The sequence below is a fragment of the Ruegeria aquimaris genome (genome assembly GCF_025751555.1).
Lineage (GTDB): Bacteria > Pseudomonadota > Alphaproteobacteria > Rhodobacterales > Rhodobacteraceae > Ruegeria_B > Ruegeria_B aquimaris.
Map to the genome: position 1 here is coordinate 339,364 of NZ_JAOWLB010000003.1, position 56,129 is coordinate 395,492.

Here is a 56,129-nt window from a genome sequence, read left to right on the forward strand (position 1 = left end):
CATAGTCCTCGATCATCACCTGAGCGCCGTCCGCGAAATGCTTGAAGCCGACAACCAGCGTCAGCGCGGCAACAATCGCCGGGAACGGGCGCGAGAAGTATTCCAGCACCGCCTGGTGCGACTCACCCAGCATCGGGCCAAAGGTAAAGACAAACAGCGGGATTAGCAGCAGCAGCGCCACGGCCTGTACCTTCATCATCCAGAAATGATGCACGCCCGATTTGGCCGAGCCCATGCCCACGGCGCGTTTGCGGTCGGTAAGATAACGCATCTTCGGCCTCCGTTATGCGATGACCAACAGGGTCACGAGTGTCAGGACAACAGAACCGATCACAACGGCCCAACCCAGCTTCTCGGCTGTCGGCAGGTCCAGACCCAGGGCATAGTCCCAGATCAGGTGCCGGATACCGGCGAGCGTGTGATACCAAAGCCCCCAGAGCGAGGCCGCCATCACCAGATCGCCAAGCAGCGAGGTAATGACCCCATCAGCGACGGCGAAGTACTCGGGCGAGGTCGCGGCGGCCAGAAACCACCAGACGATCAGCAGCGCCGCAAGGATCATCGCGTTGCCGGTAATCCGGGTCAGGATCGAGGTGACAGAGGTCAGCTGCGGACGATAAATCGACAGATGCGGCGAAAGCGGGCGGTTGCCCCGATTGACATCGGCCATGGTGGCTCCTTTCCGTTGGCTGCGCTTGGTTTTACCGGTTTTTTTCGATCTGTCACGCGCTGCAACTGCAAAATGGCGCGGTTTTTTGTCCTTGCCACACAGAATTCCCCTTTTGTGATCACCCAAACAAACAGTGTGATCACATTTCCCACCTATCCGCCGGAATGTGAGCGATAGCAGAGCGGGGGCTTGTGATCACGAATCTGCAATACCTCAATCCAGAGAGGCATTCTGCTGGGTGACCTCCCGCAACAGCTTCTTGCGGATGCGTTCGGGGTAATCGGCGAATCCCGACGCGGTGACGACAAAGGCGCCCTCTCCCACAATCACGTTTTCATAATAATAGGCGGTCAGGTCCGGCTCGCTCTGTTCGATGGCAATCGCGTTCACCGTGATCCCCAAAGCCCGCAAGTAAGGGTGCAGCGCTTTCGGCTCGATCCCCTCGTTCGATGGTCCGTCGCCGGACAGGTCGATCAGATGCCGCGCACAATCGCCTACCTCGGAAAAAGCAGCCATTGTGGTTTCCAGCGCTTCGCCCACGGCGGTGGAGTAGTTCCGCCAGACACGCGGATCATCCGCGACGCGATCGGCAAACGCATCCAGCGCCTCGAACGTATCGACCGTCGTCCAGGGAATCGTGACCTGTTGCCGCGACATGCCCGTCCACTGCACCAGCATCAGCCGCGCCCGAGCCCGTACCAGCGCCTCGGAGATAACCGAATCATTCAGGGCAAACGCCAGCCCGTCCATCTGGATACGGTATTCCTCGGCATCGACCGAACCCGACACGTCCACCGCCAAGGCCAGCGCCAGATCGCAGGCTAAAACCGGACCGGACATAAAAACCGCCAAAGGCGAAAACAAGAACCGCATGGAAATCAAGCTACAACAGGCTAAGCAATCTGTCCTGCGATAACCGGGCTGTTCACGAATTCGCGAAGCAACGCCCCGCCGCGACATAGCCATGGGCTATCAGGCTTTGTTCCCCTTGAAGACAAAAAACAACGCAATAGCAATCAGGGTAACCTGGAATTCCATGCCGCCATACGGATGCGTGTCACTCGGGGCAAAACTCCACTGACCCCAATGCACCACCGAAATCGCCCCGACCAGAATGACGATTGCCAGCAAACCCGCCAACCTGGTCAGCACGTCGCCCAGCTGGGAGCTTGTCAGACCGCCCAGCGCCAGAAAAGCCGGTACGGCGAACTCCACCGAGGCGACCATGCTCATCGTCCCGGTCGACAAACCGAAGGTCTCGGCCGCGGTCGGAATCTGTGTCGCTTTGTTTGCGCCGTGAAAGAGAAACGTTGCCGACAACGCAAAGCGCAACAGCCAATGCGCCATCGGCGCATCCATCGACAACGCGGTTCCTAGATTTTTTCGATGAAAATCATATTCCTTGTAACGTTCTGCCACGGGTCGAATCCTTTCGGTTGCGAGTCCGTCAACTTCAAGATTCAAGTATAACAAAAACGGGATCCGTTGGCACGGACCCCGGTCTGTTCTTTCGTATAGATCGCTCAATCCGCCTTGGAACCAGCCCTCAGACGGGCATCAGCGCCCAATAGTCGAGATCCAGCAAGACCTCGGACCGGTATTTCCCCGCCTCGTCGCGCAACTCGAACGGCGCGCCGCCCTTGGTCGCCACTAGACGCAGACGCAGCGCACCGACACCGGGAACCCCGGTCTCGGCCTTGTCCAGCACTTCGCTCCACGCCTTGATCGTGTCGCCCGCGAAACAGGGATTGGCATGCGCCCCGCCGTTCAGCCCCACGATCATCTGCGCATTGGCCAGCCCGTTGAAACTCAGCGCCCGCGCCATCGAGATCACATGCCCGCCATAGATCAGCCGCCCCTCGGGGCGGAAGGTCAGGTCGAAATGCACCTTGGCGGTGTTCTGCCACAGACGCGTGGCCAGCATATGCTCGGCCTCTTCCACCGTCACGCCATCCACATGGTCGATGGTCTCGCCCACGGCATAGTCACCCCAGCGATGCGGCTCACCCGCCAGCGCGAAATCATAGCCGGAAAAATCCAGCCCCGCAGGCACTACCAGATCGGCGGGCGCCAGCACTTTCTTCAGCTCGGGCACCACGGTTTCCGGGGCGGGCGCCTCCAGGTCGCGTTTGCGCACCATCACCCAGCGGACATATTCCATCACGGTCTCGTCGCGCTGGTTCAGCCCCCGGGTGCGAACATAGACAACCCCGGTCTTGCCGTTGGAGTTCTGTTTGAGCCCGATCACCTCGGAAACCGAGCGCAGCGTATCCCCCGCATAGACCGGTTTCAGCCAGCGCCCCTCGGCATAGCCCAGGTTGGCCACCGCGTTCAGCGACACATCCGGCACCGTCTTGCCGAATACCACATGAAACGCCGCCAGATCATCGATCGGGCTGCCCGGCAGCCCGCACGCCTGCGCAAACGCGTCCGAAGAATACAGCGCATGCCGCGCGGGATAGAGCGCATGGTACAACGCGCGCTCGCCATTGGTCACCGTGCGCGGCACCGCATGGTGCAGACCCTGACCCACGGAATAGTCCTCGAAAAAGCGGCCCGGATTGGTCTTTGCCATCATTGCTGTCCCAGTTTCATGTCAGGGGAATAGTCGGCCGGGACATCCTTGGTCACTGCCTGCGCACAGCGCATGATGCCATTGGCCGCGTCATAGGCATAAGCAGGAGAGCCATAAAGCTCCCACCCCTTGGCCAGCGCGTCCGACACCTTGTGGCAGAAGGCCGACGTGTCCTCCTCGGTCAGGAGGCGATAGAGTTTCGACATTTGATGTTCCTTACATCGGGAAGGGCGACGGGCCCACCAGCCCGTGGATGTACCCGATCACAGCCAACAGAACGATGGAGGCGACAAAGAACATGCCATCCTTGGCCAGTGTTCCCTGCGGACCCGGGGTCCACTCCGGCTCGGCGGCATTGATCACGGCGACCTCGACGATGCCCCAGACGAACAGGCCACCGAACAGGATGATCGAGGCCAGATCGCCATTGACCAGCAAATGCGCGGCTGCCCAGGCCCGGAACCCGGCCAGTTGCGGATGCCGCATCTTGTGCAGCAGCTTGCCCTTGGTACCGGCCGGGCTCATCATCCAGATCGCCACCAGCATCAGCAGGTTGTTGGCATGGGTCATGTAGGAGGGCGGCGCCCAGACATGCACATAAGGCGTCATCCTGAACCCGATCACCATCAGCACGACTGACGCCAGCAGCGCCAGCGCCACCATGCCCTTGCCACGATCGCCCATCGCGGCACGCTGCGCGGGACGAACCCGCTTGAACAGATGCGCGGCCCACCAGAGCGCCACACCAAGGATCAGAAGAACGAAGCCCATGAGAGTTTATCCCGCTTGCAAAGACAATATCGCCTCTGCTTTTGCCAGAATTTCACGGGCGGTGGCAACGTGCAGGTTTTCCACGATCTTGCCATCCACCACGGCCACGCCCTGCCCGCTGGCCTCGACCTCGGCAAAGGCGGCGATCTGGCGCCGGGCCAGGTCGATCTCGGCCTCCGACGGGGCAAAGGCCGCGTTGGCGATATCCACCTGCGCCGGATGGATCAGCGTCTTGCCATCAAAGCCCATGTCGCGGCCCTGCGCGCATTCGGCGGCCAGCCCCTCGTCATCCTTGAACGCGTTATAGACGCCGTCGATGGCGATCAGCCCCTCGGCCTTGGCCGCCAGCAGGCACAGGCCCAGCGAGGTCATCATCGGCAGACGGTCGGCGCGGAACCGGGTCTGCAACTCCTTGGCCAGATCGTTGGTGCCCATCACAAACCCGGTCAGCAGCGGATGCGCGGCGATCTGCGCGGCATTCAGCATGCCGCGCGGGGTTTCCATCATCGCCCAGATCGGCAGATCGCCGGTGATCGCGGCCAGCGCGTCCACATCCGCAGCACCGCCCACCTTTGGCAGCAGCACCACGTCGGCATCCATCTCGCGCACCGCCTCGGCATCGGCCCGGCCCCAGGGCGTGTCCAGCCCGTTGATCCGCACGATCCGCACCTTCTGGCCATAACCGCCTTCGGCCAGCGCCACCTTCAGCGTCTCGCGCGCGTTGTCCTTTTCGTCTGCGGCCACCGCGTCCTCAAGGTCAAAGATGATCGCGTCCACCGGCAGGCTGCGCGCCTTGTCCAGCGCCCGCTCCTTGGAACCGGGAATGTAAAGGACGGAACGATAGGGGCGCTGGCGCGGGTCCATGAGTCTCTCCCAAAGCAATATTGTTGCGCGGAGAGGGGCATTTTTTACCGGAATGTTCAAGACAAAAATCGCCGCATCGCAGCATATGCCCTGCGTTGCAGGTGCCCGCACGCCCGGTTAACCGGTTGGCAGCAGGTTTTCGGCAGGCTTTTCCCACTGGATCGGGGTGCCGGGCACGGCGGGCCGTGCCGGGCGACCCCTGGGAAAAGGGGAAGACCCATGATGAAGACCATGTTCAAGATGACGATGGGCCTGGGCCTGATGGTCCTTGCGGCCCAGCAGGTGAACGCTCAGACCCAAGGGCAGAACTGCGCCCCGCGCGCGGTGGTCCTGAAACACCTGACGGAGAAATACGGCGAGGCGCGCCGCGGTATCGGCCTTGTCCAACAAGGTTCGGTGATGGAGGTGTTTGCCTCAGACGAGACCCGTACCTGGACCATCATCGTCACGCTGCCCAACGGCATGACCTGCCTTGTGGCCTCGGGCGAGGCTTATGAAATCCTTGCCGAGGCACTGCCCGCCTCCGGCAACGACGCCTGAACCGGCGGGGGCCCGCCGCCCCCGCCCCACCGCTCAGGTCAGCGCGTCCCAGATCAGCTTGACCCCGGTGACCGTCAGCGTCACATGCGCCAGCGCAAAGAACAGCCGCTCGGACACCATGTGATGCGCCCGTACCCCCAGCCAGGCGCCGAGCAGCGCAAAAGGCGTCAGCAGGATACCGGCCCAGGCTGTGTCCAGCGTGAACATCCCCAACCAGGCATAGGGTATGAACTTGGCGATGTTGATCGCCCAAAAGGTGACAACCGTGGTCGCCTGGAACTCGGTCTTGCCCAGTTTTTGCGACAACAGATAGACCGCCGCAGGCGGCCCGCCCGCATGACTCACGAAACTGGTGAACCCCGCCACTGCCCCGGCCAGCAGCCCGGCGGACGGCGGCAGGCGATTGGCAAACTCTCCCACCCAGCCGCGCCCGCGTGCCACCTGCCAGACCACAAACGCCACCGAGATGCCGCCGATGAGCAGCCGCAGCAGATCGGCGTCGGTGGCGTGATACAGCCACGCGCCCAGCGCCACGCCCGGCATGCCCCCCAGGATCAGCAACCGGGCATCGGGCCAGCTCCACCGCCGCCAATAGGGGCCCAGCGTGGCCAGGTCGATCACCATCAACAGCGGCAGCATCAGCGCCAGCGCCTGCCCCGGATCGAGATAGATCGCCAGAATCGAGGCCGAGGCAAAAGCAACGCCAGAGCCGAAGCCGCCCTTTGATATTCCGGCAAAAATCACCGCCGGGATGGTCACCGCGAAAAAGCCGATATCCAGTTCCGGCACGCTCTTTGCCCCATAAATCCCTGTGCACAAACAGCTTTAGCGCAACCAACCCGGCCCGCACAGGATAAATGCGCCGTGATGCCGCGTCGCAGAACCCTTGCGCGATGCCGCATTACGCACTAGCACAACGTCGATTTTCAACCGGACCGGAGATACTCCAAATGGCCAGACCCAAGATCGCGCTCATCGGCGCAGGTCAGATCGGCGGCACGCTCGCCCACCTCGTCGCGCTGAAGGAACTGGGTGACGTCGTCCTCTTCGACATCGCCGAAGGCACGCCCGAGGGCAAGGCGCTCGACATCGCGGAATCCGGCCCCTCCGAAGGCTTCGACGCCAAGCTGAAGGGCACCCAGTCCTATGCCGATATCGCAGGCGCCGATGTCTGCATCGTGACCGCTGGTGTGCCGCGCAAGCCGGGCATGAGCCGCGACGACCTGCTGGGCATCAACCTCAAGGTCATGAAGTCGGTCGGCGAAGGCATCCGCGACAACGCGCCTGACGCCTTTGTCATCTGCATCACCAACCCGCTCGACGCGATGGTCTGGGCGCTGCAACAGTTCTCGGGCCTGCCCGCGAACAAGGTCTGCGGCATGGCTGGCGTGCTGGACTCCGCCCGTTTCCGCCACTTCCTGGCCGAAGAATTCAACGTGTCGATGAAAGACGTCACCGCCTTCGTTCTGGGCGGCCACGGCGACACCATGGTCCCCTCGGTGCGTTATTCGACCGTTGCAGGCATCCCGCTGCCCGATCTGGTCAAGATGGGCTGGACCAGCCAGGAGAAGCTGGACGCGATCGTACAGCGCACCCGTGACGGCGGCGCCGAGATCGTTGGCCTGCTGAAAACCGGTTCGGCCTATTACGCGCCCGCCACCAGCGCCATCGAAATGGCCGAGGCCTATCTGAAGGATCAGAAGCGCGTTCTGCCCTGCGCCGCCTATTGCGACGGCGAGCTGGGCGTCAAGGGCATGTATGTGGGCGTGCCCACCGTGATTGGCGCTGGCGGCATCGAGCGCATCATCGACGTGTCGCTGACCAAGGAAGAGCAGGACATGTTCGACAATTCGGTCAACGCGGTCAAAGGTCTGGTCAACGCCTGCAAGGGCATCGACAACTCGCTGGCCTGATCCGCGCCACGCTGAAAACCGGGGCCGGTCCTGTCAGGGACCGGCCCTTTGTCATGCGGTGATACGCTTTTCCCCCTCGAAATGCATCCGGTAGAGCCGCCGCCACCGCCTGCGATGACGGTCGAGGTCAGGCACCTCAAAGTCCAGCCCATCGTCAAAGGCACGAACCGACAGGTCACTCACCCGCCCCATGGCGCGCAGCGCCGCGCCCGGATCGATCTGCGGCCGGCGCATCAGGCCCAGCGCCTCCATCCGCGCCAGATCCACGGGCGGCAGCGCCTTGAGGGCCTGGTGCAATTGCAGTAGCGCGTACATGTCGCCCCGGTTTTCGTCCACATAGCCGATCTGGGCCTGTCGGGCTGGCGCCAACCCGCCATGCACGGCGGCGCCGCGCCCACGATCCGACCAGCCCCGCATCAGTTTCATGATCCAGTGAAACCCGGTCAGCCCGTCATAATGCAGGACCCGTGCCGTGGTGGCGGGCCATGCCACAAGGCGGTCCCGACCGCTCCGGGCGCGCGGCGAATGGATACCCATCAGGCAGTCGCGCCCGCTGCGTACCACCGATTTCCCTTGCGAATGCGCCACGATCCCCCGATGCATCATCGGCTGAACCTCGGGGGCCAGGATATCGGCCTGCACCGGCCAGCCCCGCACCAGCGGCGCCCGCATGTATCCGTCGAACAGCTCATCCTGGGGACAGCTCGCGTCAAACACCCGCTCCAGGTTCGGCAAGTGCAGATAATCGACCGTCTCCGGCAGAGCCCCGAGGATATCCGCCAGCGGCAGATCGGCCTCGATGAACTCATCCGCGTCCAGATGCACGATCCAGTCCGCCTCGGCCCGGGCATAGGCCCGCCCGGCATTGCGCAATTGCCGTTTCTCATTGGCTGGTGGGCGCGGTCCGCCCAGCGTTTCCTGCCAATACTCCGCGTCGCAGACAGTGACCCGGCAGCCCGGAATCCCCGCCAGCACCGCCTCTTGCACCGGGTCCGGCGCATCGAGATACAGCTCGACATAGGCCGCCCCCTGCGCCAGGTGATGGGTCACGAAACTCAGCGTCAGAACCAGGCTCTCGCGACAGGTGGCCACCACCGCCCAGGTCACACGCTCGGTTCCGGCGTCGCGAAAATACATGCCTGCCCCTCTGCCCGCGCGCCTGCCGCGCTTGGCCGACAGGCTAACCCCAGCCCCAGCGCAGATCAACCGCAACGGCAGCCCGACAGCCCTGCCAACCGTTAGCGCCAAAGCTGTTGAACGGGGGCGAAACGGCGTTTTCTGCAACCGCGAATCAATCGTACTCAAGGGTTTCGGAATATGTGATCACAGCTTTTGAACGTGTGATCACAAATCTCGAAAATCTTCCTCAAAAACCCGAGAGGCGTCAAAAAACCCTTTAAGGATCGGCGTTAGACAACCCTATATGCTGGGTAATCGCAGTCAGACGGGACAGATTCAATGAATATCCATGAATATCAGGCCAAGGCACTTTTGCGCAGCTACGGCGCTCCGGTGTCCGACGGCCGCGTGGTTCTCCGGGCCGAGGACGCCAAGACAGCGGCCGGTGAACTGGACGGGCCGCTCTGGGTGGTCAAGGCCCAGATCCACGCAGGTGGCCGCGGCAAGGGCAAGTTCAAGGAGGCCGATGCCGGTGAAAAGGGTGGCGTCCGTCTGACCAAGTCGGTCGAAGAGGCCGCCGAGGAAGCCAAGAAGATGCTGGGCCGTACGCTGGTGACGCACCAGACCGGCCCCGCCGGCAAGCAGGTGAACCGCATCTATATCGAGGCCGGCTCGGGCATCGAGACCGAACTGTACCTGGCGCTGCTGGTCGACCGTCAGACCAGCCGCATCTCCTTTGTCTGCTCCACAGAGGGCGGCATGGACATCGAGGAAGTCGCCGCCAGCACCCCGGAAAAAATCCTGTCCTTCGCCGTCGACCCGGTGACCGGCTACATGCCCTATCACGGCCGCCGCATCGCGTTTGCCCTGGGCCTGCAAGGCGCACAGGTGAAACAGTGCGTGTCGCTGATGGGCCTGCTCTATCGCGCCTTCGTCGAGAAGGACATGGAGATGCTCGAAATCAACCCGCTGATCGTCACCGACAAGGGCGACCTCAAGGTGCTCGACGCCAAGCTGGGCTTTGACGGAAACGCGATCTACCGCCACTCGGACATCGCCGAACTGCGCGACACGACCGAGGAAGACCCCAAGGAACTCGAAGCCTCCAAATACGACCTCAACTACATCGCGCTGGATGGCGAGATCGGCTGCATGGTGAACGGCGCCGGTCTGGCGATGGCCACCATGGACATCATCAAGCTCTACGGCGCCGAGCCCGCCAACTTCCTCGACGTCGGCGGCGGCGCCACCAAGGAGAAGGTGACCGAGGCGTTCAAGATCATCACCTCCGACCCGAACGTCAAAGGCATCCTCGTGAACATCTTCGGCGGCATCATGCGCTGTGACGTGATCGCCGAGGGCGTGGTCGCCGCGGTCAAGGAAGTGGGCCTTCAGGTTCCGCTGGTCGTCCGTCTCGAAGGTACCAATGTCGAGAAGGGCAAGGAGATCATCAACACCTCCGGCCTGAACGTCATCGCCGCCGACAACCTGTCGGATGGTGCCGAGAAGATCGTCAAGGCGGTCAAGGGCTGAACGTGGCACGGTCCGGTCACAGATACGCACAGAGCCGGTGCGCAGGTTTCGGCCTGACGACCGCTGTGGCCGTGACCGTTTCGGGCTGTGTCCAGCAAGGGACCGGCCCGGACGCCGCCGAATTGCGCAACATCGCTCCATGGAACATCGTACCAAAGAGCAGCCCGGCGCAATTGGTGACAGCCTTTCGGCAGTTCTGCGTCGAAGCACCCGCCAGCCGCTCGGCGCAAGAGGGCAAGCTGCGCAACGCCAGCTACGTTCCGACCGCGCCGCGCAACGGTAACAAGCCGCAGGTGTTTCTCGTCGACGACCGGCGCCCGGCCATTGTCGTCTCGGATACCACCTGCATGGCGCGCGCTTACGCCCGCACCGGCCAGACCGAGAAGATGAACGACTATGTCGCCTCGGCCTTTCCGGATGCCCGGCCGGTGTCGCCGGACAGTCTGCCAAAGACTTTTGAACAAGCCTGGTCGGTCAATCTGCCCGACGCGGCGATCATCGCAACCGAGCGTGTCAACGATCTCGGCAATTCCTCTGGATATGGGCTGATCCTGCATCGGCCCAATCGGCCAAGAACCAATTAGGACAGGAGACTTCCCAAATGGCAGTCCTCATCGACGAAAACACCAAGGTCATCTGCCAGGGCTTCACCGGCTCGCAGGGCACCTTTCACTCGGAACAGGCAATCGCCTATGGCACCAAGATGGTTGGCGGGGTCACCCCCGGCAAAGGCGGTAGCACCCACCTGAACCTGCCCGTCTTCAACTCTGTGCACGAGGCCAAGGCCGTGACCGAGGCCAACGCCTCCGTCATCTATGTGCCGCCGCCCTTTGCCGCCGACTCGATCCTCGAGGCGATCGACGCCAAGATGGAGCTGATCGTCTGCATCACCGAGGGCATTCCGGTGCTCGACATGATGAAGGTCAAGCGCGCCCTCGAAGGCTCGTCGTCGCGCCTCATCGGCCCCAACTGCCCCGGCGTGATCACCCCCGGCGCTTGCAAGATCGGCATCATGCCCGGCCATATCCACAAGCGCGGCAGCGTCGGCGTTGTGTCCCGTTCGGGCACCCTGACCTATGAAGCGGTGAAACAGACCTCGGATATCGGTCTGGGCCAGTCCACCGCCGTGGGCATCGGCGGCGACCCGATCAAGGGGACCGAGCATATCGACGTGCTGGAATGGTTCCTGGCCGACGATGAAACCGAAAGCATCATCATGATCGGCGAGATCGGCGGCAGCGCCGAGGAAGAGGCCGCCCAGTTCCTGAAGGACGAGGCCAAGAAGGGCCGCAAGAAGCCGGTCGCCGGTTTCATCGCGGGCCGCACCGCGCCTCCGGGCCGCCGCATGGGCCACGCGGGCGCCATCGTCGCCGGCGGCAAGGGCGGCGCCGAGGACAAGATCGAAGCCATGCGCTCGGCCGGGATCGTCGTGGCCGACAGCCCGGCAACCCTGGGCGAGGCCGTGCTGGCCGCCATCGGCAAGTAACCCGCCGGCCCCGCGCCAGCGCGGGGCGGCATTGAAATCGGGAGGACACATGACGTTCGGTCAATCCATAGGAACGTGTTTCTCGAAATACTTCACCTTCTCCGGGCGGGCCTCTCGCCCGGAATACTGGTATTTTTTCCTGTTCATGGTGCTGGGCAACGTGGTGGCGACCCTGCTCGACGCGGCGCTGTTCGATTCCCTGACCACCACGCTCGAAACCTCGGACACCGGCGCCGGCGCCAGTATCGAGAATACCGGCCCCATCAGTGCGCTGTTCTCGCTTGCCCTGTTCCTGCCGCATCTGGCCGTGGCCTTTCGCCGGATGCACGACACCGGCCGCAGCGGGCTGTTTGCGCTGTTTCCCATTCTGCTGATGATCGGCGCCGGATTGATCCTGGTTTTCGGCATCGGCATCGCCTCCAGCTTCGCCTCTGGCGGCTCGCTCGACCTCCTCTTCACCCGCGCCACGCTGCTGTTGCTGATCCCGACTGTCGCCGTCCTGATCGTCTCACCGCTCCTGGTGCTGTGGTGGCTGACCCGGCCCAGCCAGCCGGGCGCAAACAGATACGGTCCGAACCCCGGGCGGGCAGTGTCGCCATGATCGGTCGCATCGCACATATGTCCCATCTGCATCGGCGCCTCGCGGCAGGCCTTGCTACACTGTTCCTGTGTCTTGGCACCCCGGTGCTGGCCGAAATGTTCGGGCCGATCTCGGGCCAGGTTCATGGTGTCGGCCCCAAAGCGCTGGTTATCGTCCTGCACGGAGATTCCGGGCCGGACTACATCACGTCCTTTGCCACGGAACTGGCCGCGCAGAACCCGCAGGCAACCGTCATCCAGATGGCGCGGCCCGGCTATTCCGTCGCCGGGCGCCGCAGCAAGGGTTCCAATAATGGCAGCCGCGACCACTATACCAAACAGAACAACAATCTGCTCGCACAGGGTATCTCGGCGGCTGGCCAGACATACCCGCATCAAAAGCTGGTGATGGTGGCCCATTCCGGCGGAGCGGCTCAGACCGCCACCCTGCTGGGAACGGTGCCGGGTCTGATCGACACGGCAATCCTGGTGTCCGGCCCGTTCGACATTCCGCGCTGGCGCGCGGCGCGCGGCACGCCATGGCCCAAAAGCCAGTCGCCGATCCGCTATCTGGACCAGATACCACGGCAAACCCGGATCATCGCGGTGACCGGCCAGAACGATTCCAACACCCAGCCCGGCCTTGCCCGGGACTATGTGGCCAAGGCCCAGGCGCGCGGCCTGAACGCCACATTCACCGCCCTACCAAATGCAGGCCACAGTTTCAGATCGCTCAAAGAACCCGTTCTGGCCATCGCGACGCGCGAAATCCAGAGCTAGGAAAGTCAGGTGAACCAATGACCGAACAATCGCCCAACTCCATGTTTCATGCCTCAAGCTTCATGCAGGGGCATAATGCGGAATATCTCGAACAGCTCTATGCCCGATACGCCAACGACCCCGCGTCGGTCGATGCCGCCTGGGCCGAATTTTTCCGCGCCATGGGCGACGCGGAAACCGATGTAAAGAAAGAGGCCGACGGTCCCAGCTGGGCGCGCGCCGACTGGCCGCCGATGCCCGCTGACGACCTGACCGGGGCGCTGACCGGCCAATGGGCCGAGGTCGACGGCAAGGCCGCAGGCAAGAAGATCAAGGAAAAGGCCGCTGCCGCAGGGGTCGAGATCAGCGAAGAGCAGGTCAAGCGCGCGGTGCTCGACTCGATCCGCGCCCTGATGATCATCCGCGCCTATCGCATCCGGGGGCATCTGGTGGCCGATCTCGACCCGCTGGGCATGCGGGCCAATACCCCCCACCCCGAGCTTGACCCGCGCACCTACGGGTTCTCGGACGCCGACCTGGATCGCCCGATCTTCATCGACAACGTGCTGGGCCTGACCCATGCCTCGATGCGCCAGATCATCGACATCGTCAAACGCACCTATTGCGGCACCTTTGCCCTGCAATACATGCACATCTCGAACCCCGAAGAGGCCGCCTGGCTGAAAGAGCGGATCGAAGGTTACGGCAAGGAAATCTCGTTCACCCGCGAAGGCCGCAAGGCCATCCTGAACAAGATGGTCGAGGCCGAGGGGTTCGAGAAGTTCCTGCACGTCAAATACATGGGCACCAAGCGCTTTGGCCTTGACGGCGGCGAGGCGCTGATCCCCGCTATGGAACAGATCATCAAGCGCGGCGGCGCGCTGGGGGTCCGCGAGATCGTCATCGGCATGCCCCACCGGGGCCGCCTGAACATCCTCGCCAACGTGATGGGCAAACCCTATCGCGCCATCTTCAACGAGTTCCAGGGCGGCAGCTTCAAGCCCGAGGATGTCGATGGTTCGGGCGACGTGAAATACCACCTCGGCGCCTCCTCGGACCGCGAGTTCGACGGCAATACGGTTCACCTCAGCCTCACCGCCAACCCCTCGCATCTCGAGGCGGTCAACCCCGTGGTTCTGGGCAAGGCTCGCGCCAAGCAGGACCAGTTCGGTGACAAGGACCGCACCTCGGTCATGCCGGTGCTGCTGCATGGCGACGCCGCCTTTGCCGGTCAGGGCGTGGTGGCCGAATGCTTCCAGCTTTCGGGCATCCGCGGCCACCGTACCGGCGGCACCATGCATATCGTGGTCAACAACCAGATCGGCTTTACCACCGCGCCGCATTTCAGCCGCTCCAGCCCCTATCCGACCGACATCGCCCTGATGGTCGAGGCGCCGATCTTCCACGTCAACGGCGACGACCCCGAGGCGGTGGTACACGCCGCCAAGGTGGCCACCGAGTTCCGGCAAAAGTTCCGCAAGGATGTGGTGATCGACATCTTCTGCTATCGCCGGTTCGGCCATAACGAGGGCGACGAGCCCATGTTCACCAACCCGATCATGTACAAGCGGATCAAGACCCACAAAACCACACTCAGCCTCTATACCGAGCGTCTTGTCCGCGACGGGCTGATCCCCGAGGGCGAGATCGAGGATATGAAGGCCGCCTTCCAGGCGCATCTGAACGAAGAGTTCGAGGCCGGCAAGGATTACAAGCCCAACAAGGCCGACTGGCTGGATGGGCGCTGGTCGCACCTGAACCGGAACAAAGAGGAATACGTGCGCGGCGAAACCGCGATCACGCCCGAAACCCTGGCCGAGGTCGGCACCGCCCTGACGCGCGCGCCCGACGGCTTCGCCATGCACAAGACGGTCGAACGCCTGCTCGACACCAAGAAGGCAATGTTCGACACCGGCAAGGGGTTCGACTGGGCCACGGGCGAGGCGCTGGCCTATGGCTCGCTTCTGACCGAGGGCTACCCGGTCCGGCTCGCCGGTCAGGACGCGACACGCGGCACGTTCAGCCAGCGTCACTCCGGCCTGATCAACCAGGAAACCGAAGAGCGGTATTACCCGCTCAACAACATCCGCAACGGTCAGGCGCAGTACGAGGTCATCGACTCGATGCTCAGCGAATACGCCGTGCTGGGGTTCGAGTACGGCTACAGCCTTGCCGAACCCAATGCCCTGACGCTGTGGGAGGCGCAGTTCGGCGATTTCGCCAACGGCGCCCAGATCATGTTCGACCAGTTCATCAGCTCGGGCGAAAGCAAATGGCTACGGATGTCCGGCCTCGTGGTGCTGCTGCCCCACGGGTTCGAGGGCCAGGGCCCCGAACACAGCTCGGCCCGTCTGGAACGCTTCCTGCAAATGTGCGGCCAGGACAACTGGATCGTGGCCAACTGCACCACGCCGGCCAACTACTTCCACATCCTGCGCCGGCAGATCCACCGCACCTTCCGCAAGCCGCTGATCATGTTCACGCCCAAGTCGCTCCTGCGGCACAAGCTGGCGATCAGCACGGCCGAGGATTTCACCACCGGTTCCAGCTTCCACCGGGTGCTGTGGGATGACGCAGAAAAGGGCAACTCGGACACCAAGCTGGTCGCCGACGACAAGATCAAGCGCGTCGTCATGTGTTCGGGCAAGGTCTATTACGACCTGCTCGAGGAACGCGACGCGCGCGGCATCGACGATGTCTACCTGCTCCGGATCGAGCAGTACTATCCCTTCCCCGCCCACTCGCTGATCGCCGAGCTGGAGCGGTTCAAGGGGGCCGAGATGGTCTGGTGCCAGGAAGAGCCCAAGAACCAGGGCGCCTGGTCCTTCATCGAGCCCAATATCGAATGGGTGCTGACCCGTATCGGCGCCAAGCACTCCCGCCCGACCTATGTGGGCCGTGCCACCTCGGCCTCGCCTGCCACCGGTCTGGCCAGCCAACACAAAGCCCAACAAGAGGCGCTCGTGAACGAAGCGCTGAGCATCGAAGGAAAATAACCGATGACGATCGAAGTTCGTGTCCCCACGCTTGGCGAATCCGTGACCGAGGCCACCGTGGCCACCTGGTTCAAGAAACCCGGTGATGCCGTGGCCGTGGACGAGATGCTCTGCGAGCTGGAAACCGACAAGGTGACTGTCGAGGTCCCGGCCCCCGCCGCTGGCGTGATGGGCGAGATTGTGGCCAAGGAAGGCGAAACCGTGGGCGTCAACGCCCTGCTGGCGACTATCGCGGCTGGCGAAGGCGCCGCCGCCCCCGCCGCTGCTGCGACACCCGCCGCCGCCCCTGCCGCTTCCGGCGGGTCAGTCGACGTGATGGTGCCCACCTTGGGTGAATCGGTGACCGAGGCCACCGTCTCCACCTGGTTCAAGAAGGTGGGCGATACCGTCGCGCAGGACGAGATGCTGTGCGAGCTGGAAACCGACAAGGTCTCGGTCGAGGTCCCCGCACCTGCGGCCGGTGTTCTGGCCGAAATCGTCGCGCCCGAAGGCGCCACCGTGAACGCCGCCGCCAAACTGGCGGTGATCTCGGGCAGCGCCTCGGGCGCCGCGCCCGCGCCTGCCGCGCCCGCAGCTGCCGTCACTCCGGCAGTCGCCACCGCCAAGGACGTGGCCAACGCGCCCTCGGCTGAAAAGGCGATGGCCGAGGCCGGGATCAGCCCGGCCCAGGTCACCGGCACCGGCCGCGACGGCCGCATCATGAAAGAGGACGTGGCCGCCGCCGTGGCCGCCGCCGCAGCAGCCCCCGCCGCAGCGCCCGCCGCACCGGCCCCTGCCACAGCCCCCCGCGCACCGACGCTGGCCGAGGATGCCGCGCGCGAGGAACGCGTCCGCATGACCCGCCTGCGCCAGACCATCGCCAAGCGCCTCAAGGACGCCCAGAACACCGCCGCGATCCTGACCACCTATAACGAGGTGGACATGACCGAGGTGATGGAACTGCGCAACACCTACAAGGACGCGTTCGAGAAGAAGCACGGCGTGCGCATGGGCTTCATGTCCTTCTTCACCAAGGCCTGCTGCCACGCGCTGAAAGAGGTGCCCGAGGTCAACGCCGAGATCGACGGCCAGGACATCGTCTACAAGAACTATGTGCATATGGGTGTCGCCGCCGGTACGCCGCAGGGCCTGGTGGTGCCGGTCATCCGCGACGCCGACCAGATGTCCTTTGCCGAGATCGAAAAGGCGATCGCCGAAAAGGGCAAGCGCGCCCGCGAAGGCAAGCTCTCCATGGCCGAAATGCAGGGCGGCACCTTCACCATCTCCAACGGTGGCGTCTACGGCTCTCTGATGTCCTCGCCGATCCTGAACCCCCCGCAGTCGGGCATCCTCGGCATGCACAAGATCCAGGACCGCCCGATGGTCATCAACGGCGAGATCAAGATCCGCCCGATGATGTATCTGGCGCTCAGCTACGATCACCGCATCGTCGACGGCAAGGGCGCCGTGACCTTCCTGGTGCGCGTCAAGGAAGCGCTCGAAGATCCCCGTCGCCTGCTGATGGATCTGTGATCCAAGACAACCGGCCTCGCACCATGTCCGGTGCGAGGCCGAAACCATCCAAGGCCGGACAGGCAAGCAATCCGGGTAAGACGGGTCAGATGATTGACGGAATGCTATCCAGATTTGCCGCGCTCCGGGTCACGCACCGGCGGCCCGCTGCCTTACATGCCGGATCAAAAGGACACTAACCCATGGCAACACATGCCCTCTGGCAGGCCGACGTGGCCGATTTCGACTCCTGGCTCAAGGTATTCCGCGAGGATCGCGCGATGCGCAAGGCGGCGGGTATCCGCGACCTGCATGTCTGGCGCGACCCTGATCGCGCCGACCACGCCGTGGCCCTGTTCGAGATCACCAACCTCGCCTCGGCCAAGGCCTTCTTCGACAGCGAGGAACTGGCCATGCATCACGAACGCGGCGGCATCGCCCATATCACGGTGAAACTGCTGACACCGGTCTGATCCGGCGACGGCACGACATTTCAGGCACCGGGCCGCAACAGCCCGCCCGGCGCACACGAAGGAGAGATAAAATGGCTAGTTATGACGTTATCGTAATCGGCGCCGGCCCCGGCGGCTATGTCTGCGCCATCCGCTGCGCCCAGCTTGGTCTGAAAACCGCCGTGGTCGAAGGCCGCGAAACCCTGGGCGGCACCTGCCTGAACGTGGGCTGCATCCCCTCCAAGGCGCTGCTGCATGCCTCGCACAGCCTGCACGAGGCGCAGCACAACTTTGCCAAGATGGGGCTCAAGGGCAAGGCGCCCTCGGTCGACTGGAAGCAGATGCTCGCCTACAAGGACGAGGTGATTGAGGGCAACACCAAGGGCATCGAATTCCTGTTCAAAAAGAACAAGATCGACTGGATCAAGGGCTGGGCCACCATCCCCGCCGCAGGCAAGGTGCAGGTGGGCGACGACACCCACGAGGCCAAGAACATCATCATCGCCTCCGGGTCCGAGCCCGCCTCGCTGCCGGGTGTCGAGGTGGACGAGAAAACCGTCGTGACCTCCACCGGCGCCCTGGAACTGGGCAAGATCCCGAAATCCATGGTGGTGATCGGCGCAGGCGTGATCGGGCTGGAACTGGGCTCGGTCTATGCCCGCCTGGGTGCCGAGGTGACGGTGGTCGAATTCCTCGACGTGATCACCCCCGGCATGGACGGCGAGGTGCAAAAGACCTTCCAGCGCATCCTGAAAAAGCAGGGCCTGAACTTCGTCATGGGCGCCGCGGTGCAAAAGACCGAAGTGGCCAAGGGCAAGGCCAAGGTCACCTACAAGCTGATGAAGAAGGACACCGAGCACGAGATCGAAGCCGATACCGTGCTGGTCGCCACCGGGCGCAAACCCTATACCGCCGGCTTGGGCCTCGACAAGCTGGGGATCGAGATGACCCAGCGCGGCCAGATCAAGGTCGGCAAGGACTGGCAGACCAACGTGCCCGGCATCTATGCCATCGGTGACGTGATCGAAGGCCCAATGCTTGCCCACAAGGCCGAGGACGAGGGCATGGCCGCCGCCGAGCAGGTCGCGGGCAAGCATGGGCATGTCAACTATGGCGTCATCCCCGGCGTGATCTACACCACCCCCGAGGTCGCCAATGTCGGCGCCACCGAGGAAAGCCTCAAGGCCGAAGGCCGCGCCTACAAGGTCGGCAAGTTCATGTTCATGGGCAATGGCCGCGCCAAGGCCAACTTCGCCGGCGAAGGCTTCGTCAAGATCCTCGCCGACAAGGATACCGACCGCATCCTGGGCGCCCATATCATCGGCCCGGCGGCGGGAGAGCTGATCCACGAGGTCTGCGTCGCGATGGAATTCGGCGCCTCGGCCGAGGATCTGGCGCTGACCTGCCACGCGCACCCGACCTATTCCGAGGCCGTGCGCGAGGCAGCACTCGCCTGTGGCGACGGTCCGATCCATTCGTGACCCGCAAGAGCGGGGCGGCGCCCACCGCCGCCCCGCAATCCTGTCCCGGAAATGGCGCCACAGCGCCACGCGCGCGGACGGGTTTTGAGTTTTCGACACTTTCAGGCATGATACCCCGATCCGAACCGGATGATCGCACCGCTCAGGGGAAAGGGGTGTCATGGTCGATCAGGTCAAGCTCGCCGCCTTTTCAAGCTGGCTGATGGCCGGCGCACAGCCGCCCAAGCCCATCGAGGCCGTTGTCGAGGAAAGCGCCGCCCGTCTGCGCGCGGCCGGTCTGCCGCTTGATGTGCTGATCGTCAACGGCCTGTTCATCCACCCCGATATCCGTGGCATCCAGATCCGCTGGACCGCACGGAACGGCGTGCGCCGCGTCACCTTTCGGCATGCCTATTTCGAAACCAGCGATTTCGCTGCAACCCCGATCTCGCGCACCATCGCGACCGGGCGTTCCATGCGCTTCGAGCTCGCGCATCAGGACCCCGGGACCGATACCGCCTATGCCGCCGCGTTCCGGGCCTCGGGCTATACCGACATCCTGGTGTTGCCGCTCATCAACTTTGACGGCACGATCTCGGGCTGCATCGAGTTTGCCACCCGGGCCCTCAAAGGGTTCAGCCAAGAAGACATTACCGCCCTGCGCCGGGTTCAGGCGCCGCTGGCCCGGATGAAGGAGTTCTTCACCGAACGGTTCGACAAGCAGATCACGCTCGCCACCTATGTCGGCGACGCCACCAGCCGCAAGGTGCTGAGCGGCCAGATCGTCCGCGGCGATGGCGAGACCATTTCCGCCGTCATTCTCTTTGCCGATATCAAGGGCTTCACCGCGCTGTCGAACCGCACAGCCTCGGCCGAGGTGCTGCAAGTGCTAAACCGTTTCTTCGATGTGATCGACACCGCCGTGACCCGCAACAATGGCGAGATTCTCAAGTTTCTCGGTGACGGGGTGCTGGTGATCTTTCCCACGCCCGACGACCTCACCGCGCAAGAGGCCGCCGCCCAAAGTGCGATGGCCGCCGTCACCGAAGCCCGGGAAACGCTTGCGGAACAAACAGACCCGTCGCAGATCGCCTTTCGCGCGGCGCTGCACATGGGCGATGTGTTCTTCGGCAATGTCGGCAGCCGCAACCGGCTCGACTTCACCGCCATCGGTCCTGCGGTGAACCTCTGCGCCCGCATGCTGCACGAGGCCTCGTCGCGGGACGCCAGAACGCTGTGCTCGGCACAGTTCCGGACCATCGCCATCGGCCTCACCGGCACCCCCTTTGCCTGCGAAGTCGCCGGTTTCGAGGAGCCGGTCGAATTCCACGTCCTGGATTGACGGTTCCGCCGCCGCGCCGCATCGTCCATCCAGAGGTGCCCGCCATGTCGGATTTCGACCTGCCCGCCTACCTGAGCCGCATCGGACTCGACGCTGTCCCGGTCACACCGGACGGGCTGCGCCTGATCCAGCAGGCGCAGCTGCGCTGCATTCCCTTCGAGAACATCGACCCATTTCTTGGCCGCACCCCCGACCTCGCGCCCCAGGCGCTGGCGGCCAAGCTCCTGCATGCCGGGCGCGGCGGTTACTGTTTCGAGCTGAACGCACTCTTCGGCGCGGCCCTGCGCGCCTGCGGCTTCGAAACCCGCCGCCTGCTGGCCCGGGTCCGCAACGGCAGGCCCACCGCCGGGCCGCGCAGCCATGTGGCGCTGATGGTCACGCTCGGCGGGCGCCGCTATCTCGCCGACGCGGGCTTTGGCGGCCCCGGCCCGCTCGCCCCGCTGCTGATTGACACCGACACAGCGCAGAGCGCACCAAACGGCACCTTCTGCCTGCGCACCGACCCCGTTACCGGCGAGCGTCTGCTGCAACGGGACACGCCCGAAGGCCCCTTCATCCTCTACGGCTTTGACGAGGCCCATGTCAGCGACGCCGATATCGAGGCCGCCAATCACCTGTGCGCCACCTGGGAAAAAATGCCGTTTCGCAACAACCTGTTGCTCTCGGGTTTCGACGGCGCAACCCGTATCGGCGCCTTCAACCGGATGCTCACCCGCGACAGCGACGGCAGGCTCGACAAGCGCGAGCTCGTCTCCCCCACAGACCTCGCCACCTTGTTGACCCGCGATCTCGGCCTGTGCCTCGACCCGGCCACGCTCGGCGCGATCTGGACCCGGCTCGGCACCGCCTGACCCGATCCGGCTTCTTTCTGGTCGGAAATACTCCGGGGGTGAATTGGCCGCAGGCCAAGAGGGGGCAGCGCCCCCTGCCCCAGCGATCAGGCCAACCGGGTCAGACCCCGAATCCCGCCTCTTCCATCAGCGCGTCAGAACGGCGCTCGATCGCCTCTTCCAGCCGCTCCATGAATGCGTTCCGCCCGATGCCGGGCGGGATCGGCTCCAGGAACTCCACCACCGCCAGCCCCGGCTTGCGCAGGATCCCCTTGCGCGGCCAGAACAGGCCCACATTGGTCGCCGCCGGCACACAAGGATATTGCAACCCCTCATACAGAACCGCGCTGCCCACCTTGTAGGGTTTGTAGACCCCCGGCGCCACCCGCGTCCCCTGCGGATAGATCACCAGCTGGCCGGGTTCGGAAAACTCCTTGGCCACATCCTTGACCATCTTGGCCACCGCCGCACCGCGCTTGCCGCGATCGACCGGGATACAGCCCAGCCGCTTGGCATAGACCCCGATGATCGGGGTCCAGAGCAGCTCGCGCTTCATGATGAACTTGGCATGCGGGACCGCGTCAAAGATCAGCAGGATATCGAAAAACGACTGGTGCTTGGCCGCGATCACCACCTCGCCCGTGGGCACCGGGCCGCGAACCTCGCCCCGGATGCCCACCATCCAGCCCGCCAGCCAGATGGTCGAGCGGGCATAAAGCTTGCAGGCCTTCAGCGCCCCGCGCTTGGACACCAGCGCATAAGGGGTGAACACCAGCCCCAGCACCGCCATCCAGAGATAGATCAGGACAACAAAGACCAGCGACCGCAGCCATTGCACCATCAGCTCAGCTCCCTCAACGTGCGCCGCGCCGCGGCCCAGGTCGCGGCAAAGGCCACCAGCGCGCCCAGCACCGGAATGATCAACGGCAAGACCCAGCCCGCCTCCTGGAACCCGAGCCCGGTCAGAAACCCGCCCTGATCCGAGGCTTCGGGCAACAGCATGACACCCGCCATGCCCAGCACAACCCCTACCGCCGCGCCGATCAGTGCGCGCAGGGTGAACCGGCGCACAAAGGCGCCAGCGATGTAACGGTCACGCGCGCCCACAAGGCGCAGCACCTCGATCACCTGCGCATTGGCCGCCAGCGCCGCATTGGCCGCCAGCGTGATCATCGCCGCCGTGGCACCACCGATCAGCAGGATCGACACCAGCGCCAGGCGGCGCAGCGAATTGGCCGCATCCACCAGCGGCTCCCGCCAGCGGGTATGATCGTCCAGCACCGCGCCCGGCACCTCGGCCGCCAACCGCAACCGCAGCCCCTGCGCGTCATATCCCGGCTCAGCCCCCCGGATCTCGATCAGCTGCGGCACCGGCAGCGCGTCCAGCGGCAGATCCGCCCCAAACCAGGGCGCCAGCAGCGCCGCCTGCTCCTCGCGGCTCAGCGCCCGCGCCTCGGCCACGCCCGGGGTCTGGCGCAGGATGGTCAGCGCCGTCTTGGTCTGCGCCGCGACCTGATCGCCCGGCGCATTGATCCGCAGCGTCGCCGCCCGCGCCAGTTCCGAGGCCCAGCGATCCGCCAGCCGCCCCGAGGCCAGCGACAGCGCCAGCGCGAACACCGCCAGAAACGCCATCGCGCCCGACACGAACAGGGTCAGCCGCGCGGTAAAGCCAGACGGCGGCACCACCCGGTCGGCCTGTTTGTCGGCCATGATAAGCGCGCGGATGGTTCCCTTGCTCACAGATCCGCCCCCGCCAGTTGCAGCCGCCGGTTCGAAATCCGTAGCACCCGCGCCTGCACCTGGCTCTTGGCGGCGCGGATCAGGCTCAGATCGTGGGTCGCGATCAGGATGGTCTTGCCCATCCGGTTCAGCTCGATCAGCAGTTGCAGCAGCCGCTGCGACATCTCCCAGTCGACATTGCCGGTGGGCTCGTCGGCCAGCACCACGTCGGGCGACATGATCACCGCGCGAGCCAGTGCCGCGCGCTGGCGCTCGCCCCCCGACAGTTCCGGCGGCAGCGCATCGGCCCGTTTCGTCAGCCCGACCCAGCCCATCAGTTCTCTCAGGTTCTCCTGCTGGCCAGCCAGCTCGTGGCCCGACACCGTCAGCGGCAGCGCTATATTCTCGGACAAAGGCAGATGGTCCAGAAACCGGCAATCCTGATGCACCACCCCGATGCGGCGCCGGAACAGCGCCATCTGGTCGCGGTCCAGCCCGCGCAGGTCCTCGCCAAACCCGCGCACCTGCCCGGCGGTGGCCTGCAAGGCGCCATAGCACAGCCGCAACAGCGTGGTCTTGCCCGATCCCGACGGCCCGGTCAGGAAATGGAACGACCCCGGCGACAGATCGACCGAGATCTCGCCGAGAAGCTCGCCGCCGCCATAGCTGTAGCCCACATTCTCCAACTCGATCAAAACAATGCCCCCTGCCGGTTCACCGCCTTTCTTGCCCGATGGGGGATGCAGTTTCAATGCCCGCCTGAGTCCAATAGGCGACACATCACCGGTTACCCGCCAAATCTCTCTTTCCGCAGTCGGCTCAACCGCCTATGATCCCGGGAAAAACAAGCTCAGGCAGAATGAAAACCGGGAGACAGTATGCGTCTGACATGCCCGAACTGTGACGCACAATACGAAGTGCCGGACGAGGTGATCCCGACCGAGGGGCGCGACGTGCAGTGTTCGAATTGCGGCCATACATGGTTCCAGCCGCCGGCCGGCGCACCGATGCCGGAGCCCTCGGATACCGAGGACGAGACGCTTCCGCCCGGCTACGATGACGACGACGACGAGGAATACGAGGACGAACCGCGCCAGACCGGACCGGACCACGGCCAATCGGACGCCTATGACGACGATTACGACGACGAGGAGGCGCCCGCCGAACCGGCCCCAGGCGGGCAGGCCGCACGCGGCCTCGACCCCGACATCTCGGATATCCTGCGCCAGGAGGCCGCGCGCGAAACGCAGCTTCGCGCCCGCGAGGCAGAAGCGCTGGAAAGCCAGCCGGACCTGGGGCTTGACGCCTATCCGGGCGACGAACCCAAACGGCGCGCCCGCGAGGCGCAGGACCGCATGGCCCGGATCCGCGGCGAAGAGCCTGAGACTGAAGACGAAGCCGCCGGGTCCCGGCGCGGCCTGCTGCCCGATATCGAAGAGATCAACTCGACCCTGCGCGGCGCCGACGCCGTGACCGCCGCTCCGGCGCCGGTCTCCGCCAAACGGGTGCGCAAGCGCCGCTCAGGTGGGTTCATGCGCGGCCTCACAGTGATGCTGCTGTTCGGCGCGGTGCTGTTCCTGCTTTATGCCAATGCGCCGCAAATCGCCCGCAGCGTGCCGCAGGCCGACCCGATGCTCAGCGCCTATGTCGCACTGGTCGATCAGGCCCGGCTCTGGCTCGACGCCCAGGCCGCGGCGTTCGTGCCGCGCCCCTGATCACGCCAAAGGCGCCCATGAGATTTTTCGTCGAAAAATCTCGGCCTCCGGCGGGAGTATTTCAGGCAAAGTGAACGCGCGGACCGACGTCAGAACCGGTCCAGCAGGCGCTTGAGATAGTCCAGCTCGATCTGCGGCCGCTCCTGATCGCCCGAGCGGCGGCGGATTTCGTCCAGCAACTCGCGTGCCCGGCGATAGACATCCTCGCCGCCCAGCAGGTTCTCATCCGTATGGATGCCGCCCTGGGATCCGGGGGTGCGACCCAGCGGGTCGCGGTTCTGGGCGCGCATGTCGCCCTCCTGGCTGCCCTGCCCGGGCTGCTGTTCCTGCGCCAGCGCCTCGCCCAGCGAGCGCATGCCCTCGCGCAGCGCCTCCATCGCCTCGGCCTGGCGGTCGATCGCCTCGGGCAGGTCGTCTTGCCGCAAGGCATCCTCGGCCCCCTCCATGGCGCGGCCGGCGCGGCCCAGCGCCTCGCGCGCCGCATCGCCCTCGGGCGTGCCCTGCCCCGGCAGGTTCTGCTGCTGGCGGCCCAGCTCGTCGCGCAGCGCCTGCTGCCGGTCGGCCAGCGTGCCCGGATCGGGCTGGCCACCCTGGCCATCCTCGCCGCTGCCCGGCTCGCGGCCCGCCTGGCCCTGGCCCTCGTGACTCTGGCCCCGGCCCTGACCGCCGCTGCGGCCTTCGTTCTGCTGGTTCTCGCCCGCCTGCGCACCGGGGTTGAACTGTTCCTGCAAATCGCGGAACGCCTGATCCGACAGACCCTGCTGGTTGCGCAGCGTCTCGGCCAGCCCCTCCATCGCGCGCTGCCCCTCGGACTGGCCGTTCTGGCCCTGCCCCTGGGTCACGCGCATGTTCTCCATCATCTGCTGGAACTCCTGCAACGCCTGCTGCGCCTCGGCCATCCGGCCCTGTTCCATCAGTTCCTGGATCCGGTCCATCATCCGTTGCAGATCGTCCTGGGTCATTTGCAGGCTCTGCTGGTCCTGACCCTGCTGGCCATCGCGCTCCTCACTGTCGCCATCGCGCTGCGCCTGCTGCATCAGCTGTTGCAGGTAGTCCTCAGTCGCCTCGCGCAGCTCCTGCATCAGCTCGGCAATCTCCTGATCGCTGGCGCCGTTCTTCATCGCCTCGCTCAGCCGCTCCTGCGCCTGCCGCATCCGCTCCAGCGCGTCGCTCAGCGTGCCATCCTCAAGCAGCAGTGCCAGATCCCACAGCGCCTGCGCGATCTCTTCCTGCTGCGCCACCTGCAAGCCGCCATAGCGGTTCAGCGCTTCCAGCCGCCGCAGGATCACCCGCAGCCGCAGATAGGCGGTTTCGGATTTGAAGACATCCTCGGGCCGGTGCGACACCGCCCGCAGGAGAAGCGCCACCCGCGCCGCGTTCTCGCGCGACCAGAGCAGGTCGCGGCGCATCTCGATCACCGTCGCCGCCAGCGGGTCAAAGAACCGCCGCGCCGGCAGCGCCACGCCATAGGGCATGGTCAGGGCCTCCTGCCCGGCCGCATCCTGCGCCACCAGCGTGATCGTCACCGGCAAATGCGCCCAGGGGTGCTGCGAGAAATCCTCGACCAGGTTCTCGGTGAAATCACGCCGGTCGCCCGAGATCGGCAAGGGCAGATCGACCGTGACTACCTCGCGCGGCTCGGGGTCCACGCGCAACCCATGGCGCCGGTCGACCGCCGCCAGGTCCAGCGAGATCCGGGCGACCCCGCCCGTCACGCCATAATCGTCGGCGGCGGCAAAAGGCATCACCATCTGACCGCCCGCGCCGCTTTCCGCTTCGCCCGCGATCTCGATCACCGGCGGCTGGTCCGGTTGCATCGCAACCTGCCAGCCGCGCCCGCCCGGACCTTTGATCGCCAACGTGCCGCTGCGCACCACCACCAGCGACTGTTCCGGGTTCTCGGGCTGCGCCAGGGGCGTGTCCGACAGCGTCTCGGCCAGGCTCAGTTGCCCCACCTCGCCATAGAACCGCAGGGTGATCCGGGTGCCCTGTGGCACCTCCAGAACATCCGCGGCCTGCTCGTTCAGGTAACGCGTCGGCAAGCCGGTATAGCGTGGCGGCTCGATCCAGCCTTCCCAACTGGGTCCCGCCGCCGCCGCGGCTGCGCCGGGGGCAAGCCCCGCCACCGTGCTGACCTGCCGGACCGAGCCAAAGACCACCGCAACCGCCAGGCACAGAACCGCCATGTAACGCAGCCCCAGCGGATCGCGCGACCGCAGGGCCAGATCGGGCGGCACCGCCCGCGCCCCGGCCACCCGCGCCGCCATCCGTGCCTGATGCGCCCGCCACAGCCCGACCGAGGCGGCATCTCCCGCGCCGATCGCCTGATGGTCCAGCAGGGCCTGCACCGGCCGCCCCGGCAGGGTCGCATCCAGCCGCGCCAGCACCTCAGCCCGGTCGGGCCAATGCATCCGCCGCGCACCCCGGACCAGAGCCCACAGCAGGCCAAGACCCAAACAGACCGCGCCCGCCCACGTCCATTCGACCGGCACCATGTCCTGAAGCCCCAGCATCAGCACCGACAGCCCCAGCATCAGGAGAGAGAACAGCGGCCAGAACGCGCGCAACAGGCGCTCGGCGATCATGCCCGCGCCCGTCGCCGTCAGCACCAGGCGGCGCAAGGGCAGGATCTGGCTCTGGTTGCGTTTCAAAACGGGCCTCCTTCGGGGCCCGCGCGGGTCACCCGCGTCAAAGCCACACGGGAATGGTATCGCGGTTTATGATTTCGTCAAAGCTCGGCCTTGCGCGAATAACCGCGAATTGATCTCCGTTCACCAGAACCTCGGGGATCAGCGGCCGTGTATTATACTCGCTCGACATCACCGCGCCATAGGCCCCGGCGCTGCGGAACGCCACCAGATCACCGGCGGCAAGCGGCGGCATCAGCCGCCCCTTGGCAAAGGTGTCGCCGGTCTCGCAGACCGGCCCCACGATGTCATAGGGCTGCGGTTCGACCCCCGGTTCGGGCTCGATCACCGGCACGATATCGTGATGCGCGTCATACATGGCCGGGCGGATCAGATCGTTCATCGCCCCGTCAAGGATCAGGAAATCGCGCCCCTCGCCGGATTTGACATAGATCACCCTGGACACCATCAGCCCGGCATTGCCCGCGATCAGGCGGCCCGGCTCGATCTCGATCTCGCAACCCAGATGCCCCAGCGTACGCTTGATCAGCGCGCCGTAATCCAGCGGCAGGGGCGGCGCCTCGTTCGAGCGGGTATAGGGAATGCCCAGACCCCCACCCAGATCCAGTCGACGGATGTCATGCCCCTCGGCGCGTAACCGCTCGGTCAGATCGGCAACTTTCTGATAGGCGGCTTCGAACGGCGCCAGATCGGTCAGTTGCGAGCCGATATGCACGTCGATCCCCACCACCTGCAACCCCGGCAGCGCGGCGGCATGGGCATAGACCGCGCTGGCCCGCGCGATCGGGATGCCGAACTTGTTCTCGGACTTGCCGGTGGCGATCTTGGCATGAGTCTTGGCGTCCACATCCGGGTTCACCCGGATGGTGATCGGCGCCACCTTGCCCAGGCTCAGCGCGACCGTGTTGATCGCCTCCATCTCGGGTTCCGATTCCACGTTGAACTGGCGAACACCGCCTTCCAGCGCGACCCGGATTTCCTCGGCGGTCTTGCCCACGCCCGAGAACACGATCTTCTCGCCCGGCACACCTGCGGCCTTCGCCCGCAGATACTCGCCCATCGAGACCACATCCATCCCCGCCCCGGCCTGCGCCAATGTCCGCAGGATCGCCTGGTTGCTGGCCGCCTTCATCGCGTAACAGACCAGGTGATCGGTCCCTTCCAGCGCCTCGTCGAAGAGCTGGAAATGCCTGAGCAGCGTCGCCGTGGAATAGACATAGAACGGGGTGCCCACCGCAGCGGCGATGTCGGTCAGGGGCACATCCTCGGCGTAAAGCGCGCCGTCGCGATAGAGAAAATGATCCATACCGCGCGCTTATCCCGAAACGCCCCGCCAGATCAATCGGTCCCGCATTTTGTGAGTATTTATGACCAGAAAGAAGCCCAATCGCACCCCTGCTTCTTTCTGGTCGAAAATACCTCCGGGGGAGTCGCGCAAAGCGCGACGGGGGCAGCGCCCCCTATCGCGACCGCAGGAACAGGTAGAGCGGCAGGCCGCAGCTCACCCCGATACCAAACGTGGCCGGCACAGCCAGCAGACCGGTCCAGTTGCGGGTCCGCCAGGTCTCGGCCAGAACCCAGACCGTCAGCGCGACCGCCGAGATCGTGAGGTCCCAGACCAGTCCGGAACTGGCGGCATTGGCGTGCCAGGCATCAACCATAGCCCCCAGGTCGACGCCGTTTTCGGCGAACCATTGCAGGAAATACCACATCGGATGGATCGCCCCCCAGATCGCAAGGGCGAGAAAGATCAGGCGCAACGGGGTCAAGGCCACCTCCTTTGTTGCGCCTCGATCTAGGGCGCGGACCGGTACGATCCAGCCCGGCGATATCAGGCGGGCGCGACCATCGTCCGCTCCGCTCCGCTCAGTCCCGCGACCGGCGTTTCCGGCTCGCCATCGGCGCCGCAGCCCGACAACAGTGCGCCCAGCGCAACGATCAGGCCCAGTCGGATCGCATTCATGCCAGCATCTCCTTCCAGCGGGCGATCTGCGCGCGCACCTGCGCGGGCGCCGTGCCGCCATAGCTCTGGCGCGAGTTTACCGAGTTTTCCACGCCCAGCACACCATAGACATCCGCGGTGATGCCCGCATGCGCCGATTGCATCTCGTCGAGGCTCAGGTCCGGCAGATCGCAGCCCTTCTTCTCGGCCAGCGCCACCAGGCTGCCGGTCACATGATGCGCATCGCGGAACGGCAGGCCCAGCACCCGCACCAGCCAGTCGGCCAGGTCCGTCGCCGTCGAAAAGCCCGACCCAGCAGCGGCGGCAAGAGACGGGCGGTTCGCGGTCATGTCGCGCACCATGCCTTCCATCGCCGCCAGCGCCAGCATCCAGTTGTCGGCGGCGTCAAAGACCTGTTCCTTGTCCTCCTGCATGTCCTTGGAATAGGCCAGCGGCAGCCCCTTCATCACCATCATCAGCGCGGTATTGGCGCCAAAGATGCGGCCCACCTTGGCGCGGATCAGCTCGGCCGCGTCGGGGTTCTTCTTCTGCGGCATGATCGACGAGCCCGTCGAGAACCGGTCGGACAGGATCACGAACCGGAATTGCGCGCTGGACCAGATCACCAGCTCCTCGGCAAAGCGCGACAGGTGCATGGCGCAGATCGAGGCGACCGACAGGAACTCCAGCGCAAAATCGCGGTCACTGACCGCGTCCAGCGAATTGGCCGTGGGCCGGTCGAACCCCAGCGCCGCCGCCGTCATGTGCCGGTCGATCGGGAACGACGTTCCCGCCAGCGCCGCCGAGCCCAGGGGCGATTCGTTCATCCGCGCGCGGGCGTCGCGCACCCGGCTCAGGTCGCGGCCGAACATCTCGACATAGGCCATCATGTGATGGCCCCAGGTCACCGGCTGCGCGGTCTGGAGATGGGTGAACCCCGGCATCACCCAATCGGCGCCTGCCTCGGCCTGACCCAGCAGCGCCCGGATCAGCGCCAACAGCCCCTGTTCGGCGGCATCGAACTGGTCGCGCACCCACAGTTTGAAATCGGTCGCCACCTGGTCGTTGCGCGACCGCGCGGTGTGCAGCCGCCCCGCCGGTTCGCCGATGACCTCCTTCAGCCGCGCTTCGACATTCATGTGAATGTCCTCTAGCGCGGTGGAAAAGACAAACGAACCGCCCTCGATCTCTGACAAAACGGTGAGCAGCCCTTCCCGAATGGCCTCGGCATCACTATCCGTAATAACGCCCGTGGCTGCCAACATGGCCGCATGGGCCCGCGAACCCGCGATGTCCTGGGCCGCCATCCGCTTGTCGAACCCGATCGAGGCATTAATTGCTTCCATGATCGCGTCCGGTCCGGCGGCAAAGCGGCCGCCCCACATCTGGTTCGAGGTCTTGTCGGTCATCGTGCTAAACCCTTCGGAGGGGATATGAAGAAACTGTTGCTCGCCCTCGTCTATACCGCCGCCGCGCTGGGCGCAAACCCATCCACCGGCCTCGCCGCCGACCGCGCCGAGATCGAGGCGCTGCGCGACGGCGACCTGAAGAAACTGATCGTGCTGCCCGAACGTCGCGCCGTGTCTCAGGTGCCGTTCCAACTGGCCGACGGCGCGGGCGAGGCCACTCTGGGCGACTACAAGGGCAAGGTGGTGCTGCTGAACTTCTGGGCCACCTGGTGCGCCCCCTGCCGCAAGGAGATGCCCCAGCTATCGGCGCTCCAGTCCGAACTGGGCGGCGACAGGTTCGAGGTGCTGACCATCGCCACCGGCCGCAACTCGCCCGCCGGGATCGAGAAGTTCTTTGGCGAGATCGGCGTCGACAACCTGCCCCGCCATCAGGACCCCAAGCAGGCGCTGGCCCGTGAAATGGCGGTGATCGGCCTGCCGATCACGGTGCTGATCGATGCCGACGGGATGGAGGTCGCGCGCCTGATCGGCGACGCCGACTGGAACTCGGACAGCGCCCGCGCGATCATCTCGGCGGTTATCGGCACCGAAGGCTAGGCCGCGACCTCCGGCGCGCTTCATGCTACCCTGTCTGGGTCCGCGCGCAGGAGGAATGACGATGTGGCCCGACCAGAGATTGTGTGACCTTCTGGGGATCGAACATCCGATCATCCAGGCCCCGATGACCGGCACCTGCACGCCTGCGCTGGCCGCTGCGGTGTGCAACGCCGGCGGGCTCGGCTCGCTGGGCTGCGCCGAAAAACCGCTGGACCGGATCCGGCGCGAAGTGGCCGAGCTGCGCGCCCTGACCGACCGCCCGTTCAACCTGAATTTCTTCACCGTCGATGCGCCCCGCACCGATCCACAGACCCTCGCCCGCACCCGGGACCGCCTGAAGCCCTGGTATGACCGCTACGGCCTCGGCACCCCGCCCGAGCAGTTGCCCGACCTCAAGGCAGGGTTCGACGCCGAAAAACTCGACCTGATGCTCGAGCTGCGCCCGCGCATGGTCAGTTTCCATTTCGGCATTCCCGATGCATCCATGCTGACCGCGCTCAAGAGCGCCGGGATCATCCTCGTCGGCACCGCCACCACCGCTGCCGAGGCCCGCGCGCTGGACCACGCGGGCTTTGACGCGATCATCGCCCAAGGCTGGGAGGCGGGCGGTCACCGCGGCTCGCACCGCGTGACCCGACCTTACGAGGGCGTCGGAACCGTGGCGCTGGTGCCGCAGGTGGCCGATGCGGTCTCGGTGCCGGTGATCGCAGCGGGCGGCATCGCCGACGGGCGCGGCATCGCCGCCGCGCTGGCGCTGGGGGCATCCGGCGTGCAGATGGGCACCGCCTTTCTCCGCTGCCCCGAGGCCGCAACCGCAACCGCCTGGCGCGACCGGCTCCGCACCGCGACCGAGGCCGACACGATGGCCACCGATGCCTTCTCTGGGCGCTGCGCCCGCGCGCTCCGCTCGCGCTACGCCGAGGAAATGGCGCAGCACCACGACCCCCTGCCCGGCTTCATCCAGATGTATGCGCTCTCGGGTCCGCTGCTCGACGCCGCCCCGGACGAGGAGGTCTCGTTCCACCTCTGTGGTCAGGCCCTGACGCTCGGCCGCGACATCACCGCCGCCGACCTGATCGCGCAGCTGGTCGAAGAAACACGGGCCAGTCTGGCCCGCCTCGCCCCGCGCTGACGTCACGCCACCCTTTGACAAGCGCCGTACTCCGGTTCCACTCTGCGTGTCACGGAGGACCCCATGCCACTTGAAATCCTGCTGATCCTGGTGATCGGCGGCATATCGGCCATCGCCGTGATCCTGCACCTGACCGGGCGCTCGCACCGGGCGGTCCTGCTGCCCGAAGACGCGCGCGCCGCCTGGCACCGGCATTTCCCCGACGACATGATCCTCGGGATCGCCGTCGCGCGCGACGGCCACGCCGCCCTGATCGAGACCGAACAGGGCCCCGGCCTCCTTTGGTCCTTCGGGGCCGACACCGTGGGCCGCCACCTGCGCGATTTCGACGTCATGGATCACCCCCACGGCCTGCGCGTCCTGTTCCACGATTTCACCGCGCCGCAGGTGACACTGCACCTTTCCCCCGACGAACGCCGCGACTGGCAGGCCAGGATGACCCCCAGATGACCGACACGCTCAGCTTTCCCGATCCCACGCAACTGGCGGTGCCCTTCTTCATCGCCGCCATCCTGATCGAGTTCCTGTGGATCGCGATGAAGAAGCGCGGCGGTCGCTACGAGACCCGCGATGCCGTCACCTCGCTGATCATGGGCGCAGGCTCTGTGGCCGAGGGGATCATCCTCGGCTTCATCGCCTGGGGTTTCTTCATGTTCCTCTGGCGGCTGACGCCGCTCGACCTCGGCACCTCGGTCTGGGCGCTGATCGCCTGTTTCGTGCTGGACGACCTGCGGTATTACTGGGTGCACCGCTTTGGCCACCGCATCCGCTGGGTCTGGGCCAGCCATGTCAACCACCATTCCAGCCAGCACTACAACCTGACCACCGCGCTCAGGCAAACCTGGACCGGCACCTTCACCTTCATGATGGTGGTCAAGGCGCCGCTGGTGCTGTTGGGCTTTCACCCCGCGCTAGTCCTGTTTGCCGGCGGGCTCAACCTCATCTACCAGTTCTGGATCCATACCGAGGCGATCGGCAAACTGCCCCGCTGGTTCGAGGCGGTGATGAACACGCCCAGCCACCACCGCGTGCATCACGGCCGCAACCCCCGCTATCTGGATTGCAACTATGCGGGCGTGTTCATCATCTGGGACAAGATGTTCGGCACTTTTGTGCCCGAGCAAGAAGATGAAAAGGTCGATTACGGCCTCGTCCACAACCTCGGCACCTTCAACCCGCTGCGGGTGGCGTTCCACGAATGGCTGGGCATCTGGCGCGACATCACACAACCCGGCCTGACCCTGCGCCAGCGGCTCGCCTATGCCTTTGCCCCGCCGGGATACAGCCATGACGGCAGTCGCGACACCTCGGAACAGATCAAGGCCAAGCACCTTGCCCGCCACCCGCAGGACCGCGGCACGCCGGGATTTCGCACCTGATCCGGGCAGAAACCTCGGATTTTAGCCAAATCAGCCCGCCGCGACGGTACCGGCGCAGCCGCTCCCCCCGGCGCTCAACCTGCTGAATATGTGAGATTTTTCACGCCCGCTGACAGGCGCGCGCGTGATCTCGCGCATTTTAGGAAAACGCGCGCCTTAACCCCCGATTCACGGATTTGACAAACTCTGGGCAGGCTCGCCGCCGATCCATGGGATGGAAACACCGTCATGCAGAACCGCCGCTCCAAACTGGCCGACTTGCCGCCCGGCACCGACAGCCCGCTCAGCGCCGCGATCTCTGGGCGCGACCGCTCGGCGGTCAAAATGGCGACCGACGCGGTGCGCCACGGCGATTGCATGCTGGCCTACCAGCCGGTGCTACAGGCCCGCCCGCCGCACACAGTCGCCTTCTGGGAAGGCTTCATTCGCGTGCTTGACGAGACCGGCCGCCAGATCCCCGCCCGCGATTTCATGCCCCAGGTCGAAAACACCGAGATCGGGCGCGAACTGGACCGCATCGCGCTCGACACCGGCCTCCGCCTCCTAAGGGAAAAACAGGACATCCGCCTGTCGATCAACATGTCGGCCCGCTCCATCGGCTTTCAGTCCTGGATGCAGACTCTGGAGCAGCACCTGTCCCGCGACCCGTCGCTCGGCGAACGGCTGATCCTCGAAATCAACCAGACCTCGGCCATGGCGACACCGGAACTGGTGATCGACCTGATGGACCGGCTGCAACCGCGCGGCATCGCCTTTGCGCTCGACGATTTCGGCGACGGCCCCATCGACTTCAACGCCTTCCGCGACTTCTTCTTCGACGCGGTCAAGATCGACGGCCGTTTCGTGCGCGGAGTCAGCGGCGACCACGGCAATCAGGCCATCGTGCGCGCCCTCATCGCGCTGGCCCGCGAGTTCGAGATGCTGATCATCGCGGAATCGGTCGAGACAGAGGCAGACGCGGCCTTTCTCGTCGAAAACGGCGTGAACTGCCTCCAGGGCTATCTCTACGCCGCCCCCACGGTCACCCCGAAATGGGCCAAAAAGCGTGCGAATCCAACGCCCAAGGCCGAGGCCTGACAAACCCCCTCCGAACTCGCGCATATGTGAGACAAGCTGTCCGTTGCTGCACGTGCAGCATTACGCTATGTCAAGGGCGCTTCATCGGGGAATAAGCTGCGCTCCAGAGTCGACATATGACTCGTTTGCCGTCAGATTTCCCACCAGACCATGACGGCATAGGATCGTATCACATGACCAACATCGTAATTGCATCGGCCGCCCGTACCGGCGTCGGCAGCTTTGGCGGATCTTTCGCAAACACCCCCGCCCATGACCTCGGCGCCGCAGTGCTCGAAGCGGTCGTGGCGCGCGCCGGGATCGACAAGTCCGAGGTGAGCGAAACCATCCTCGGCCAGGTGCTGACCGCGGCGCAGGGCCAGAACCCCGCCCGCCAGGCCCATATCAACGCTGGCCTGCCCAAGGAAAGCGCCGCCTGGGGCATCAACCAGGTCTGCGGCTCGGGCCTGCGCGCCGTGGCGCTGGGCGCCCAGCACATCCTGCTTGGCGACGCCGATATCGTCATCGCCGGCGGCCAGGAAAACATGACCCTGTCGCCCCATGCCGCGCATCTGCGCGCCGGTCACAAGATGGGCGACATGAAATACATCGACACCATGATCCGCGACGGGCTGTGGGACGCGTTCAACGGCTATCACATGGGCCAGACCGCCGAGAACGTCGCCGAACAGTGGCAGATCAGCCGCGAGATGCAGGATGAATTCGCCGTCGCCTCGCAGAACAAGGCCGAAGCCGCGCAAAAGGCCGGCAAGTTCGCCGACGAGATCACGCCCTTCACCATCAAGACCCGCAAGGGCGACATCGTGATGGACAGTGACGAATACATCCGTCACGGCGCCACCATCGAGGCGATGCAGAAACTGCGCCCCGCCTTCACCAAGGACGGCAGCGTCACCGCCGCCAACGCCAGCGGCCTGAATGACGGCGCAGCCGCCACCCTGCTGATGACCGCCGAGAACGCCGAAAAGCGCGGGATCGAGCCGCTGGCCCGCATCGCCTCTTACGCCACCGCCGGGCTCGACCCGTCGATCATGGGCGTCGGCCCGATCCACGCCAGCCGCAAGGCGCTGGCCAAGGCCGGGTGGAAGGTCGAGGACCTGGACCTGGTCGAGGCCAACGAAGCCTTTGCCGCCCAGGCCTGCGCGGTGAACAAGGACATGGGCTGGGATCCGGCCATCGTCAACGTCAACGGCGGCGCCATCGCCATCGGCCACCCGATCGGCGCCTCGGGCTGCCGCGTCCTGAACACCCTGCTGTTCGAGATGAAGCGCCGCAACGCCAAGAAGGGTCTCGCAACCCTCTGCATCGGTGGCGGCATGGGCGTCGCTCTCTGCGTGGAGCGTGACTGATCGCCCGAACCGGCCATAGGAACAGGGCGCCGTCAGGCGCCCTTTTTCGTGGCATTCCAACCATATGCTGCAACTGCGACAATATTGGCACTCTGCAATGCGGAAAATCTCCGCGAAACAATATTGCGCATTTCAGCCTCACAGCGTAACAGCATTATCAAGCCAATTCAGATCTGGAGGATTCTTCAATGGCACGTACAGCACTCGTCACCGGCGGTTCGCGCGGCATCGGCGCCGCGATTTCCAAGGCGCTCAAGGCCGAAGGCTACAATGTCGCCGCCACCTATGCCGGCAATGACGAAGCCGCAGCCGCCTTCACCGCCGAAACCGGCATCAAGACCTACAAGTGGAACGTCGCCAGCTACGAGGAAAGCGCCGCAGGCATCGCCAAGGTCGAGGCCGATCTGGGCCCGATCGACGTCGTCGTCGCCAACGCCGGCATCACCAAGGACGCGCCCTTCCACAAGATGACCCCGGAACAGTGGCAGCAGGTGATCGACACCAACCTCACGGGCGTGTTCAACACCGTCCACCCCGTCTGGCCCGGCATGCGCGAGCGCAAGTTCGGCCGCGTCATCGTGATCTCGTCGGTCAACGGTCAGAAAGGCCAGTTCGCCCAGGTCAACTATGCCGCGACCAAGGCAGGCGACATCGGCATCGTGCGTAGCCTGGCCCAGGAAGGCGCCCGCGCCGGCATCACCGCCAACGCCGTCTGCCCCGGCTATATCGCGACCGAAATGGTCATGGCGGTGCCGGAAAAGGTCCGCGAGTCGATCATCGCGCAGATCCCCGCAGGCCGCCTGGGCGAGCCCGAGGAAATCGCCCGCTGCGTGGTGTTCCTGGCCTCGGACGACGCCCAGTTCATCAACGGCTCGACCATCTCGGCCAACGGCGCCCAGTTCTTCGGCTAAAACGCCGGCCCAACCGCGAATGCAGGCCGCCCTCCGGGGCGGCCTTTTTCGTGCAACCTGCCCCATCGCACGAAAGAATTAGGCATAGGGGCCGTGACCGTCTTATCCTGAGGCATATTGCATGACCGGAGCACAGGATTTGGCCTCTTACACGTCCCCCGACACGCCGCCCCATCGGTCGTCAGGGAGCGCTCCCATCTCGGAGCGCGAACAGGCCCTGCACGACATTCTCGGCCTTCTCCATCGGTCGCGCGCGGATGCTCAACCCGTGTTCGAAGCAATTCTGGAAAGGTCTGCACATCTTTCCGGGGCGCCGCTTGCCAATCTGTGCCTGCTCAATGCCGCGCGCAGCCACTGGCACCTTGTTGCGCATTTCGGTGAGGGGCTGCGGCACCTGTCCGTGGGAACGGCCGAAAGACCGCTGGACAGCCATCTGGTTCCGGCGGTGACAATGCGGACGGCACGCGTGGTCCATATCGAGGACCTGATCGATACCGACCTCTACCGGCAGGGCGATCCCGGCCGCGTTGCCATGGTCGAATCGGAAGGGATGCGAACGATCCTCTGCGTCCCGCTTCTGACCGAGGCCGGGTCCATCGGCTGTATCACCCTGTTCCGCCGCGAGGTGCAGGCCTTTACCGATGACGAAATCAGGTTGATCGAAACCTTCGCCGCCCAGGCCGTCATCGCCATCGAGAACGTCCGCCAATTCCGCGAGGTGCAGACCCGGCTGGAACGCGAACGCGCCTCGGCCGAGGTGCTGGAGGTGATCAGCCAGAGCCGCGACGACGAGGCGCCGGTGTTCGCGGCCATCCTGGAAAACGCGGCCCGCCTGTGCAACGCGCCGATGGCCGATCTCGATCTGGTCGACGCGGATGGGCGACACCTGCGCGAGGTGGCTGCCTGGGGGCCCGTTGATCGCGAGATCGGCTCGGAAAACTGGGTCTGGCCGATGGACAGCGACTACTCCCACGTTGTTGCGGTCCGAACCGGACAGATCGCCCATGTCGCCGACGCCAAGGACAGCGACAGGTACCGGGCGGGCGATCCGGTCTCCACCGCCGTTGTCGATGTCGAGGGCATCCGCACCTTCCTCGCGGTCCCGCTAATCGCCAACGGTTACGGCATCGGCTGCCTTGTTCTGTTCCGGCAGGAGGTCCACCCGTTTTCCGCCGACGAAATCGCGCTGGTCGAAACCTTCGCCGCCCAGGCCGTCATCGCCATCGAGAACGTCCGCCAATTCCGCGAGGTGCAGGAGCGCTTGCGGCGCGAGCGCGCTTCGGCAGAAATCCTCGAAGTCATCAGCCAAAGCCGCGAAAACGAGAAGCCGGTCTTCGACGCGATCCTCGAAAACGCCTGCGCGCTTTGCAACGCTCCGTTGGCCGGGCTGATTCTGGGCACTCCGCAGGACGCAACCCAGACCTTGGCCGCACACAAGGGCATGTTTGAAGCCGCGATCCAGCTCTTCGAGAGCGGCCAGATGCGGATGGACGCCAACCTGTCCTATGCGGCAAAATCCATCATCGAAAGCCGCCTGATCGCCTTCGAAGACATGGGCAAAAGCGACCTCTACGATGCGGGCAGCCCAATCGTCCGCTCAATGGTCGATGCCTCGGGCATTCGCAGCGTGCTGTTCGTTCCCCTGATCAAGGACGGCCAAAGCATCGGCAACCTGACCCTGTTCCGGCGCGAGGTTAAACCATTCGACCAATCCGAAATCTCGCTGGTCGAAACCTTCGCCGCCCAGGCCGTCATCGCCATCGAAAACGTCCGCCAATTCCGCGAGGTGCAGGAGCGACTGGAACGCGAGACGGCGAGCCGCGATATTCTCTACGGCATCAGCCAGAGCCGCGAAAACGAGCGCCCGGTGCTGCGGCAGATCAACGAAACCGCGATGCGGCTTTGCGGAGCGACGGAATCAGTCATCTGGGTCATCGCGGGTGACCGGTTCGTACTGGGGGATCTGGCCTCAGACGACGAGAGTTTGCTCCGGGTTGTCCAGAAGAACCCGATCCCACTCGACCGCCGCTCCGCCGGTGGGCGCGCGGTCGAGGATCGGGTCCCGGTCCAGATACTCGATCTTATGGCCGATCCGACCACCAGCCAATTGCCAGCCACCAAGTTCGCCAAGAGCCGGTCGCTGCTGGCAGTGCCGCTGATTTCAAAGGACGGCACGCCAATCGGGGCGATCACGGTCTTCCGGCGCGAGGTCAGGGCTTTCACCCAAGACCAGATCGCGCTGACCGAAACCTTTGCCGCGCAAGCCGTCATCGCCATCGAGAACGTGCGCCAGTTCCGCGAGGTGCAGGAGCGGTTGGAGCGCGAACGCGCCTCGGCGGAAATCCTCGAAGTCATCAGCCAGAGCCGGGACGATGAAACCCCGGTTTTCGAAGCGATCCTCAGTCGCGCCGCACGCTTGTGCAGTGCCGTGGGGTCGGTCCTCCTGTTGCTGGATGAAAACCGGAATGTACTGAAATTGCGTGCTGAATGGAGCACGCTGGAAAACGACCTGGAAACCGACGATGTGTTCCTGGATGTAAACGGAGAGTCGCTGGCGGCCGAAGCCGTCCGGACCGGCAAATCAAGGGCCGTGGGCGATCTCACAAAAGAAGCAAGCTACACCAGGGGCGATACGCTCACCCGCCGCTTCGTGGACGCGACCGGCATTCGCTCGATGCTCTCGGTCCCGTTGCTGCTCAATGGCGTGGCGGTGGGATGCATCGACCTCTTCCGCCACGAGGCCGCTTCGTTCAAGGACCGCGATATCGCCCTGGTCGAAACCTTCGCCGCGCAGGCGGTCATCGCCATCGAAAACGTCCGCCAGTTCCGCGAGGTGCAAGAGCGGTTGGAGCGGGAAAAGGCCAGCGGCGAAATTCTTGGCGTCATCAGCCAGTCGCGCGACGACGAAACCCCCGTGTTTGACGCCATCCTGGAGAATGCCTGCCGGCTCTGCGATGCGCCACTAGCGTTTTTGAGCCTGCTGGAGGACACGGGCACGCATTTCCGCGTCCCCGCGCATCGTGGCGCCAGCCCCGAAATGGCCAGGGTCTGGAACACCCAGACAGAACCGATCGAGGGTTCTACCCTCACCACATCCCAGTCGATTTCCGAGCGGCGCATCATTCAGGTCGATGATCTTGCGGCGGTGACGGCCCCGGATACCGCCGACGGGCGCCGGGCGCAACTTGTCCAACTGGAACAGGTTCGCTCATATCTGGTCATTCCCCTGATCCGGGGGGCTCAGGCCATCGGAACGATAAATCTCTACCGCCGCGAGGTCCGCCCCTTCACACCTGACCAGATCGCCCTTGTCGAAACCTTTGCTGCGCAAGCCGTCATCGCCATCGAGAACGTGCGCCAGTTCAAGGCGCTCGAGGCGCTGAACGCCGAGCTGGAAAGCCGGGTCGAGGATCAGGTGGGCGAGATCGAGCGCATGGGCCGCCTGAAACGCTTCCTGCCCGCCGCCGTGGCCGACACGGTGATCTCGTCCGGGTCAGAAAAGATGCTGTCCAGCCACCGCGCCCTGCTGGGCGTGCTGTTCTGCGACATTCGCGGCTTTACCGCCTTTTGCGAAACCGCCGAACCCGAAGAGACCATCGAGGTGCTGCAAACCTATCACCAGGAGATGGGCAAGCTGATCAACGAACATGGCGCCGGGGTCGATCACCGGATGGGCGACGGCATCATGGTTCTGTTCAACGATCCCGTGCCATGCGACGATCCGGCGGGCGAGGCGGTGCGGCTGGCGCTGGCCATGCGTGAACGGATGGCCGATCTCTGCCGCGGCTGGAAACGGCTGGGGCATCGGCTGGGGTTTGGCGTCGGCGTCGCGATGGGATACGCAACCGTCGGCATGGTCGGATACGAGGGGCGGTTCGACTACACCGCGTCCGGCACCGCCGTGAACCTGGCCGCCCGTCTCTGCGACGAGGCCGAGGATGGAGAGATCCTCCTCAGCCCCCGCGCCTCGATCGCGGTCGAGGATGACTACGCCGTCGAATCGAAGGGCGAAGTCACCCTCAAGGGCATTCGCGAACCGGTCGAAATCTTCCGCCTCGCAAGCGGCTGAGGCACCTCTGCGCCCAGTACAAAACGGTCAATCACCCGTTTGCGACGGGTACAAAACGGTCGATTCACCGTACAAGACAGGATCGGGGCCAACCCGGCAGGGTCGGCCCCGATCATCCCGTAAGTCCGCGCGCGCAGCGGTCAGCGGGAACCGAACAGCCAGCTCCAGGCACTCCTGATGGCGCGGGCGCGTTCCTGATGCGCACGCTCCATGGCCCGGCGGGCAGCGGGGTTTGTCGTCATCTCGATCATCTCGGGCTCCTTTTCAATGATTCAGTTATTCTTGACTTGCTCTCAATATGTCCCCAGAAAATCAAAGTCACAAACGAGAGTTTCTCTTACTTCAATCAAGATTTTCTTATCCAATGATCGACCGCTTGCCACCCCTCACCGCCCTGCGTGCCTTCGAGGCAGCCGCCCGCCACATGTCCTTTGCCAAGGCCGCCGAAGAGCTGAACGTGACCCCCGCCGCGTTGTCGTTTCAGATCAAGTCGCTAGAGGAGCATGTCGGCCAACCCCTGTTCCGCCGCCTCAACCGCGCGGTCGAACTCACCGAGATCGGTCGTGCATTATCCCCCGGAATAAGTGATGGATTTCAGATACTTACCGATACATGGCGCAGTGTTCGGCGGATGCAGGACAACACCACCCTGACCGTCACCGCAGGCCCCGCGCTCACCGCGAAATGGCTGGCGCCCCGGCTCTATGACTTTGCCCGCAAGCACCCCACGATCGACCTGCGTTTTTCCGCAACGCTGCGCGTTATGGACCTCGCGCGCGAGGATGTGGATATTGCCATCCGCTTCGGCTACGGCCTTGATGACGAAGGACTTTATTCACTCCCGGTGCGCAAGGAATGGCTTACGCCGGTAATGTCGCCCGAGCTTGCCGAACGCTACACCACCCCCGAAAGCCTGATCGAAGCGCCCCTCATCTTCGACGATTCCATTGCCTTCCTCCGCCCGCCTGTCGACTGGCCCGTCTGGTTCCGCGCGGTCGGCATCTCCTTTACCCCCACACACGGCACGCATTTTTCCAACGCCGACCACGCCGTCGATGCAGCCGTTGCAGGCGCGGGTGTTGCGCTCGCCAGAAGAGCGATGATTATCAAGGACTTGGAAGAGGGTCGCCTGGTCGCGCCCTTCAAGACCGCGATTGAATCGCAGGGGCGTTTCCGCTTCCTTTGCCTGAAAGGCGCCGAAACCCGCCCCCAGATCGCCGCCTTTCGCGACTGGTTCATGGCCGAGATTGACAAGACCGCGCATATCTCCGACGCCTTCACCATCATACCTATCGAAGAGATCGCGCCGCAATGACCCGCATCCGTGCCACCGCCATCGGCTTTGTCGCCGTCCTTTTGTGGGCCCTGCTGGCCCTGCTCACGGTTGGATCAAGCCCCACACCGCCGCTGTTGCTGAACGCGATCTGCTTCACGATCGGCGGCACGCTCGGGCTGATCTGGACGGCCGCAACCGGCGGCCTGGGTCAGTTGCGCGGCGTGCGGTGGCAGGTCTATGCTTTTGGAACAATTGGGCTTTTCGGTTACCACGCGCTGTATTTCTCGGCCTTGCGCCTGGCCCCCGCCGCCGAGGCGGGGTTGATCGCCTATCTCTGGCCCTTGCTGATCGTGCTCTTCTCGGGCCTCTTGCCGGGTGAGCATTTGCGGCGCGGTCATTTCCTGGGCGCTTTGGTGGCCTTTGCCGGCGCCGCGCTGATCATCACCGGCGGCGGTGGACCGGGGTTCAGCACCGCTTACCTGCCGGGATACGGCCTGGCCCTGCTCTGCGCCCTGACCTGGTCGGGATATTCGGTCCTGTCGCGCCGCATCGGGGACGCGCCCACCAGTTCTGTCGCGGTGTTTTGCCTGGCCACTGCCGCAGCCTCGTGGCCGCTACATTTCGCCTTTGAAACAACGGTTTGGCCTCAAGACGCACTTGCCTGGGCGGCGACAATCGGGCTTGGACTCGGCCCGGTCGGACTGGCCTTTTATGTCTGGGATATCGGGGTCAAGCGTGGGGACATTCAATTGCTGGGCACCAGTTCATATGCGGCCCCGCTCTTGTCTACGCTTGTGCTGGTCCTGACCGGGATCGCGGCGCCCAGCTGGACACTGGGCCTGGCCGCGATCCTGATCACCGGCGGCGCGCTGCTGGCAGCGCGCGCCAGCTTTGCGAATTAGGTCGAAAGACGCTCGATCTCTTCCTTGATCTTGAGTTTCTGCTTCTTCATCTGCGTGATTTGAAGGTCGTCGATACCGGGAGAACGCTGGGCTTCTTCAACTTCGATACTGAGGGTTGCGTGCTTCTTCTTCAGTTCCGTCAAATGCGCGCTGACACTCATGGCGATCCTCCTCTCAGTTGTGGATGCATCAAGTTGAGCACATCCAAAGCGACCTGTCACGCGGCCTTGCGCAGGATTCTGTCATAAAACTGAAATATCGGCCGAAGTCGGCTCAACGGGCCTCGGGCCATGGAAGCGCAGCCGCTTCGCGCTGAACGCGGGAGATCTCGGGCACATAGTGATCCCGGTCGCCGGGGTGCTGTGTGCCTTCGTGCAAAACAAGCCCGTGGTGCAAGCGGAACGCCGCCCTGCCGCCCTTGCGCGCGCGCAGGATCACCAGTTCCGCCGCGCGCCCGGCGCGCGGCACCAGCGGCAGCACCTCGATCGAACCTAAGCGGCTGTCGCAGGCGGCCAGCAGGTCGGGCAGCCGGTCGGCCTTGACGATCATGTGCAAGAATCCACGATGAACCAGCCGCCGCGTGGCGGCGTCCACCCAGACGGCAAGCGGCGTGCCCTCGCCCAGCGCCATCGCCCGCCCCGCGTCATCAGCCGAACTGTGCGCCCCCGGGCGGTAATAGGGCGGGTTGGCGATCACGTGGTCGAACTGGCGCTGCCGCAGAGCGACCGGCATGGCCGCGACATCCCCATCGACGATCTCCAATGCGAGGTCGTTCGCCACGGCATTGCGCCGCGCCAGCGCCGCATAGGACGGTTGCACCTCGACCCCGGCCAGACCCAGATCGGCGACCCGTCTCCCCAGGCACAAGATCGCGGCGCCTGCGCCGCAGCCCAGCTCCAGCACCCGCTGTCCGGGCTGCGCCGGGACCGAGGCAGCGAGAAACACCGGGTCGACTCCGGCCCGGTATCCGGTGAGCGGCTGGAACAGCCGCAGCCGCCCTCCCAGGAAATCGTCGCAACTCAGCTGATCGTCGGCGAACCCGGTCATTTCCCCAGCGGGATACCATTGTCCCGCATCACCCGGGCCGCGCGGTCGTAATCCTCTGCCCGGACCATCATCCGACGGGGAAATATGCCGATCCCGCCTTCGAGGATGCTCATATTTACGTCCATCTGAAAGCAGTCTATATCCTCGCCCTGAAGAAGGGCGGAGGCAAAGGCCATGACTGTCGGGTCGGTGCTGCGCAGAAGCTCTTTCATGGGGATGGATGTAAGGGCAAGGCTGCGCCATTGTCGAGCCTTGTAAAGAAGAACGAAGATGGACGCCAAGGTGAACACGAAACCGCATGACCGGCTGGCCGCCACCCTGTCCTCGGAAATGCAGGATGTGAACGCGCTGATCCGCACCCGGATGGCCTCGGAACACGCACCGCGCATCCCCGAGGTGACCGCCCATCTGGTCGAGGCGGGCGGCAAGCGCCTGCGTCCGATGCTGACGCTGGCAGCGGCGCGGCTGTGCGACTATCAGGGCAGCGATCACGTCAAGCTGGCCGCAACGGTCGAGTTCATCCACACCGCCACCCTGCTGCATGACGATGTGGTCGACGAAAGCGCCCAGCGGCGCGGACGCCCCACCGCCAACCTGCTGTGGGACAACAAATCCTCGGTACTGGTGGGCGATTATCTGTTTGCGCGCAGTTTCCAGTTGATGGTCGAGACCAACTCGCTGCGGGTTCTGGACATCCTGGCCAATGCCGCCGCGACCATCGCCGAGGGCGAGGTGCTGCAAATGACGGCGGCGACCGACCTGCGCACCGATGAAAGCGTTTATCTGAAGGTCGTGCGCGGCAAGACAGCGGCGCTGTTTTCGGCGGCGACCGAGGTAGGCGGCGTGATCGCCGGCGCGCCCGAGGCGCAGGTCAAGGCGCTGTTCGATTACGGCGACGCGCTGGGGATCGCGTTCCAGATCGCGGATGATCTTCTCGACTATCAGGGCGACGCCAAGGCCACGGGCAAGAACGTCGGCGACGATTTCCGCGAGCGCAAGCTGACCCTGCCGGTGATCAAGGCGGTGGCGCAGGCCACCGACGAGGAGCGCGCGTTCTGGGTGCGCACCATCGAAAAGGGCAAACAGGCCGAGGGTGATCTGGAACAGGCACTGGCGCTGATGGAGAAATACGGCACCCTGGCACAGACCCGCGCCGATGCCCGGGCCTGGGCCGAGAAGGCGCGAGACGCGCTGGATGTGCTGCCCAGCCACGAGATCCGCACCATGCTGAGCGACCTGGCCGAATACGTGGTGTCGCGGCTGAACTGAGGCGAAGGGGGCGCTGCCCCCTCGGCCCTGACGGGCCTCACCCCCGGAGTATTTCAGACCAGAAAGAAGCCCCTCAAAGGCGGGGTCCGCGGGCAACCCACCAGTCGCGATGTTCGGTCGCGAGGGCAGACATCGCCCGAACCGATGTTTCATCGCGCGGGAAGAGGCCAAAACAGGTGGCACCCGAACCGGACATGCCGACGAAGAGCGCCCCTGTGTCGCGCAGGGCATTCAGCACATCGGCAATCACCGGCTGCTGCGCAATGGCGGACTCGGCCAGATCGTTGCGCTGACCGCCGAGCCAGGAAATGAACGAGGGCAGATCGCGCCAGCGCGGCAGATCCGCCTCCATGGGCGGGTTGTTCTTTGCCGTCAGCGACCTGAAAACGACAGGTGTCGAAACCGCGACGCGCGGGTTGACCAGCACGATATCCATTTTCGGGAGCGTCGGTACCGGGCCCAACCGCTCGCCGATCCCGCGCATGCGGGCGGGCGAGGTGGACAAGCAGACCGGAACGTCGGCACCAAGCGTCAGCGCCTGTTCCGCAGTAGGCGCGGACAGTTCCCAGAGTTGCGACAGGGCATGCAGGGTGGCAGCGGCATCCGCCGACCCGCCACCGATGCCCGAGGCCACCGGCAACCGTTTCGTCAGGGTGATCGCGGCGCCGCGCCCGGGCGCAAGCAGCCGCGCCGCGCGCAGGACCAGGTTGTCTGGCTCGGCGGACAGCCCGCCAGCCTCTGGCCCACCAATCTCCAACGACAGCGCGTCCGAGGACGCCACCCGGATCGTGTCGCCGACACCGGCAAAGACCACCAGCGAATCGAGCAGGTGATAGCCATCGTCGCGCTGGCCGGTCACATGCAGAGTCAGGTTGATCTTGGCGGGCGCAAAAGCCTCAATCGCCATTGGCCACCTTCAGGGGCGGCGATCCTTCCTCGGCCAGAACGGCGTCCAGACCGGATTCCAGCTTGCGACGGATCCGGTCGGGATCGGCCTCGCCATCGGTGTCTTCCGGGTCGATAAAGGACAATGCGCGCCGCCACTGGAACTCGGCCTCGCGCACCCGCCCAACAGCCCAAAGCACATCGCCTAGGTGGTCATTGACCACCGGATCCACCGGCATCAGCTCGACTGCGCGTTCCATATGGCCCACCGCTTCGTCATAGCGACCGAGACGGAACAGCACCCAGCCAAGGCTGTCGACGATGTAACCGCTGTCAGGCCGCGCGGCGACGGCGCGCTGGATCAGGTCCAGCGCCTCGTCCAGCTTCTGCTCTTTCTCGACCAGCGAATAACCGAGGTAGTTAAGCACCTGAGGTTGGTCCGGGTTCAGGGCCAGCGCGGCGCGGAAATCGGCTTCGGCCTTGTCCCAGTTGCCCAGGCGCTCGTGAGAGATGCCACGGGCATAATGCAGGAACCAGAGGTTGGGCGCCTCGCCTTCGGTCAGTTCAAGCGCCCGGTCATAAGCGACTGCGGCCTTGTCATAGCTTTCCTGCTGGCGTTGCAGGTCGCCCAGAGAGATATAGGCTTGGGGCTGGTTCGGGTATTCCTTGGCGAGCTTTTCCAGCACCTCGATCGCGGCGTCGGGCTTGGCCGCGCGGCGCAGCGCCTCGGCCCGACCCAGTTCGGCGGCATGATAATCGGGACTGTCGGACGGGATCTGCTTGTACGTGGCCTCTGCCAGATCGAACTGGCCCATTTCCTCAAGCAACCCTGCCGTCATCAGCAGGGCGTCAATATGATCCGGGCGCAGGAAGACGGCGGTGCGGATGTAGACCAGCGTATAGTCGTCGGACGCCTCGCCGTTCAGGGCGGCCCCGATGGTAAAAAACACTTCGGCCAGCCCGTCTTCGACCGAACGCACCAGCGAGAACGGCAGGGTTTCCCCGGCTGCCAAACGGTCTGCGATGTCGGCCAGAGCCGGGTCGAACCCGCCGTTAAACACGTCGGTCAGCATGTCCAGCGCCTGAGCGTTGCGATCCAGCTGCGACAGGATCTCCGCGCGGGCGAGGGCGGCCCGGCGCGAAATCGTCGTCAGGGCACCGTCATCGGCGGCAAACAGGGCCTCGGCGCCTTCGAAATCGCCAACCGAGGCCAGCGCCATCGCCTTGTGATAATGGGCAAAGCCGCGCAACCCCGCCTCGTCGGCCACCATGTCGAACTGCGCCAGCGCCTTGGCCACCGACCCGGTCCCCATATGGGCCCAGCCAGCAATCAGCCCATCGACCAGCTTCCCGACGGCGCGGCTCTCGGTGTCACGGTCCAGAACCGCCTGGAATTGTCCCTCTGCCAGCAGGTTCGCGACCACCGCGATGCTGGCAACCTGGCTCCTCAGCCCCATCGCCTCCATCTGCTCGGCGATGGTTACGGCCTTACCCATCCGGCCCAGGGCCAGTTGCGACAGCACCACATTTTCCAACAGCGCGGGGTTCTTGGGATCGGTCGCAAGCGCGCGGACATAGTGTTCCGCCGCCGCTTCGAAATCGTTGGCATAGGCGGCCTGTCGGGCGGCCAGATAGGACCCGGCGGCCACATCCGCGACCGCAGGAAGTGAAACTGCCGATAGCAGTGCCGCCAGCACCGTCTTTCTGACCAGAGAAATCGCCAAGGTTCCGCCTTTCCTGCTGCCTCACGCAAAGCTAGGGCGTTGCAGGGTCCGGTGCAATGGCCGAAGCGCCGGAGCGCGGTTCACAAAGGCGCAACGGCACGTCTTTGCCTGCCTGTGCCGCATCAGGAACGCCGGGCATTGCCCGGCGCCACCTGTTCTGAGCAGATTCGTCACATATTGGGATAGTTCGGACCGTCGCCGCCCTGCGGGGTGACCCAGGTGATGTTCTGGCTCGGGTCCTTGATATCGCAGGTCTTGCAATGCACGCAGTTCTGGAAGTTGACCACAAATCGCGGGCCGCCCTCGTCTTCGACCACCTCATAGACACCCGCCGGGCAATAGCGCTGCGCCGGTTCGGCGTATTTGGGCAGGTTCACCTTGACCGGCACATCCGGATCGGTCAGCCGCAGGTGGCAGGGCTGGCTTTCCTCGTGGTTGGTGGCGGCAAAGGACACGTTGGTCAACCGGTCAAAGCTGATCGTGCCGTCCGGCTTGGGATAGTCGATCGGCTTGTGCTTGCTGGCCTCTTCGGTCGCGGCCGCATCGGTCTTGCCATGGCCCAGGGTGCCGAACAGCGAAAAGCCGAAGCTGTTGGTCCACATGTCGAGCCCGCCCAGCGCCAGCGAGGGCACCAGCCCCCATTTGGACCACATCGGCTTGACGTTGCGCACCTTTTTCAGGTCCTTGCCGATGGCGCCGGTGCGCACCTCGGTCTCGTAATCGCTCAGCTCGTCCGACTGGCGGCCCGCCTTGATCGCGGCATGGGCGGCCTCGGCTGCGGCCTTGCCCGACAGCATCGCGTTATGGTTGCCCTTGATGCGCGGCACGTTGACCATGCCGACCGAGCAGCCCAGCAGCGCCACGCCCGGTGCCACCATCTTGGGCATCGACTGGTATCCGCCCTCGGTGATGGCGCGGGCGCCATAGGCGACGCGCTTGCCGCCCTTCAACAACTCGGCCACCATCGGGTGATGCTTGAACCGCTGGAATTCCATGTAGGGGAACAGATGCGGGTTCTTGTAGTTCAGGTGCACCACAAAGCCGACATAGACCTGGTTGTTGTCGAGGTGGTAGATGAACGAGCCACCGCCCGCATTGCCGCCCAGAGGCCAGCCCATGGTATGGGTCACGGTGCCTTCGCGATGCTTGGCCGGGTCGATCTCCCAGATCTCCTTCATCCCGATGCCGAATTTCTGCGGCTCCTTGCCCTTTTGCAGGTCGTACTTGGCGATCACTTCCTTGGCCAGCGAGCCGCGCACGCCCTCGGAGAGGAAGACATACTTGCCGTGCAGTTCCATCCCCGGTTCGGTGTTGGGGCCATAAGAGCCGTCGGCCTCGAGGCCGAAGACACCGGCGACCACGCCCTTGACCTCGCCATTGTCGCCATAGACCAGTTCGGAACAGGACATGCCGGGGAAGATCTCGACGCCCAGCGCCTCGGCCTGTTCGGCCATCCAGCGGCAGACATTGGCCATCGACACGATGTAATTGCCGTGGTTGTTCATCAGCGGCGGCATCGGCCAGTTCGGCACGCGGATCTGCCCGGCCTCGCCCAGGACATAGAAATTGTCCGCTTTCACCGGCACGTTCAGGGGGGCGCCCTTTTCCTTCCAGTCGGGGATCAACGCATCCAGACCGCAGGGATCCAGCACCGCGCCCGACAGGATATGCGCGCCCACTTCCGAGCCCTTTTCCAGCACGACGACATTCAGGTCGGCGTCGAGCTGTTTGAGACGAATGGCCGCCGACAGGCCCGCCGGACCCGCCCCGACGATCACCACGTCATATTCCATCGCTTCGCGTTCAATCTCGGCCATCGTGACGCTCCTTGGCTTTGGTTTGGCTCTCCGGTCGCGGGCCGGACGCAATAAAGTTTCGCGTTTGATTACAGGTTATGCAGGTCAAGCGTCAATTGAAACGCGAGGTTATATTCGCACATGCAGCATTTCCCCGGCTTGATGCGGGTGTTTGCGGGCGTTTCGGGATCATTTGCCGCAACCCCGGGAATCGCCCTACTCTGCCCTCACCCTGTTATCTGGAGAGAGTGAATGCCCGTATCCTTGCAAGTCGCCTATCCTGCCCGCGACGACACCAGTTTCGATTACGACTACTACCTCACCACCCATATGAGTCTGGTCGCCCAACATATGGGCGCCCACATCCAGAACACGGTTGTGACCAAGGGGCTGGCAGGCGGTCCCGACACGCCGCCGCCGTTCCACGCGATTGCCACCATCGTGTTCGCCAACCAAACCGCGATGAACGCGGCGATGAAGGCGTCCGGACCGGTGGTCGCCGACATCCCCAATTTCTACAACAAGGCGCCGCAGATGCTGATCGGCGAAGTGGTCGGCTGAAGCCGCGTCAGAGGCCCCCGGTCTCGTCCAGCACAAGACGGGGGCCCGGCCCCTTGCTCGCGGCCCGATCCTCGGGGTTGTAGAGCGAGCAATTGGGCAGGCTGAGACAGCCGCAACCGATACAGCCGTCCAGATTGTCGCGCAGCCGCTCCAGCGTTGCGATTCGCTGGTTCAGACGGTCGCGCAGCCTGGTGCTGATACGGGTCCAGTCGGCGCGCGTGGGGGTCCGGTTGCCGGGCAGCCCGGCCAGGACATCGCGAATCTCTGGCAGGGTCAGCCCCAGCTGTTGCGCGATCATGACAAAGCTCAGCCGCCGCAGATCGGCGCGCTGATAGCGGCGCTGCCCGCCCGGATTGCGCCAGGGCGCGATCAGACCTTGGGTTTCGTAATAGCGGATCGCCGACACCGCTAACCCAGTGCGCCGGGCCAATGCACCGATCGAGAGACCTTCGGAAGCGGGCATATTTTTTTCCTGCATAGACCTTGACCTAAAGTTAGGTTTAGAAATTATCTTCACTCGTGGCAACAGAACAAAAGGAAGATTTTCATGAAGGCCACACTGGAACACGCAAACTTCACCGTCGCCGATCCCAAGGCGACTGCCGCATGGCTGAACACGGTATTCGGCTGGAAAACCCGCTGGGAGGGCGCCGCGATAGCCGGTGGCTATACCGTGCATGTGGGCGACGCCGACACCTATCTGGCGCTTTACGCCCCGCCCGCGCCGGTCGCCTCGGCCGAGACCAGCTATGACGTGATCGGCGGACTTAACCATGTGGGCGTTCTGGTCGATGATATCGACGCGACCGAGGAACGGGTGCGCGCCGCGGGCTTCACCCCGCATAACCATGCCGATTACGAACCCGGGAGACGGTTCTATTTCGACGATGACAACGGGATCGAATTCGAGGTGATCAGCTACGCTTGAGGCGGGGTTCTGCCCAACCACCGTTTGTCCCCCCTTGCATTCCACGCCCGGTTTGGGTCAGGTAAACATCAACCCAACAGTCGCCCCGACGCATCGCGCGGCGGGGCGATGCAATTTCTGCGTGGACGAGAAGAGATGGAAAAGATCCCAATGACGCCTTCGGGCCATGCCGCGCTCGAGGCCGAGCTGAAGCAACTCAAGAGTGTCGAGCGTCCGGCCATCATCCAGGCGATCGCCGAGGCGCGCGAGCATGGCGATCTGTCGGAAAATGCCGAATACCATTCCGCCCGTGAAAAGCAGTCCTTCATCGAAGGCCGCATCAAGGAGCTGGAAGGCGTGCTGTCGCTGGCCGATGTGATCGACCCCGCGAAGCTCTCGGGCTCGGTCAAGTTCGGCGCGCGCGTGACGCTGGTGGACGAAGACACCGACGAGGAAAAAACCTGGCGCATCGTGGGCGAGCACGAGGCCAATATCGAAAACGGCCTCTTGAACATCAAATCGCCCATCGCCCGTGCCCTGATCGGCAAGGACGAAGGCGACAGCGTCGAAGTGAACACCCCCGGCGGCATCAAAGCCTATGAGATCCTGAGTATCGAGTACTCCTGACGGAGCCTGAACATGTCCGGCAAAACGCCAGACCGCGACCCCGCCCGCCCCGCACCGATTGGGCTCTATGACCGGCCCAGGCGGCCCAGCGTCACGGGCGTCGAAATCGTGGCGCTGGCGCTGACGGTTCTTTGGCTCGCGGTCTCGGTCTATATCTTTTTCATCGCCGAGGCGGGGTCCAGCCAGGGCATGGGCATCATCGTGTCGATGATGGCCGTTTTCCTGCCGGTGGCGATGATCTGGGTCGCGGCGACCGCGACCCGGGCCAGCCGCGTCATGCGCGAAGAGAGCCAGCGGCTGCAAGCCGCGATCGACGCGATCCGGCAGGCCTATATCACGCAGCAGCAACGCCATGCGGCGGGCCACGAACCCTCGGTCACCAAGAAGCTGGACGAAATCGCCGCCGCCGCGAAGAAAACTGAAACCGCGCTGGCGACGTTCCACACCTCGCGCCGCGACAGGCCGCCGGTGCCGCTCTCGGTTCCGGTCGAGACCCTTGGCGACCAGGGATCGCTGGAGCTTGGCACCCCGGCCGAGGCCCTGTCACCGCCGCTGTCGACCGAGGATCTGATCCGCGCGCTGCATTTCCCGGAAACGGCCGAGGATACCGAGGGCTTCGCGGCGCTGCGCCGTGCGCTCAAGGATCGCAAGGCCGCGCAATTGATCCAGGCGTCCCAGGATGTTCTGACCCTGCTCAGCCAGGAAGGCATCTATATGGACGACCTGCGCCCCGACATGGCCCGGCCCGAGGTCTGGCGCCAGTTCGCCCAGGGCGCGCGCGGGCGCGCGGTGGCCGGTCTTGGCGGCATCCGGGATCGCTCCTCGCTGGCGCTGACCGCTGGTCGCATGAAACAGGATCCGATCTTTCGAGATGCCGCGCATCACTTCCTGCGCCTCTTCGACCGGATGCTGACCGGGTTCGAGGCCCAGGCGACAGATAGCGAGATCTCGGCGCTTGGCGACACCCGGACCGCCCGCGCCTTCATGCTGTTGGGGCGCGTCGCCGGAACCTTCGACTAAAGACCGAAGCTGCCGTAGGGGATGAAGCGCACCGGATCGCCCGGTCGAATAAGGCGACCATCGTCACCGATCTCAACCAGCCCTTCGGCCCAACTCAGCCCGCTCACCCGGCCCGACCCTTCGGAGGCAAAGACCTCCACCCGGCCTTCTCGCACACGGGCACGCAGGTACTCGCGCCGCCCGGGTTTCTTTCTCTTCTCAAACCCGGCGGGCAGGTCAAAACCCTGCGGCTCGGCCCAGGCCTCGCCGGCCAGAACCGCCAGTGCCGGGCGCGCAAAAATAAGGGCGCAGACCATCGCGGCCACCGGGTTGCCCGGCAGACCGAACACCGGCTTGCCTTGCCATAAGCCCAGCGCCAGCGGTCGCCCCGGCTTCAGCGCGATCCTCCATTGCTGCATGGCACCCGCTTCGCGCAACAGGGCCGAGACATGGTCCTCGTCCCCCGCCGAGGCGCCGCCACTGGTCAGGATCACATCCGCCTCTTGCGCTGCCCGGTCCAGGGTCGCGCGCAACGTCGCCCGGTCATCCGGTACCCGCCCCATGTCGCACACCCGGTATCCCAGCCGCTGCGCCAGCGCGCAGAGCATCGGCCGGTTCGCATCATAGATCTGTCCCGGCTCGGCCTCTGCTCCCGGTTCGGTCAACTCGTCGCCGGTGGACAGGATCGCCACCCGCAGGGTGGCCCTTACTGCCACCTCGGCGATGCCGACCGACGACAACAGCGCCAGATCGGCAGGGGTCAGCCGCCGCCCTCCGGGCAGCACTACCGCACCCGCCGCCACATCCTCGCCCGCCTTGCGGGTGTTGGCGCCCTGTTTCAGCGGCCCGCGAAAGGCGATCTCACCGTCGCCCAGCGTCACATCCTCTTCGAGGATCACGGTCTCGACCCCCTCGGGCAGCGCCGCGCCGGTCAGTACCCGCAATGCGCGACCCGTGGGCAAGACGCCATCAAACGGCACCCCGGCCGCCGCCCGACCGTCCTCCAACGGCATCACATGCGCACCCTCGGGCACCGCCCCGGCAAAACCATAACCATCAACCGCGCTGTTGGCCTGCGGCGGGCTGGCCCGCCGCGCCACCGCGTCCGCCGCCAACACCGCGCCCAGCGCCCGCGCCAGCGGGCGCGTTTCGATCCCGGTCACCGGCCCCAGCCTGTCCCGCAACATATCGAGCGCGGCATCGACCGGGGTCCATTCGACCCCGGCAGGCAGGGCAAAACAATCGTTACGCAGCGGCGGCGGTTTCAGCCCGGTCATCCTTGGTCCACTCCCAATATCCAGCCTTCCTCGGGTGCAGTCACATCCAGCCGCTGGGAAAGCTCGGCCTGCGGCAGGCGCGCCAGATCACCGGCCACCCGCTCCACCTGCCATGCATCCCTGATCCGGCCCTCAGGCGCCTTGCCCAAAGTCAACGAGGGCCAGATTTCCACCAATGCAACCGGCTTGTCCAACGGCTCGAACGGCCAGACAGAGACCCGCCCGGCAAAGCGACGCCGCAACCGCGCCAGCACCGGCAGCCCCATCATCACCTGCCCGCCGACCGCGCCCGCCCCGGCCATCTGCCAGCAAGTGAAAGCGCCTCGGGCACGATGCTCCACCGCGCGTCGGTCGGGAAACGGGTTGCGGTACACCTTCTTGGTGCGCGGCAACCCGGCGATATCCCGCTTCAACCCATTGGCCCAGAACGGCCCCTTGCCGCCCAGCCCCCGGTTGATCTCTCCGGCCAAATCGAACCGGTTATTGGCACCAGGTGCATCCTCGATCCGGGCCTCGAACCAGTCCCACAGCCGCAGCGGGTCGTCCGACCCGCTCACCGCACGCGCAAAGCCCGCCGGATAGCCAAAGGGAAAATCGAACCCCAGCATCAGCCGCCGCCCGGCGGCCAGAGCGGTTTCGATCAGATCGCACAGCCAGTTCTCGGCCAGCCCCCGGTTCCTGAGATAGACGGGCTCTGCCCCCGCGGCACAGGCCCAGATCGCATCCTTTCGCGGGCGCGGGCCGGTGTCGTTGCCGCCCGACCAGTCGACCATGGCAATGGTGTCAAAGGGTGTCACAGACCGACCTCGGAGAGGATGAAATCGGCAATCGCTCTTGTGTCGTTCAGGTCGAACACGGGCCGGTCGAGCGTCAGGGGCGTGTCGCTTGCAACAGCGCGGATGGTCGGATCACCCGGCGCGATCAGGTCTGTGCCCGCTTCGGCCCGAAACGCCTCGACCTTGGGATGCCCCTCGCGCTTGTACCCCTCGATCAGCACCAGATCGACCGGCGAAAGGCGCCCCAGCAGTTCGACCAAAGGCGGTTCCACCGCGCCGCGCAATTCGGTCATCTGCGCCACGCGATAACCCGAGGCAAGGATCACCTCGGACGCGCCCGCCTGCCGGTGCCGCCAGCTGTCGCGGCCCGGATGATCGACGTCGAACGAGTGATGCGCGTGCTTGACGGTCGACACCGTCAGCCCGCGCCCGGTGATCTCGGCCACCAGCCGTTCCATCAGGCCGGTCTTGCCCGCATTCTTCCAGCCGGTGACGCCATAGATCCTCATGCGCGCTCCAACAGGGTTTCGGCCCGGGCCAGGTCCTCGGGCGTATTGACGTTGAAAAAGGGATCGAACGGCTCGGCCTGAAACAGCGCCTCGCGCCCGCCATGCCGGTCGGTCCACAGCACCACCTTGCGCAGGCCCTCGTTCAGCGCCGCGCGCAGATCATCGCGCAGCGCCACGGGCCAGAGACCGAATGTCGGGTGCCGGTTGACCTTGCCCCCCGATTTCAGCGCCGCGCCGTCGCGCGGGG

General features: G+C 64.9%; 58 protein-coding genes (2 of these 58 only partly in view). 29 read left to right on the plus strand and 29 right to left on the minus strand.

Features of this window, described 5'->3' with window-relative positions; all coding sequences use genetic code 11:
• The 8 genes from sdhD to OE747_RS06820 form a co-directional block, all read right to left on the minus strand.
• On the minus strand, positions 1 to 271 hold the 5' portion of the coding sequence (gene sdhD, locus OE747_RS06785; protein WP_263827845.1) for a succinate dehydrogenase, hydrophobic membrane anchor protein. 101 nt of this gene lie to the left of the window's left edge; 271 of the gene's 372 nt are visible here — the first part of the coding sequence; its start codon is at positions 269 to 271; the stop codon falls past the left edge of the window.
• 12 nt (positions 272 to 283) lie between these two features.
• Positions 284 to 670, minus strand: a complete 387-nt coding sequence (gene sdhC, locus OE747_RS06790; RefSeq protein WP_263827846.1) for a succinate dehydrogenase, cytochrome b556 subunit — start codon at positions 668 to 670, stop codon at positions 284 to 286.
• Between the two features lie 213 nt (positions 671 to 883).
• Positions 884 to 1,543 (minus strand): DUF1194 domain-containing protein, encoded by a 660-nt coding sequence (locus OE747_RS06795; RefSeq protein WP_263827847.1) that lies wholly within the window; start codon positions 1,541 to 1,543, stop codon positions 884 to 886.
• Between the two features lie 99 nt (positions 1,544 to 1,642).
• On the minus strand, positions 1,643 to 2,089 hold the full coding sequence (locus OE747_RS06800) for a DoxX family protein (protein ID WP_263827848.1): 447 nt from the start codon (positions 2,087 to 2,089) through the stop codon (positions 1,643 to 1,645).
• 127 nt (positions 2,090 to 2,216) lie between these two features.
• Positions 2,217 to 3,245, minus strand: a complete 1,029-nt coding sequence (locus OE747_RS06805) for a MaoC family dehydratase (protein ID WP_263827849.1) — start codon at positions 3,243 to 3,245, stop codon at positions 2,217 to 2,219.
• Positions 3,245 to 3,451, minus strand: a complete 207-nt coding sequence (locus OE747_RS06810) for a DUF1737 domain-containing protein (protein ID WP_263827850.1) — start codon at positions 3,449 to 3,451, stop codon at positions 3,245 to 3,247. Before OE747_RS06810 ends, OE747_RS06805 begins: the two co-directional genes overlap by 1 nt.
• Before the next feature lie 10 nt (positions 3,452 to 3,461).
• On the minus strand, positions 3,462 to 4,016 hold the full coding sequence (locus tag OE747_RS06815) for an NnrU family protein (protein WP_263827851.1): 555 nt from the start codon (positions 4,014 to 4,016) through the stop codon (positions 3,462 to 3,464).
• A 6-nt stretch (positions 4,017 to 4,022) separates the two neighbouring features.
• Positions 4,023 to 4,880 carry an HpcH/HpaI aldolase/citrate lyase family protein gene (locus OE747_RS06820; RefSeq protein WP_263827852.1) on the minus strand — a complete coding sequence of 286 codons (858 nt, stop codon included), beginning with the start codon at positions 4,878 to 4,880 and terminating at the stop codon, positions 4,023 to 4,025.
• 219 nt (positions 4,881 to 5,099) lie between these two features.
• Here OE747_RS06820 and OE747_RS06825 point away from each other — a divergent pair, with 219 nt between their 5' ends.
• Positions 5,100 to 5,420 carry a hypothetical protein gene (locus OE747_RS06825; RefSeq protein ID WP_263827853.1) on the plus strand — a complete coding sequence of 107 codons (321 nt, stop codon included), beginning with the start codon at positions 5,100 to 5,102 and terminating at the stop codon, positions 5,418 to 5,420.
• A gap of 33 nt (positions 5,421 to 5,453) precedes the next feature.
• On the opposite strand, the gene OE747_RS06830 is transcribed toward OE747_RS06825, so the two are convergent.
• A complete protein-coding gene (locus OE747_RS06830; protein WP_263827854.1) occupies positions 5,454 to 6,209 on the minus strand; it encodes a sulfite exporter TauE/SafE family protein in 756 nt (251 codons plus the stop codon).
• Between the two features lie 161 nt (positions 6,210 to 6,370).
• On the opposite strand from OE747_RS06830, the gene mdh reads away from it, so the two are divergent.
• Positions 6,371 to 7,333, plus strand: a complete 963-nt coding sequence (gene mdh / locus OE747_RS06835; RefSeq protein ID WP_263827855.1) for a malate dehydrogenase — start codon at positions 6,371 to 6,373, stop codon at positions 7,331 to 7,333.
• Positions 7,334 to 7,384: 51 nt separating this feature from the next.
• Here the strand turns inward: mdh and OE747_RS06840 are convergent, their stop codons facing one another.
• Entirely contained in the window at positions 7,385 to 8,470 is a 1,086-nt protein-coding gene (locus OE747_RS06840) for a glycosyltransferase family 2 protein (RefSeq protein WP_263827856.1), read from the minus strand.
• Positions 8,471 to 8,791: 321 nt separating this feature from the next.
• Between OE747_RS06840 and sucC the strand changes: the two genes are divergently transcribed.
• The 11 genes from sucC (at position 8,792) to OE747_RS06895 (ending at position 21,401) form a co-directional block, all read left to right on the plus strand.
• The gene (gene sucC / locus OE747_RS06845) at positions 8,792 to 9,985 is read left to right on the plus strand and encodes an ADP-forming succinate--CoA ligase subunit beta (RefSeq protein WP_093028093.1); all 1,194 of its coding nucleotides are present in this window, start codon (positions 8,792 to 8,794) and stop codon (positions 9,983 to 9,985) included.
• 65 nt (positions 9,986 to 10,050) lie between these two features.
• Positions 10,051 to 10,569 carry a hypothetical protein gene (locus tag OE747_RS06850; protein WP_263827857.1) on the plus strand — a complete coding sequence of 173 codons (519 nt, stop codon included), beginning with the start codon at positions 10,051 to 10,053 and terminating at the stop codon, positions 10,567 to 10,569.
• Between the two features lie 17 nt (positions 10,570 to 10,586).
• Positions 10,587 to 11,471, plus strand: coding sequence for a succinate--CoA ligase subunit alpha (gene sucD, locus OE747_RS06855; protein ID WP_164129146.1), 885 nt, complete (start codon positions 10,587 to 10,589; stop codon positions 11,469 to 11,471).
• 49 nt (positions 11,472 to 11,520) lie between these two features.
• Entirely contained in the window at positions 11,521 to 12,072 is a 552-nt protein-coding gene (locus OE747_RS06860; RefSeq protein WP_263827858.1) for a DUF805 domain-containing protein, read from the plus strand.
• Positions 12,069 to 12,830 carry an alpha/beta hydrolase family protein gene (locus OE747_RS06865; RefSeq protein WP_263827859.1) on the plus strand — a complete coding sequence of 254 codons (762 nt, stop codon included), beginning with the start codon at positions 12,069 to 12,071 and terminating at the stop codon, positions 12,828 to 12,830. The genes OE747_RS06860 and OE747_RS06865 overlap by 4 nt, the downstream gene beginning before the upstream one ends.
• A 17-nt stretch (positions 12,831 to 12,847) precedes the next feature.
• Complete coding sequence (locus tag OE747_RS06870) at positions 12,848 to 15,805, plus strand: 2-oxoglutarate dehydrogenase E1 component (RefSeq protein ID WP_263827860.1); 2,958 nt, start codon at positions 12,848 to 12,850, stop codon at positions 15,803 to 15,805.
• A 3-nt stretch (positions 15,806 to 15,808) separates the two neighbouring features.
• Positions 15,809 to 17,317, plus strand: coding sequence for a 2-oxoglutarate dehydrogenase complex dihydrolipoyllysine-residue succinyltransferase (gene odhB, locus OE747_RS06875; RefSeq protein WP_263827861.1), 1,509 nt, complete (start codon positions 15,809 to 15,811; stop codon positions 17,315 to 17,317).
• A 182-nt stretch (positions 17,318 to 17,499) separates the two neighbouring features.
• Entirely contained in the window at positions 17,500 to 17,769 is a 270-nt protein-coding gene (locus OE747_RS06880; protein ID WP_263827862.1) for a hypothetical protein, read from the plus strand.
• A 71-nt stretch (positions 17,770 to 17,840) separates the two neighbouring features.
• Positions 17,841 to 19,229, plus strand: a complete 1,389-nt coding sequence (gene lpdA, locus OE747_RS06885) for a dihydrolipoyl dehydrogenase (RefSeq protein WP_263827863.1) — start codon at positions 17,841 to 17,843, stop codon at positions 19,227 to 19,229.
• Positions 19,230 to 19,389: 160 nt separating this feature from the next.
• Entirely contained in the window at positions 19,390 to 20,550 is a 1,161-nt protein-coding gene (locus tag OE747_RS06890; protein WP_263827864.1) for an adenylate/guanylate cyclase domain-containing protein, read from the plus strand.
• A gap of 44 nt (positions 20,551 to 20,594) precedes the next feature.
• Positions 20,595 to 21,401: an arylamine N-acetyltransferase family protein gene (locus OE747_RS06895; protein ID WP_263827865.1), complete on the plus strand. Its 807-nt coding sequence runs from the start codon at positions 20,595 to 20,597 to the stop codon at positions 21,399 to 21,401.
• A gap of 100 nt (positions 21,402 to 21,501) precedes the next feature.
• Here the strand turns inward: OE747_RS06895 and OE747_RS06900 are convergent, their stop codons facing one another.
• The 3 genes from OE747_RS06900 to OE747_RS06910 are packed head-to-tail and all read right to left on the minus strand — an operon-like array spanning position 21,502 to position 23,794.
• Positions 21,502 to 22,221, minus strand: a complete 720-nt coding sequence (locus tag OE747_RS06900; protein WP_263827866.1) for a lysophospholipid acyltransferase family protein — start codon at positions 22,219 to 22,221, stop codon at positions 21,502 to 21,504.
• Positions 22,221 to 23,120 carry a cell division protein FtsX gene (locus OE747_RS06905; RefSeq protein WP_263827867.1) on the minus strand — a complete coding sequence of 300 codons (900 nt, stop codon included), beginning with the start codon at positions 23,118 to 23,120 and terminating at the stop codon, positions 22,221 to 22,223. Before OE747_RS06905 ends, OE747_RS06900 begins: the two co-directional genes overlap by 1 nt.
• A complete protein-coding gene (locus OE747_RS06910) occupies positions 23,117 to 23,794 on the minus strand; it encodes a cell division ATP-binding protein FtsE (protein WP_263827923.1) in 678 nt (225 codons plus the stop codon). The genes OE747_RS06905 and OE747_RS06910 overlap by 4 nt, the downstream gene beginning before the upstream one ends.
• 183 nt (positions 23,795 to 23,977) lie before the next feature.
• Between OE747_RS06910 and OE747_RS06915 the strand changes: the two genes are divergently transcribed.
• Positions 23,978 to 24,814 carry a zinc-ribbon domain-containing protein gene (locus OE747_RS06915; RefSeq protein WP_263827868.1) on the plus strand — a complete coding sequence of 279 codons (837 nt, stop codon included), beginning with the start codon at positions 23,978 to 23,980 and terminating at the stop codon, positions 24,812 to 24,814.
• Between the two features lie 89 nt (positions 24,815 to 24,903).
• Here OE747_RS06915 and OE747_RS06920 read toward each other — a convergent pair whose 3' ends face one another.
• The 5 genes from OE747_RS06920 to argH all read right to left on the minus strand — a co-directional run bounded on the left by OE747_RS06920 (position 24,904) and on the right by argH (position 30,813).
• Positions 24,904 to 27,465: a TIGR02302 family protein gene (locus OE747_RS06920; protein WP_263827869.1), complete on the minus strand. Its 2,562-nt coding sequence runs from the start codon at positions 27,463 to 27,465 to the stop codon at positions 24,904 to 24,906.
• Positions 27,466 to 27,502: 37 nt separating this feature from the next.
• Positions 27,503 to 28,768 (minus strand): diaminopimelate decarboxylase, encoded by a 1,266-nt coding sequence (gene lysA / locus OE747_RS06925; protein ID WP_263827870.1) that lies wholly within the window; start codon positions 28,766 to 28,768, stop codon positions 27,503 to 27,505.
• A 154-nt stretch (positions 28,769 to 28,922) separates the two neighbouring features.
• Positions 28,923 to 29,222 (minus strand): DUF2834 domain-containing protein, encoded by a 300-nt coding sequence (locus OE747_RS06930; RefSeq protein ID WP_263827924.1) that lies wholly within the window; start codon positions 29,220 to 29,222, stop codon positions 28,923 to 28,925.
• A gap of 71 nt (positions 29,223 to 29,293) precedes the next feature.
• Positions 29,294 to 29,425 carry a hypothetical protein gene (locus OE747_RS06935; protein ID WP_263827871.1) on the minus strand — a complete coding sequence of 44 codons (132 nt, stop codon included), beginning with the start codon at positions 29,423 to 29,425 and terminating at the stop codon, positions 29,294 to 29,296.
• On the minus strand, positions 29,422 to 30,813 hold the full coding sequence (gene argH, locus OE747_RS06940; RefSeq protein ID WP_263827872.1) for an argininosuccinate lyase: 1,392 nt from the start codon (positions 30,811 to 30,813) through the stop codon (positions 29,422 to 29,424). The genes OE747_RS06935 and argH overlap by 4 nt, the downstream gene beginning before the upstream one ends.
• 24 nt (positions 30,814 to 30,837) lie before the next feature.
• On the opposite strand from argH, the gene OE747_RS06945 reads away from it, so the two are divergent.
• The 10 genes from OE747_RS06945 to yddG all read left to right on the plus strand — a co-directional run bounded on the left by OE747_RS06945 (position 30,838) and on the right by yddG (position 43,505).
• A complete protein-coding gene (locus OE747_RS06945) occupies positions 30,838 to 31,410 on the plus strand; it encodes a TlpA disulfide reductase family protein (RefSeq protein ID WP_263827873.1) in 573 nt (190 codons plus the stop codon).
• A gap of 55 nt (positions 31,411 to 31,465) precedes the next feature.
• Positions 31,466 to 32,542, plus strand: coding sequence for an NAD(P)H-dependent flavin oxidoreductase (locus tag OE747_RS06950; RefSeq protein WP_263827874.1), 1,077 nt, complete (start codon positions 31,466 to 31,468; stop codon positions 32,540 to 32,542).
• Between the two features lie 63 nt (positions 32,543 to 32,605).
• Positions 32,606 to 32,992, plus strand: coding sequence for a hypothetical protein (locus OE747_RS06955; RefSeq protein WP_263827875.1), 387 nt, complete (start codon positions 32,606 to 32,608; stop codon positions 32,990 to 32,992).
• Entirely contained in the window at positions 32,989 to 33,921 is a 933-nt protein-coding gene (locus tag OE747_RS06960) for a sterol desaturase family protein (RefSeq protein ID WP_263827876.1), read from the plus strand. Before OE747_RS06955 ends, OE747_RS06960 begins: the two co-directional genes overlap by 4 nt.
• 228 nt (positions 33,922 to 34,149) lie before the next feature.
• Complete coding sequence (locus tag OE747_RS06965) at positions 34,150 to 34,998, plus strand: EAL domain-containing protein (RefSeq protein ID WP_263827877.1); 849 nt, start codon at positions 34,150 to 34,152, stop codon at positions 34,996 to 34,998.
• A gap of 173 nt (positions 34,999 to 35,171) precedes the next feature.
• A complete protein-coding gene (locus tag OE747_RS06970; protein ID WP_263827878.1) occupies positions 35,172 to 36,347 on the plus strand; it encodes an acetyl-CoA C-acetyltransferase in 1,176 nt (391 codons plus the stop codon).
• A 188-nt stretch (positions 36,348 to 36,535) separates the two neighbouring features.
• Positions 36,536 to 37,258: an acetoacetyl-CoA reductase gene (gene phbB / locus OE747_RS06975; protein ID WP_164129165.1), complete on the plus strand. Its 723-nt coding sequence runs from the start codon at positions 36,536 to 36,538 to the stop codon at positions 37,256 to 37,258.
• A gap of 121 nt (positions 37,259 to 37,379) precedes the next feature.
• Positions 37,380 to 41,327, plus strand: coding sequence for a GAF domain-containing protein (locus OE747_RS06980; RefSeq protein ID WP_263827879.1), 3,948 nt, complete (start codon positions 37,380 to 37,382; stop codon positions 41,325 to 41,327).
• 364 nt (positions 41,328 to 41,691) lie between these two features.
• On the plus strand, positions 41,692 to 42,642 hold the full coding sequence (gene gcvA, locus OE747_RS06985) for a transcriptional regulator GcvA (RefSeq protein ID WP_263827880.1): 951 nt from the start codon (positions 41,692 to 41,694) through the stop codon (positions 42,640 to 42,642).
• Positions 42,639 to 43,505, plus strand: a complete 867-nt coding sequence (gene yddG, locus OE747_RS06990) for an aromatic amino acid exporter YddG (RefSeq protein WP_263827881.1) — start codon at positions 42,639 to 42,641, stop codon at positions 43,503 to 43,505. Before gcvA ends, yddG begins: the two co-directional genes overlap by 4 nt.
• On the opposite strand, the gene OE747_RS06995 is transcribed toward yddG, so the two are convergent.
• The 3 genes from OE747_RS06995 to OE747_RS07005 form a co-directional block, all read right to left on the minus strand.
• Positions 43,502 to 43,666, minus strand: coding sequence for a YdcH family protein (locus tag OE747_RS06995; protein ID WP_263827882.1), 165 nt, complete (start codon positions 43,664 to 43,666; stop codon positions 43,502 to 43,504). The two genes, yddG and OE747_RS06995, sit on opposite strands and share 4 nt — an antisense overlap.
• Positions 43,667 to 43,778: 112 nt before the next feature.
• Positions 43,779 to 44,552: a tRNA1(Val) (adenine(37)-N6)-methyltransferase gene (locus OE747_RS07000; protein WP_263827883.1), complete on the minus strand. Its 774-nt coding sequence runs from the start codon at positions 44,550 to 44,552 to the stop codon at positions 43,779 to 43,781.
• Positions 44,549 to 44,764, minus strand: a complete 216-nt coding sequence (locus tag OE747_RS07005; RefSeq protein WP_263827884.1) for a putative signal transducing protein — start codon at positions 44,762 to 44,764, stop codon at positions 44,549 to 44,551. Before OE747_RS07005 ends, OE747_RS07000 begins: the two co-directional genes overlap by 4 nt.
• A gap of 58 nt (positions 44,765 to 44,822) precedes the next feature.
• Between OE747_RS07005 and OE747_RS07010 the strand changes: the two genes are divergently transcribed.
• Positions 44,823 to 45,821 carry a polyprenyl synthetase family protein gene (locus OE747_RS07010; protein ID WP_263827885.1) on the plus strand — a complete coding sequence of 333 codons (999 nt, stop codon included), beginning with the start codon at positions 44,823 to 44,825 and terminating at the stop codon, positions 45,819 to 45,821.
• 73 nt (positions 45,822 to 45,894) lie between these two features.
• On the opposite strand, the gene OE747_RS07015 is transcribed toward OE747_RS07010, so the two are convergent.
• The 3 genes from OE747_RS07015 to OE747_RS07025 form a co-directional block, all read right to left on the minus strand.
• Positions 45,895 to 46,728, minus strand: a complete 834-nt coding sequence (locus tag OE747_RS07015) for a 4-(cytidine 5'-diphospho)-2-C-methyl-D-erythritol kinase (RefSeq protein WP_263827886.1) — start codon at positions 46,726 to 46,728, stop codon at positions 45,895 to 45,897.
• Positions 46,718 to 48,430 (minus strand): tetratricopeptide repeat protein, encoded by a 1,713-nt coding sequence (locus OE747_RS07020; protein ID WP_263827887.1) that lies wholly within the window; start codon positions 48,428 to 48,430, stop codon positions 46,718 to 46,720. Before OE747_RS07020 ends, OE747_RS07015 begins: the two co-directional genes overlap by 11 nt.
• Positions 48,431 to 48,600: 170 nt before the next feature.
• Positions 48,601 to 50,247: an electron transfer flavoprotein-ubiquinone oxidoreductase gene (locus OE747_RS07025; protein ID WP_263827888.1), complete on the minus strand. Its 1,647-nt coding sequence runs from the start codon at positions 50,245 to 50,247 to the stop codon at positions 48,601 to 48,603.
• Between the two features lie 231 nt (positions 50,248 to 50,478).
• Here OE747_RS07025 and OE747_RS07030 point away from each other — a divergent pair, with 231 nt between their 5' ends.
• Positions 50,479 to 50,787, plus strand: a complete 309-nt coding sequence (locus tag OE747_RS07030) for an EthD family reductase (protein WP_263827889.1) — start codon at positions 50,479 to 50,481, stop codon at positions 50,785 to 50,787.
• Between the two features lie 7 nt (positions 50,788 to 50,794).
• On the opposite strand, the gene soxR is transcribed toward OE747_RS07030, so the two are convergent.
• Positions 50,795 to 51,250: a redox-sensitive transcriptional activator SoxR gene (soxR, locus tag OE747_RS07035; protein WP_263827890.1), complete on the minus strand. Its 456-nt coding sequence runs from the start codon at positions 51,248 to 51,250 to the stop codon at positions 50,795 to 50,797.
• 84 nt (positions 51,251 to 51,334) lie between these two features.
• On the opposite strand from soxR, the gene OE747_RS07040 reads away from it, so the two are divergent.
• The 3 genes from OE747_RS07040 to OE747_RS07050 all read left to right on the plus strand — a co-directional run bounded on the left by OE747_RS07040 (position 51,335) and on the right by OE747_RS07050 (position 53,341).
• Positions 51,335 to 51,715, plus strand: a complete 381-nt coding sequence (locus tag OE747_RS07040) for a VOC family protein (protein ID WP_164129177.1) — start codon at positions 51,335 to 51,337, stop codon at positions 51,713 to 51,715.
• 135 nt (positions 51,716 to 51,850) lie between these two features.
• Positions 51,851 to 52,321, plus strand: a complete 471-nt coding sequence (gene greA / locus OE747_RS07045) for a transcription elongation factor GreA (RefSeq protein ID WP_164129178.1) — start codon at positions 51,851 to 51,853, stop codon at positions 52,319 to 52,321.
• A gap of 12 nt (positions 52,322 to 52,333) precedes the next feature.
• Positions 52,334 to 53,341: a hypothetical protein gene (locus OE747_RS07050; RefSeq protein WP_263827891.1), complete on the plus strand. Its 1,008-nt coding sequence runs from the start codon at positions 52,334 to 52,336 to the stop codon at positions 53,339 to 53,341.
• Here OE747_RS07050 and OE747_RS07055 read toward each other — a convergent pair.
• The 4 genes in view from OE747_RS07055 to mobA are tightly spaced (each overlapping or abutting the next) and all read right to left on the minus strand, a layout consistent with a single transcriptional unit that may run on beyond the window.
• Complete coding sequence (locus OE747_RS07055) at positions 53,338 to 54,597, minus strand: molybdopterin-binding protein (RefSeq protein ID WP_263827892.1); 1,260 nt, start codon at positions 54,595 to 54,597, stop codon at positions 53,338 to 53,340. The genes OE747_RS07050 and OE747_RS07055 overlap by 4 nt on opposite strands.
• On the minus strand, positions 54,594 to 55,394 hold the full coding sequence (locus tag OE747_RS07060) for a molybdopterin guanine dinucleotide synthesis (protein ID WP_263827893.1): 801 nt from the start codon (positions 55,392 to 55,394) through the stop codon (positions 54,594 to 54,596). Before OE747_RS07060 ends, OE747_RS07055 begins: the two co-directional genes overlap by 4 nt.
• Entirely contained in the window at positions 55,391 to 55,882 is a 492-nt protein-coding gene (mobB, locus tag OE747_RS07065; RefSeq protein WP_263827894.1) for a molybdopterin-guanine dinucleotide biosynthesis protein B, read from the minus strand. Before mobB ends, OE747_RS07060 begins: the two co-directional genes overlap by 4 nt.
• On the minus strand, positions 55,879 to 56,129 hold the 3' end of the coding sequence (gene mobA, locus OE747_RS07070) for a molybdenum cofactor guanylyltransferase MobA (RefSeq protein ID WP_263827895.1). Its footprint extends 391 nt past the window's final position; only the last 251 of its 642 coding nucleotides appear in the window; its start codon lies off the right edge, out of view; the stop codon is at positions 55,879 to 55,881. Before mobA ends, mobB begins: the two co-directional genes overlap by 4 nt.

Coding starts and splice junctions, on each gene's coding strand:
- sdhC (WP_263827846.1), bottom strand. CDS start 670: ATGGCCGATGTCAATCGGGGCAACCGCCCGCTTTCGCCGCATCTGTCG.
- OE747_RS06795 (WP_263827847.1), bottom strand. CDS start 1,543: ATGCGGTTCTTGTTTTCGCCTTTGGCGGTTTTTATGTCCGGTCCGGTT.
- OE747_RS06805 (WP_263827849.1), bottom strand. CDS start 3,245: ATGGCAAAGACCAATCCGGGCCGCTTTTTCGAGGACTATTCCGTGGGT.
- OE747_RS06810 (WP_263827850.1), bottom strand. CDS start 3,451: ATGTCGAAACTCTATCGCCTCCTGACCGAGGAGGACACGTCGGCCTTC.
- OE747_RS06815 (WP_263827851.1), bottom strand. CDS start 4,016: ATGGGCTTCGTTCTTCTGATCCTTGGTGTGGCGCTCTGGTGGGCCGCG.
- OE747_RS06820 (WP_263827852.1), bottom strand. CDS start 4,880: ATGGACCCGCGCCAGCGCCCCTATCGTTCCGTCCTTTACATTCCCGGT.
- OE747_RS06825 (WP_263827853.1), top strand. CDS start 5,100: ATGATGAAGACCATGTTCAAGATGACGATGGGCCTGGGCCTGATGGTC.
- mdh (WP_263827855.1), top strand. CDS start 6,371: ATGGCCAGACCCAAGATCGCGCTCATCGGCGCAGGTCAGATCGGCGGC.
- OE747_RS06840 (WP_263827856.1), bottom strand. CDS start 8,470: ATGTATTTTCGCGACGCCGGAACCGAGCGTGTGACCTGGGCGGTGGTG.
- sucC (WP_093028093.1), top strand. CDS start 8,792: ATGAATATCCATGAATATCAGGCCAAGGCACTTTTGCGCAGCTACGGC.
- sucD (WP_164129146.1), top strand. CDS start 10,587: ATGGCAGTCCTCATCGACGAAAACACCAAGGTCATCTGCCAGGGCTTC.
- OE747_RS06860 (WP_263827858.1), top strand. CDS start 11,521: ATGACGTTCGGTCAATCCATAGGAACGTGTTTCTCGAAATACTTCACC.
- OE747_RS06865 (WP_263827859.1), top strand. CDS start 12,069: ATGATCGGTCGCATCGCACATATGTCCCATCTGCATCGGCGCCTCGCG.
- OE747_RS06870 (WP_263827860.1), top strand. CDS start 12,848: ATGACCGAACAATCGCCCAACTCCATGTTTCATGCCTCAAGCTTCATG.
- odhB (WP_263827861.1), top strand. CDS start 15,809: ATGACGATCGAAGTTCGTGTCCCCACGCTTGGCGAATCCGTGACCGAG.
- OE747_RS06880 (WP_263827862.1), top strand. CDS start 17,500: ATGGCAACACATGCCCTCTGGCAGGCCGACGTGGCCGATTTCGACTCC.
- lpdA (WP_263827863.1), top strand. CDS start 17,841: ATGGCTAGTTATGACGTTATCGTAATCGGCGCCGGCCCCGGCGGCTAT.
- OE747_RS06890 (WP_263827864.1), top strand. CDS start 19,390: ATGGTCGATCAGGTCAAGCTCGCCGCCTTTTCAAGCTGGCTGATGGCC.
- OE747_RS06895 (WP_263827865.1), top strand. CDS start 20,595: ATGTCGGATTTCGACCTGCCCGCCTACCTGAGCCGCATCGGACTCGAC.
- OE747_RS06900 (WP_263827866.1), bottom strand. CDS start 22,221: ATGGTGCAATGGCTGCGGTCGCTGGTCTTTGTTGTCCTGATCTATCTC.
- OE747_RS06915 (WP_263827868.1), top strand. CDS start 23,978: ATGCGTCTGACATGCCCGAACTGTGACGCACAATACGAAGTGCCGGAC.
- lysA (WP_263827870.1), bottom strand. CDS start 28,768: ATGGATCATTTTCTCTATCGCGACGGCGCGCTTTACGCCGAGGATGTG.
- OE747_RS06935 (WP_263827871.1), bottom strand. CDS start 29,425: ATGAATGCGATCCGACTGGGCCTGATCGTTGCGCTGGGCGCACTGTTG.
- argH (WP_263827872.1), bottom strand. CDS start 30,813: ATGACCGACAAGACCTCGAACCAGATGTGGGGCGGCCGCTTTGCCGCC.
- OE747_RS06945 (WP_263827873.1), top strand. CDS start 30,838: ATGAAGAAACTGTTGCTCGCCCTCGTCTATACCGCCGCCGCGCTGGGC.
- OE747_RS06950 (WP_263827874.1), top strand. CDS start 31,466: ATGACGATGTGGCCCGACCAGAGATTGTGTGACCTTCTGGGGATCGAA.
- OE747_RS06955 (WP_263827875.1), top strand. CDS start 32,606: ATGCCACTTGAAATCCTGCTGATCCTGGTGATCGGCGGCATATCGGCC.
- OE747_RS06960 (WP_263827876.1), top strand. CDS start 32,989: ATGACCGACACGCTCAGCTTTCCCGATCCCACGCAACTGGCGGTGCCC.
- OE747_RS06965 (WP_263827877.1), top strand. CDS start 34,150: ATGCAGAACCGCCGCTCCAAACTGGCCGACTTGCCGCCCGGCACCGAC.
- OE747_RS06970 (WP_263827878.1), top strand. CDS start 35,172: ATGACCAACATCGTAATTGCATCGGCCGCCCGTACCGGCGTCGGCAGC.
- phbB (WP_164129165.1), top strand. CDS start 36,536: ATGGCACGTACAGCACTCGTCACCGGCGGTTCGCGCGGCATCGGCGCC.
- OE747_RS06980 (WP_263827879.1), top strand. CDS start 37,380: ATGACCGGAGCACAGGATTTGGCCTCTTACACGTCCCCCGACACGCCG.
- gcvA (WP_263827880.1), top strand. CDS start 41,692: ATGATCGACCGCTTGCCACCCCTCACCGCCCTGCGTGCCTTCGAGGCA.
- yddG (WP_263827881.1), top strand. CDS start 42,639: ATGACCCGCATCCGTGCCACCGCCATCGGCTTTGTCGCCGTCCTTTTG.
- OE747_RS06995 (WP_263827882.1), bottom strand. CDS start 43,666: ATGAGTGTCAGCGCGCATTTGACGGAACTGAAGAAGAAGCACGCAACC.
- OE747_RS07000 (WP_263827883.1), bottom strand. CDS start 44,552: ATGACCGGGTTCGCCGACGATCAGCTGAGTTGCGACGATTTCCTGGGA.
- OE747_RS07005 (WP_263827884.1), bottom strand. CDS start 44,764: ATGAAAGAGCTTCTGCGCAGCACCGACCCGACAGTCATGGCCTTTGCC.
- OE747_RS07010 (WP_263827885.1), top strand. CDS start 44,823: ATGGACGCCAAGGTGAACACGAAACCGCATGACCGGCTGGCCGCCACC.
- OE747_RS07015 (WP_263827886.1), bottom strand. CDS start 46,728: ATGGCGATTGAGGCTTTTGCGCCCGCCAAGATCAACCTGACTCTGCAT.
- OE747_RS07025 (WP_263827888.1), bottom strand. CDS start 50,247: ATGGCCGAGATTGAACGCGAAGCGATGGAATATGACGTGGTGATCGTC.
- OE747_RS07030 (WP_263827889.1), top strand. CDS start 50,479: ATGCCCGTATCCTTGCAAGTCGCCTATCCTGCCCGCGACGACACCAGT.
- soxR (WP_263827890.1), bottom strand. CDS start 51,250: ATGCCCGCTTCCGAAGGTCTCTCGATCGGTGCATTGGCCCGGCGCACT.
- OE747_RS07040 (WP_164129177.1), top strand. CDS start 51,335: ATGAAGGCCACACTGGAACACGCAAACTTCACCGTCGCCGATCCCAAG.
- greA (WP_164129178.1), top strand. CDS start 51,851: ATGGAAAAGATCCCAATGACGCCTTCGGGCCATGCCGCGCTCGAGGCC.
- OE747_RS07050 (WP_263827891.1), top strand. CDS start 52,334: ATGTCCGGCAAAACGCCAGACCGCGACCCCGCCCGCCCCGCACCGATT.
- OE747_RS07055 (WP_263827892.1), bottom strand. CDS start 54,597: ATGACCGGGCTGAAACCGCCGCCGCTGCGTAACGATTGTTTTGCCCTG.
- mobB (WP_263827894.1), bottom strand. CDS start 55,882: ATGAGGATCTATGGCGTCACCGGCTGGAAGAATGCGGGCAAGACCGGC.